The organism is Tepidibacter aestuarii (assembly GCF_934924865.1).
GTDB lineage: Bacteria > Bacillota > Clostridia > Peptostreptococcales > Peptostreptococcaceae > Tepidibacter_A > Tepidibacter_A aestuarii.
This window is the reverse complement of sequence record NZ_OW235315.1, coordinates 3,287,271-3,344,941: the sequence shown is the minus strand read 5'-3', so window position 1 is coordinate 3,344,941 and position 57,671 is coordinate 3,287,271. Positions and strand designations below refer to the sequence as shown.

General features: G+C 30.1%; 51 protein-coding genes, 1 pseudogene and 1 other annotated feature. Of the genes and pseudogenes, 47 read left to right on the top strand and 5 right to left on the bottom strand.

Features of this window, described 5'->3' with window-relative positions; translation table 11 throughout:
• Positions 1–219: 219 nt before the first annotated feature.
• Entirely contained in the window at positions 220–894 is a 675-nt protein-coding gene (locus tag M2214_RS16135; RefSeq protein WP_248481065.1) for a TetR/AcrR family transcriptional regulator, read from the bottom strand.
• 412 nt (positions 895–1,306) lie between these two features.
• On the opposite strand from M2214_RS16135, the gene M2214_RS16130 reads away from it, so the two are divergent.
• The 8 genes from M2214_RS16130 (at position 1,307) to trxB (ending at position 10,520) form a co-directional block, all read left to right on the top strand.
• Positions 1,307–2,632: a glycine/sarcosine/betaine reductase component B subunit gene (locus M2214_RS16130; protein ID WP_248481064.1), complete on the top strand. Its 1,326-nt coding sequence runs from the start codon at positions 1,307–1,309 to the stop codon at positions 2,630–2,632.
• 14 nt (positions 2,633–2,646) lie between these two features.
• Positions 2,647–3,957: a betaine reductase selenoprotein B gene (grdH, locus tag M2214_RS16125; protein ID WP_248481063.1), complete on the top strand. Its 1,311-nt coding sequence runs from the start codon at positions 2,647–2,649 to the stop codon at positions 3,955–3,957.
• Positions 3,958–4,042: 85 nt separating this feature from the next.
• Entirely contained in the window at positions 4,043–4,360 is a 318-nt protein-coding gene (gene trxA / locus M2214_RS16120) for a thioredoxin TrxA (RefSeq protein WP_248481062.1), read from the top strand.
• A 62-nt stretch (positions 4,361–4,422) separates the two neighbouring features.
• Positions 4,423–4,899 carry a glycine/sarcosine/betaine reductase complex selenoprotein A gene (gene grdA, locus M2214_RS16115; protein WP_248481061.1) on the top strand — a complete coding sequence of 159 codons (477 nt, stop codon included), beginning with the start codon at positions 4,423–4,425 and terminating at the stop codon, positions 4,897–4,899.
• A gap of 280 nt (positions 4,900–5,179) precedes the next feature.
• Positions 5,180–6,718: a glycine/sarcosine/betaine reductase complex component C subunit beta gene (grdC, locus tag M2214_RS16110; protein ID WP_248481060.1), complete on the top strand. Its 1,539-nt coding sequence runs from the start codon at positions 5,180–5,182 to the stop codon at positions 6,716–6,718.
• An 11-nt stretch (positions 6,719–6,729) separates the two neighbouring features.
• On the top strand, positions 6,730–7,890 hold the full coding sequence (gene grdD / locus M2214_RS16105; RefSeq protein ID WP_248481059.1) for a glycine/sarcosine/betaine reductase complex component C subunit alpha: 1,161 nt from the start codon (positions 6,730–6,732) through the stop codon (positions 7,888–7,890).
• A gap of 70 nt (positions 7,891–7,960) precedes the next feature.
• On the top strand, positions 7,961–9,499 hold the full coding sequence (locus M2214_RS16100) for a glycine betaine uptake BCCT transporter (RefSeq protein WP_248481058.1): 1,539 nt from the start codon (positions 7,961–7,963) through the stop codon (positions 9,497–9,499).
• Between the two features lie 73 nt (positions 9,500–9,572).
• On the top strand, positions 9,573–10,520 hold the full coding sequence (gene trxB, locus M2214_RS16095) for a thioredoxin-disulfide reductase (RefSeq protein ID WP_248481057.1): 948 nt from the start codon (positions 9,573–9,575) through the stop codon (positions 10,518–10,520).
• A gap of 27 nt (positions 10,521–10,547) precedes the next feature.
• Here the strand turns inward: trxB and M2214_RS16090 are convergent, their stop codons facing one another.
• Positions 10,548–11,984: a nicotinate phosphoribosyltransferase gene (locus M2214_RS16090; RefSeq protein WP_248481056.1), complete on the bottom strand. Its 1,437-nt coding sequence runs from the start codon at positions 11,982–11,984 to the stop codon at positions 10,548–10,550.
• Between the two features lie 124 nt (positions 11,985–12,108).
• Between M2214_RS16090 and M2214_RS16085 the strand changes: the two genes are divergently transcribed.
• Positions 12,109–12,279, top strand: coding sequence for a hypothetical protein (locus M2214_RS16085; protein WP_248481055.1), 171 nt, complete (start codon positions 12,109–12,111; stop codon positions 12,277–12,279).
• 147 nt (positions 12,280–12,426) lie between these two features.
• Here the strand turns inward: M2214_RS16085 and M2214_RS16080 are convergent, their stop codons facing one another.
• On the bottom strand, positions 12,427–13,149 hold the full coding sequence (locus M2214_RS16080; RefSeq protein ID WP_248481054.1) for a zinc dependent phospholipase C family protein: 723 nt from the start codon (positions 13,147–13,149) through the stop codon (positions 12,427–12,429).
• A 205-nt stretch (positions 13,150–13,354) separates the two neighbouring features.
• Between M2214_RS16080 and M2214_RS16075 the strand changes: the two genes are divergently transcribed.
• The 3 genes from M2214_RS16075 (at position 13,355) to M2214_RS16065 (ending at position 15,496) form a co-directional block, all read left to right on the top strand.
• The gene (locus tag M2214_RS16075; RefSeq protein ID WP_248481053.1) at positions 13,355–13,996 is read left to right on the top strand and encodes an MtnX-like HAD-IB family phosphatase; all 642 of its coding nucleotides are present in this window, start codon (positions 13,355–13,357) and stop codon (positions 13,994–13,996) included.
• A gap of 404 nt (positions 13,997–14,400) precedes the next feature.
• Positions 14,401–14,973 carry a nucleoside recognition domain-containing protein gene (locus tag M2214_RS16070; protein ID WP_248481052.1) on the top strand — a complete coding sequence of 191 codons (573 nt, stop codon included), beginning with the start codon at positions 14,401–14,403 and terminating at the stop codon, positions 14,971–14,973.
• 1 nt (position 14,974) lies between these two features.
• On the top strand, positions 14,975–15,496 hold the full coding sequence (locus tag M2214_RS16065; protein WP_248481051.1) for a spore maturation protein: 522 nt from the start codon (positions 14,975–14,977) through the stop codon (positions 15,494–15,496).
• Here M2214_RS16065 and M2214_RS16060 read toward each other — a convergent pair.
• A complete protein-coding gene (locus M2214_RS16060) occupies positions 15,458–16,552 on the bottom strand; it encodes a GerAB/ArcD/ProY family transporter (protein ID WP_248481050.1) in 1,095 nt (364 codons plus the stop codon). The two genes, M2214_RS16065 and M2214_RS16060, sit on opposite strands and share 39 nt — an antisense overlap.
• 192 nt (positions 16,553–16,744) lie before the next feature.
• Between M2214_RS16060 and M2214_RS16055 the strand changes: the two genes are divergently transcribed.
• The 14 genes from M2214_RS16055 to M2214_RS15990 all read left to right on the top strand — a co-directional run bounded on the left by M2214_RS16055 (position 16,745) and on the right by M2214_RS15990 (position 31,496).
• Complete coding sequence (locus tag M2214_RS16055; protein WP_248481049.1) at positions 16,745–16,921, top strand: hypothetical protein; 177 nt, start codon at positions 16,745–16,747, stop codon at positions 16,919–16,921.
• A gap of 169 nt (positions 16,922–17,090) precedes the next feature.
• Positions 17,091–17,279, top strand: coding sequence for a hypothetical protein (locus tag M2214_RS16050; protein WP_248481048.1), 189 nt, complete (start codon positions 17,091–17,093; stop codon positions 17,277–17,279).
• Between the two features lie 160 nt (positions 17,280–17,439).
• A complete protein-coding gene (locus tag M2214_RS16045) occupies positions 17,440–17,634 on the top strand; it encodes a hypothetical protein (protein ID WP_248481047.1) in 195 nt (64 codons plus the stop codon).
• A gap of 324 nt (positions 17,635–17,958) precedes the next feature.
• Positions 17,959–19,173 (top strand): HD-GYP domain-containing protein, encoded by a 1,215-nt coding sequence (locus tag M2214_RS16040; protein ID WP_248481046.1) that lies wholly within the window; start codon positions 17,959–17,961, stop codon positions 19,171–19,173.
• A gap of 71 nt (positions 19,174–19,244) precedes the next feature.
• Positions 19,245–19,472, top strand: a binding site (T-box leader).
• A 104-nt stretch (positions 19,473–19,576) separates the two neighbouring features.
• Entirely contained in the window at positions 19,577–21,520 is a 1,944-nt protein-coding gene (gene metG, locus M2214_RS16035) for a methionine--tRNA ligase (RefSeq protein WP_248481045.1), read from the top strand.
• Between the two features lie 9 nt (positions 21,521–21,529).
• Complete coding sequence (locus M2214_RS16030; RefSeq protein ID WP_248481044.1) at positions 21,530–22,297, top strand: TatD family hydrolase; 768 nt, start codon at positions 21,530–21,532, stop codon at positions 22,295–22,297.
• 598 nt (positions 22,298–22,895) lie between these two features.
• A complete protein-coding gene (locus tag M2214_RS16025) occupies positions 22,896–23,951 on the top strand; it encodes a 3D domain-containing protein (protein WP_248481043.1) in 1,056 nt (351 codons plus the stop codon).
• Between the two features lie 289 nt (positions 23,952–24,240).
• Entirely contained in the window at positions 24,241–24,777 is a 537-nt protein-coding gene (rnmV, locus tag M2214_RS16020) for a ribonuclease M5 (RefSeq protein ID WP_248484895.1), read from the top strand.
• 10 nt (positions 24,778–24,787) lie between these two features.
• On the top strand, positions 24,788–25,660 hold the full coding sequence (gene rsmA, locus M2214_RS16015) for a 16S rRNA (adenine(1518)-N(6)/adenine(1519)-N(6))-dimethyltransferase RsmA (protein WP_248481042.1): 873 nt from the start codon (positions 24,788–24,790) through the stop codon (positions 25,658–25,660).
• A 183-nt stretch (positions 25,661–25,843) separates the two neighbouring features.
• On the top strand, positions 25,844–26,962 hold the full coding sequence (locus M2214_RS16010) for a hypothetical protein (protein ID WP_248481041.1): 1,119 nt from the start codon (positions 25,844–25,846) through the stop codon (positions 26,960–26,962).
• 291 nt (positions 26,963–27,253) lie between these two features.
• The gene (locus tag M2214_RS16005) at positions 27,254–28,822 is read left to right on the top strand and encodes a PAS domain-containing sensor histidine kinase (RefSeq protein ID WP_248481040.1); all 1,569 of its coding nucleotides are present in this window, start codon (positions 27,254–27,256) and stop codon (positions 28,820–28,822) included.
• 62 nt (positions 28,823–28,884) lie between these two features.
• A complete protein-coding gene (locus tag M2214_RS16000; protein WP_248481039.1) occupies positions 28,885–29,790 on the top strand; it encodes a cation diffusion facilitator family transporter in 906 nt (301 codons plus the stop codon).
• A 12-nt stretch (positions 29,791–29,802) separates the two neighbouring features.
• The gene (locus M2214_RS15995) at positions 29,803–30,861 is read left to right on the top strand and encodes a hypothetical protein (RefSeq protein WP_248481038.1); all 1,059 of its coding nucleotides are present in this window, start codon (positions 29,803–29,805) and stop codon (positions 30,859–30,861) included.
• Positions 30,862–31,208: 347 nt separating this feature from the next.
• Positions 31,209–31,496, top strand: coding sequence for a hypothetical protein (locus M2214_RS15990; RefSeq protein ID WP_248481037.1), 288 nt, complete (start codon positions 31,209–31,211; stop codon positions 31,494–31,496).
• A 314-nt stretch (positions 31,497–31,810) separates the two neighbouring features.
• Here M2214_RS15990 and murC read toward each other — a convergent pair whose 3' ends face one another.
• On the bottom strand, positions 31,811–33,157 hold the full coding sequence (murC, locus tag M2214_RS15985; RefSeq protein WP_248481036.1) for a UDP-N-acetylmuramate--L-alanine ligase: 1,347 nt from the start codon (positions 33,155–33,157) through the stop codon (positions 31,811–31,813).
• 683 nt (positions 33,158–33,840) lie between these two features.
• Between murC and purR the strand changes: the two genes are divergently transcribed.
• The 21 genes and pseudogenes from purR to spoIIE all read left to right on the top strand — a co-directional run bounded on the left by purR (position 33,841) and on the right by spoIIE (position 57,542).
• The gene (purR, locus tag M2214_RS15980; RefSeq protein WP_248481035.1) at positions 33,841–34,662 is read left to right on the top strand and encodes a pur operon repressor; all 822 of its coding nucleotides are present in this window, start codon (positions 33,841–33,843) and stop codon (positions 34,660–34,662) included.
• 314 nt (positions 34,663–34,976) lie between these two features.
• Complete coding sequence (spoVG, locus tag M2214_RS15975; protein ID WP_248481034.1) at positions 34,977–35,255, top strand: septation regulator SpoVG; 279 nt, start codon at positions 34,977–34,979, stop codon at positions 35,253–35,255.
• Positions 35,256–35,569: 314 nt separating this feature from the next.
• Positions 35,570–36,940 (top strand): bifunctional UDP-N-acetylglucosamine diphosphorylase/glucosamine-1-phosphate N-acetyltransferase GlmU, encoded by a 1,371-nt coding sequence (gene glmU, locus M2214_RS15970; RefSeq protein ID WP_305879802.1) that lies wholly within the window; start codon positions 35,570–35,572, stop codon positions 36,938–36,940.
• Between the two features lie 35 nt (positions 36,941–36,975).
• On the top strand, positions 36,976–37,923 hold the full coding sequence (locus M2214_RS15965; protein ID WP_248481033.1) for a ribose-phosphate diphosphokinase: 948 nt from the start codon (positions 36,976–36,978) through the stop codon (positions 37,921–37,923).
• 166 nt (positions 37,924–38,089) lie between these two features.
• Positions 38,090–40,078, top strand: coding sequence for a methyl-accepting chemotaxis protein (locus tag M2214_RS15960; RefSeq protein WP_248481032.1), 1,989 nt, complete (start codon positions 38,090–38,092; stop codon positions 40,076–40,078).
• Between the two features lie 489 nt (positions 40,079–40,567).
• A complete protein-coding gene (gene pth, locus M2214_RS15955) occupies positions 40,568–41,128 on the top strand; it encodes an aminoacyl-tRNA hydrolase (RefSeq protein WP_248481031.1) in 561 nt (186 codons plus the stop codon).
• 15 nt (positions 41,129–41,143) lie between these two features.
• A complete protein-coding gene (gene mfd, locus M2214_RS15950) occupies positions 41,144–44,521 on the top strand; it encodes a transcription-repair coupling factor (protein WP_248481030.1) in 3,378 nt (1,125 codons plus the stop codon).
• Positions 44,522–44,540: 19 nt separating this feature from the next.
• A pseudogene (locus tag M2214_RS18215) lies at positions 44,541–44,993 on the top strand (SurA N-terminal domain-containing protein); the annotation flags it as partial.
• The gene (locus tag M2214_RS18210) at positions 44,988–45,545 is read left to right on the top strand and encodes a peptidylprolyl isomerase (protein ID WP_256466739.1); all 558 of its coding nucleotides are present in this window, start codon (positions 44,988–44,990) and stop codon (positions 45,543–45,545) included. The pseudogene M2214_RS18215 and the gene M2214_RS18210, both read left to right, overlap by 6 nt.
• Positions 45,546–45,799: 254 nt before the next feature.
• Positions 45,800–46,924, top strand: a complete 1,125-nt coding sequence (locus tag M2214_RS15940) for a polysaccharide deacetylase (protein ID WP_248481028.1) — start codon at positions 45,800–45,802, stop codon at positions 46,922–46,924.
• 92 nt (positions 46,925–47,016) lie between these two features.
• The gene (gene spoVT / locus M2214_RS15935) at positions 47,017–47,556 is read left to right on the top strand and encodes a stage V sporulation protein T (protein ID WP_248481010.1); all 540 of its coding nucleotides are present in this window, start codon (positions 47,017–47,019) and stop codon (positions 47,554–47,556) included.
• 146 nt (positions 47,557–47,702) lie between these two features.
• Complete coding sequence (locus M2214_RS15930) at positions 47,703–49,292, top strand: putative polysaccharide biosynthesis protein (RefSeq protein ID WP_248480999.1); 1,590 nt, start codon at positions 47,703–47,705, stop codon at positions 49,290–49,292.
• 15 nt (positions 49,293–49,307) lie between these two features.
• The gene (locus tag M2214_RS15925) at positions 49,308–50,900 is read left to right on the top strand and encodes a putative polysaccharide biosynthesis protein (RefSeq protein WP_248480997.1); all 1,593 of its coding nucleotides are present in this window, start codon (positions 49,308–49,310) and stop codon (positions 50,898–50,900) included.
• 43 nt (positions 50,901–50,943) lie between these two features.
• Positions 50,944–52,392 carry a bifunctional methyltransferase/pyrophosphohydrolase YabN gene (yabN, locus tag M2214_RS15920; protein WP_248480995.1) on the top strand — a complete coding sequence of 483 codons (1,449 nt, stop codon included), beginning with the start codon at positions 50,944–50,946 and terminating at the stop codon, positions 52,390–52,392.
• Positions 52,393–52,507: 115 nt separating this feature from the next.
• Positions 52,508–52,786 carry an HU family DNA-binding protein gene (locus M2214_RS15915; RefSeq protein WP_248480992.1) on the top strand — a complete coding sequence of 93 codons (279 nt, stop codon included), beginning with the start codon at positions 52,508–52,510 and terminating at the stop codon, positions 52,784–52,786.
• A 59-nt stretch (positions 52,787–52,845) separates the two neighbouring features.
• The gene (locus M2214_RS15910) at positions 52,846–53,088 is read left to right on the top strand and encodes an RNA-binding S4 domain-containing protein (RefSeq protein ID WP_248480990.1); all 243 of its coding nucleotides are present in this window, start codon (positions 52,846–52,848) and stop codon (positions 53,086–53,088) included.
• Positions 53,089–53,165: 77 nt separating this feature from the next.
• Positions 53,166–53,423, top strand: coding sequence for a sporulation protein YabP (yabP, locus tag M2214_RS15905; RefSeq protein ID WP_248480988.1), 258 nt, complete (start codon positions 53,166–53,168; stop codon positions 53,421–53,423).
• Positions 53,424–53,425: 2 nt separating this feature from the next.
• Positions 53,426–53,830, top strand: a complete 405-nt coding sequence (gene yabQ / locus M2214_RS15900; protein WP_248480986.1) for a spore cortex biosynthesis protein YabQ — start codon at positions 53,426–53,428, stop codon at positions 53,828–53,830.
• 18 nt (positions 53,831–53,848) lie between these two features.
• Entirely contained in the window at positions 53,849–54,163 is a 315-nt protein-coding gene (locus M2214_RS15895) for an FtsB family cell division protein (protein ID WP_248480984.1), read from the top strand.
• Positions 54,163–55,083 (top strand): Ppx/GppA phosphatase family protein, encoded by a 921-nt coding sequence (locus M2214_RS15890; RefSeq protein ID WP_248480982.1) that lies wholly within the window; start codon positions 54,163–54,165, stop codon positions 55,081–55,083. The genes M2214_RS15895 and M2214_RS15890 overlap by 1 nt, the downstream gene beginning before the upstream one ends.
• Before the next feature lie 89 nt (positions 55,084–55,172).
• Positions 55,173–57,542: a stage II sporulation protein E gene (gene spoIIE / locus M2214_RS15885; protein ID WP_248480980.1), complete on the top strand. Its 2,370-nt coding sequence runs from the start codon at positions 55,173–55,175 to the stop codon at positions 57,540–57,542.
• Positions 57,543–57,671 lie beyond the last annotated feature (129 nt).

Here is a 57,671-nt window from a genome sequence, read left to right as displayed (position 1 = left end):
TTTAATAGAGTATATTATGGAAATAATCTTTAAATAATTAAATTTTCAATAATAAAAATAAAGATATATACTCAAAGACGAATATTCTGAAAAATGAAAGGAAAAATACAAGTTTTTAATTAAAAATAAAAGACAAAACAGGAATACGTTTTCATAAAACGACACAAAAAGACATAAATTTAACAAATGAAAACATAAAATGGTATAGATTATAACAAATTACACGAACAATTCATGTTTTTTAATTAAATAGTGATTTAGATTTATCTTTATAAATTTTATAGTTTTTAACACAAAATTATCAACATCTACATTTATTCCATTATCTATTATATTAGACAATATACCCTTATATATAAGTAAAAAAAGTTCAGTTATTTCTAATACATCTTCTTCTTTTATATATCCTTCTTGTGCACAATCATCTAATAAAATATAGGATCTATCATATATATTATTTTTTAAAAGCATAGTATGTATGCTATGAGATGAGTTGCTTATTTCTTGAGGAAAAATTTCGTAATATTCACTTATATAGTCGTTTAGAGAATTAGATAATTTAGCAAAGAATATAGAATAAAATATTTTTGGGTTACTAAAAGAATAATAGCAAAAACATTCCCATACACGAATAGTTCTATCTACCGAATTAGTGCAATTTTCAATGTATAAAGGCAAAGTATCAGTATAAGATTTAGTAAATCTCATGCAAGCCAAAAATACAAGGTGATCTAAATTTTCAAAGTAATTATAAAGTGTAGCACTATTGTATCCAGTCAAAGCAGCTACCTTTCTAATTGTTACATAATCAATACCTTCTTCTTCTATTATTTTAGCTGTAGCGTCTATAAAACACGTCATCATTGCGTGTTTTTTACTTTTTCTTGCGTTCATATAAAAACCTCCTAATATATAGTCGTATTTTATTATGTTACAAAAATATAATACTATTAAAAATAAAAATGAACAATAAAGAAATATTATAAAAGCATAGTAGAGGATAGCAAAAAAAGACAATATGCATTAAAAAAAACAATAGTTTGTTAAAAAAATATAAAAAAAACCTATAAATACTATTGTAATCTAATCATGATTATGTTAAGATTAACTCAAGTTAATTAATTAACAGAAAACGAGTTGTAAAAAAACTCATAACAATTGGGTATTATAAAAAATGAATTGAAAAATTCGAAAAAAATTTTTACATTCAAATTTTTGAAAATTGATAAGCTTCACCTAAGTTTCAATTATTCGAATATTCTAGCAAAAAAACTGTGATAAGTTAAAATGAAAGGAGTGTCAAATAGTGAAATTAGAAATAGGTAATTTTCATGTTAAAGATATAGTATTTGGAGATAAGACATTCTACAAAGATGGTATCCTAACAATTAATAAAGAAGAAGCTTTAGCATTTGTAAAAGAAGATGAGCATATAACTGATGCAGATTTAAAAATTGTTAAACCGGGGGAAAACGTTCGCTTAGTACCTGTTAAGGAAGCAATAGAGCCAAGAGTTAAATTAAATGGAGATCCTTTATTCCCAGGAGTTACAGGAGATCTTGTAAAAGCTGGAAATGGAAAAACACATGCATTAAAAGGATGTAGTGTACTAGTTGTTGGAAAACACTGGGGAGGATTCCAAGATGGATTAATAGATATGAGTGGAGAGGGAGCGAAATACACTTACTTCTCTCAACTTAAAAATATAGTATTAGTTGCTGATACAGATGAAGATTTTGAAAAAAGAGAGCAACAAAAGAAAAACAAGGCTTTAAGATGGGCAGGTATGAGACTTGCTGAATACATAGGAAACGCAGTTAAAGAATTAGAGCCAGAAGAAGTAGAAACATATGAATTAGAGCCAGTAACTAAGAGATCAAAAGAAGTAAATGATTTACCAAGTGTTGTGTTCGTAATTCAGTGTCAATCACAAATGGAAGAAATGGGATACAATGACTTAGTATATGGATGGGATATGAATCATTATGTACCGACATTCATGAATCCTAATGAAATATTAGATGGAGCTATAATATCAGGAAGCTTTATGCCTTGTTCTTCTAAGTGGTCTACATATGACTTCCAAAACTTCTCTGCTATAAAGAGATTATACAAAGAACATGGAAAAACAGTAAACTTCTTAGGAGTTATAACTTCTAACTTAAACGTTGCACTTGATCAAAAAGAGCGTTCTGCAATATTCGTATCTCAAATGGCAAAATCTTTAGGAGCAGATGCTGCTATAGTTGCTGAAGAAGGATATGGAAATCCAGATGCTGACTTCATAGCTTGTGTAGTAGCACTTGAAAATGAAGGAATCAAGACTGTTGGACTTACAAATGAGTGTACTGGTAGAGATGGAAACTCTCAACCATTAGTTACATTAGATGAAAAAGCTAATGCTATCGTATCTTGCGGTAATGTATCAGAATTAATAAAACTTCCACCTATGGAGACTGTAATTGGAGAGCTTGAAGCTTTAGCAAGAGATGGATTATCTGGTGGATGGGCAGATGATGAAGTATTAGGATCATCTGTTAAGGAAGATGGATCTATAATAATGGAAAATAACTCAATGTTCTGTGGTGATCAAGTTACAGGATGGTCTCCAAAGACAATGAAAGAATATTAGGGAGGTGCACTAAGATGAAAAAAGCAATACTTTATGTAAACCAATTTTTCGGACAAGTTGGTGGAGAAGATAAGGCTGATTTTGTTCCTGAACTTAGAGAGGGCTTAGTAGGACCTGCTATGGAACTTAATAAGCAGTTAGACGCAGAGGTTACTCATACAATTATATGTGGAGACAACTTCATGGGTTCTAATGAAGAAGAAGCAGTAAAAATGATTTTAGGATTCTTAGAAGATAAAGAATTTGATATATTTGTTGCAGGACCTGCATTCCAAGCTGGTAGATATGGAAATGCTTGTGGAGTTATAGCTAAAATAGTAAAAGAGAAATTCAATGTTCCAGTTATATCTTCTATGCATATAGAAAACCCTGGAGTTGAAATGTTCAAGAAAGATGTAGTAATTTTCCCAGGCGGAAAAAGTGCTGCAGCTATGAGAAAAGATATAAAGAAAATAGCTACTTATGGAAATAAGATATTAAATGGAGAAAAATTAGGAACAGCTGAAGAAGAAGGATACTTCGTAAGAGGAATCAGACATCAAACTTGGTTAGAAGATGCAAAGCCAGCTTCTGAGCGTGTTGTTGAAATGCTTCTTAAAAAAGTAAACGGAGAAGAGTTCGTAACTGAGCTTCCTATTCCTAAATTAGATAGAGTTGAAATTGCAGCTCCTTTAAAGGATTTATCAACAGCTACTATAGCTTACGCAACTACTGGTGGTATAGTTCCAGTTGACAATCCAGACAGAATACAATCTGCTTCTGCAACTAGATGGGGTAGATACAGTATAGAAGGAATGGATAGATTAGAAAGTGGAGTATTCAAAACAATACATGCAGGATTTGACCCAGCTGCTGCTGATGCTGATCCTAATGTTATAGTTCCTATAGATTCTTTAAGAGAGTACGAAAAGCAAGGAGTAATAGGAAAACTTCACGAATACTTCTATACAACAGTTGGAACAGGAACTACTCAAGCAGAAGCTGCTAGAATGGGTAAAGAAATGGTTGAATACTTCAAAAAAGAAGGCGTAGATGCAGTTGTATTATCTTCTACGTGAGGTACTTGTACTCGTTGCGGTGCAACGATAGTTAAAGAAATTGAAAGAGCTGGATTCCCTATAGTTCAAATGGCTAACTTAATACCAGTTGCTAAGACTGTAGGAGCTAACAAAATGGTTCCAACTATTTCAATACCATATCCATTAGGAGACCCTTCTACAACTAAAGAAGAACAGTGGAAGTTAAGACATCATAGAGTTGGAGTAGCACTTGAGGCTTTAACTGATGATGCTAAGGATCAAACAGTTTATAAGGTTAAAATATAACTTTTGGGTTAATAATATAGCGGGCTAGTAATTTGAGTTAAATTGCTAGTTTGCTAGAATCATATAGATAAAAGGAGTGATTTGGGTGTTAGCTTTAGATAAAAAAACATTTGAAGAAGAAGTTTTAAATAGCACAGGATGCATGTTAGTAGACTTTTGGAGCGAAAGCTGCGAGCCTTGTAAAGCTCTTATGCCGACTGTTGTTGAGTTATCAGAAAAATATGGCGAGCAATTAAAATTTGCTAAGCTTGATACTTCAAAGGCTAGAAGAGTTGCTATAAAGCAAAAAGTTTTAGGACTTCCTACTATAGCTATCTATAAAGATGGAGAAAAAGTTGAAGAGTTAACTAAGGATGATGCAACAGCTGAAAATATAGAAGCAATGATTAAGAAATACGTATAATTAGGTTATAAATTTAAATTATTATAAATTTAAAAATACAAAAAAAGAGAGGAAGTATAGTCATGGGATTTTATGATGGAAAAAAAGTCATCGTAATTGGTGACAGAGATGGAATACCTGGTCCTGCTATGGAAGAGTGTCTAAAAGGTACTGGAGCAGAGGTTGTATTCTCATCTACTGAGTGTTTTGTCTGAACTGCTGCAGGAGCGATGGATCTAGAGAACCAACAACGTGTTAAGGATTTAACTGAGAAGCATGGAGCTGAAAACATTGTTGTTCTTTTAGGTGCCGCTGAAGCTGAAGCTGCTGGTCTAGCAGCTGAGACAGTAACTGCAGGAGATCCAACTTTTGCAGGACCACTTGCAGGAGTAGAACTTGGACTTAGAGCATATCACGCTGTAGAAGATAAATTCAAAGGCGAAGTTGATGAGTCTGTATATGAGGACCAAATCGGTATGATGGAAATGGTTCTTGAAGTAGATGAAATAGTTGAAGAAATGAAAAATATAAGAGATGAATTCTGTAAATTTAATGACTAATTAAGCTTTATAGATTTAATAGCTTAAATTAAATAAAGGAGTGGTATACTATATCACTCCTTTTTATACAAAAAAATTGTTAAATATATATCATATGATGAATTGTACGAAAAATCTGTTAAATATATATATTTTGACAAATTGTCGAAAAATCTGTTAAATATATATCATTTAGCGAATAATATATGATATAATAGACGGGCATATATATATATATTTTGATATTTCTAAGCAAAAACTAATAAAAAGAGCGTTTTATAATAATACGGAGGTGAATGTAATGTCTTATGCTGTAGTAAAGGGAAGTGGGTACATACTTGTACATACCCCAGATATGATAATTCACAATGGATCAACTCAAGTAACTGAAAGAATAGTAAATCCTGAATCGGAGTATTTAAAGGAGTTACCAAAACATTTAAGAAGTTTTGAAGAAGTTGTAAAATATTTACCTAACCAAACGTATATAGGAAACATGACTCCAGAGGAACTAGGAAAAGTTGAAAGTCCTTGGTTTGACAAGGAAAGTGATAAAACTGATAGATTCGGTAAGTTTGGGGAGATAATGCCTCAAGAAGAATTTATAGCACTTTTACAATGTGTAGATGTATTTGACTTAGTAATACTTGAAAACGATTTCGCTAAAATGGCGAAAGAAAAATTAGAAAATCATCCTTTAATTAAAGATGAGTTAGTAAGCAAAGTAAAAGAAGGCGATGAATTAGCTACTATAGAGAAATTTATAAATGAGAATCACGCTGAAGCTTTATATCACGATGGAAAAATAGTTGGTTGTGTAAAAGCAGCTCATAATATAGATCCAAACTTAAATGCACATATAATATTCGAAAACTTAGTAGTTAAAGCATCAGGAGTAATAGCTATGCTTAACTTATTAGATAAAAACAACATAAATCCAGAAGAAATAGAGTATGTTGTTGAGTGTTCAGAAGAGGCTTGTGGAGATGTTAACCAAAGAGGTGGAGGAAACTTCGCAAAGTCTATAGCTGAGGTTGCAGGATGCGTTAATGCAACTGGTTCTGATACAAGAGGATTCTGTGCAGCGCCTACTCATGCTTTAATAGAAGCAGCAGCTCTTGTTAAAGCTGGAGTATATGAAAATGTAGTTATAGTTGCAGGTGGAGCTACTGCAAAACTTGGAATGAACGGAAAAGACCATGTTAAGAAAGAAATGCCTGTACTTGAAGATGTACTTGGAGGATTCGCAGTACTTATAAGTAAAAATGATGGAGTAAACCCAGTTTTAAGAACTGATTTAGTTGGAAGACATACAGTTGGAACAGGATCTTCTCCTCAAGCTGTAATAACTTCATTAATAACTATGCCTCTTGACAAGGGTAACTTAAAAATAACTGATATAGACAAATATTCAGTAGAAATGCAAAATCCTGATATAACTAAGCCAGCAGGAGCAGGAGATGTTCCTACATCTAACTACAAGATGATAGGTGCTTTAGGAGTTAAGAGAAAAGATATAGAAAAGAAAGAGCTTATGAACTTTGTTACAAATCACGGAATGCCAGGTTGGGCTCCAACTCAAGGACATATACCATCTGGGGTACCATATGTAGGTTTTGCAAGAGAAGCTATGTTAAACAATGAAGTTAACAGAGCTATGATAGTTGGAAAAGGAAGTTTATTCCTTGGACGTATGACTAACCTATTTGATGGGGTATCAATAGTTATGGAAAAGAACGATGGTAAAGTAGATCAAGATCAAGGAGTTTCTAACGAAAGCGTTAAAATAATGATAGCTGAGGCCATGAGAGAATTTGCATCACATTTATCAGCTGAATAGAGGTGATATTAATGAGTGATAAGAACTTAAAGAATATAATAGGAAAAGCATTTAATGACATTGCAGATGCTATAGAAAGTGGACAATTCGGTGAAAAGAAAAGAGTTGGAATAACTCTTCTTGGAAGCGAACATGGTGTTGATAATATACTAAAAGGAGCAGAACTTGCTCAGAGTAGAGATAATTCTATAGAAGTAGTATTAATCGGACCTAAAGTAGATACAAATCTTAAAATAGTAGAAGCAAATACAGAAGATGAGCAGCATAAGGTTATGGAGCAACTTTTAGATTCTAAAGAAATAGATTCTTGTGTTACTATGCATTACAATTTCCCAATAGGAGTATCTACTGTAGGTAGAGTTGTAACTCCAGGTATTGGTAAAGAAATGATTATAGCAACTACTACTGGAACTTCATCAGCTCATAGAGTTGAGGGTATGGTAAAGAATGCTCTATATGGAATAATAACTGCTAAATCTTTAGGAATAAAAGATCCAACAGTAGGTATACTAAATCTTGATGGAGCTAGACAAGTAGAGAAGGCTCTAAAAGAATTAAATGAGAATGGATACATAGTTAACTTCACTGAATCATTAAGAGCTGATGGTGGAGCTGTTATGAGAGGAAACGATTTATTAACAGGAACACCGGATGTAATGGTTACAGATACATTAACAGGTAATCTTCTTATGAAGGTATTCTCATCATTTAATACTGGTGGAAGCTATGAAGCTATGGGATTCGGATATGGTCCTGGTGTTGGAGAAGGATATGATAGAACTATATTAATACTTTCAAGAGCATCTGGAGTACCAGTTGTAGCTAATGCTATATCTTATGCAGCATCAGTTGCAAAAGGAGATATTAAAAAGGTATCTAAAGACGAGTTTAAAGCAGCGAAGAGTGCAAAACTTGGAGATATATTATCTTCTTTAACAAAAGAAAAGAAAAAAGATGATGATGAAGAGGTTGTAGCACCAGATAAAGAAATAGTAACAGGTTCTGTTTCTGGTATTGATATACTAGATCTTGAAGATGCTGTTAAAGCTTTATGGAAAAACGGTGTATATGCGGAAAGTGGTATGGGATGTACTGGACCTATAGTTATGATAAATGAAGCTAAGGTTGATACTGCTTTTGAAATTCTTAAAAAAGAAGGATATGTAAGTTAAGAATTAACCCTCAAAGTAATAACTAGGAGATATGTTTACATATCTCCTAGAATTTAAAGGAGGAATTTAATTGAATAATAAGATTAATAAAAATAATGATAATTCGGTATTTTATATATCGGTAGCGGTTGTTTTAGCTATTGTTGTATGGGGACTTGTATCTAATGATACTTTCTCAGCGGCAGCTAATGGACTTTATGTATTTTTAAGAGACAACTTTGGATGGATGTATTTAATAGGTATGTTTTTCTTTGTATTAGTTGCTGTGATACTTGCGTGCAGTAGATATGGAAATGTAAAACTTGGACCAGATGATTCAACACCAGATTATTCTTATGTTTCATGGTTTGCTATGTTGTTTAGTGCAGGTATGGGTATAGGACTTGTATTCTGGGGTGTTGCAGAACCTCTTAATCACTTTGTAAACCCACCACTTGGACTTGCAGAAGCTGGGACTGGTGAAGCAGCTCAACTTGCAATCAAAACTTCTTTTTTCCACTGGGGATTCCACCCATGGGCAGGGTATAGTGTACTAGCATTAGCTCTTGCTTATTTCCAATTTAGAAAAAATACACCGGGTCTTATAAGTAGCATATTTATACCTTTATTCGGCGAAGAAAGAGTAAATGGAGGACTTGGTAAATTTATAGATGTACTAGCTATATTTGCAACTGTTGCAGGAGTTGCAACATCTTTAGGACTTGGAACACTTCAAATAAATAGTGGACTTAACTATTTATTCGGAATTCCAGCAAATAGTGTATCTCAAATAATAATAATAGTAATAGTTACTGTATTATTTATGTTATCAGCAGTTACAGGGCTTGATAAAGGAATTAAATTCTTATCAAACCTTAACTTAGGAATAGCTTTTGTATTAATGATGTTAGCATTTTTATTAGGACCAACTGTAAAAATAATAAATGCATTCACTAATGGATTTGGACAATACTTAGGTGATTTTATACCTAATAGTTTTCGCATTAATGCATTTGGAGACAATTCATGGTTAGGTGGATGGACACTATTCTACTGGGCTTGGTGGATTGCATGGGCACCGTTCGTTGGAACTTTTATAGCTCGTATATCAAGAGGAAGAACAATAAGAGAATTCGTAATAGGAGTTTTATTAGTACCAACTCTTGGAAGTTTTATTTGGTTCGCAGTATTTGGAACATTAGGCGTTAACTTAGGACTTGATATAGCAACAGAAGCTGTAAAAGTTACAGAAACAGCATTCTTTGTTGTAATGGCTCATTATCCACTTGGAAGTATTATATCTTTAGTTGCAGTTATACTGCTTTGTACATTCTTCGTTACATCAGCAGACTCAGCTACTTTTGTTTTAGGTATGATGTCTTCTAATGGAGATTTAAATCCATCAACTAAGAGAAAGGTAACTTGGGGAGTTATACAATCTTCAATGGCATTTGCATTACTTTTAGGAGGAGGGCTTTCAACTCTTCAAACAGCATCTATAGCAGCAGCATTCCCGTTTGCTATAATAATGATTTTAGGATGTATATCATTGTTTAAAGAGCTTAAGAATGAAGACCTTGATGCAGTTAATGAAAGCTATAAAGAACAGAAAAATAAAAAAATAATATAAAGGGATATAAACAAAAGTATCCATATAATTAAAAAATTCGTAATTTTTAATATATTAAAGGGAGATGAAACTTATGTCTATGGTATATGATTTAATAGTAATAGGAGCTGGACCAGGAGGTTTATCAGCAGGATTATACGGAGCTAGAGCTAAGATGAACACTCTTATAATAGAAAAAGATAGAACTGGTGGACAAATAGCTACTACTGATGAAGTTGCTAACTATCCAGGATCTATACAAAATGCTACTGGACCAAGCTTAATAGCTAGAATGGTAGAGCAATGTGACGAGTTTGGAGCTAAGAGAGTAAAAGACACTATAGAAGAAGTAGAATTCGATGGAAAAATAAAAGTTTTAAAAGGAAAGAAAGAAGAATATAAAGCAAAGGCTGTAGTTATAGCAACTGGAGCTACTCCAAGAAAGCTTAACGTACCTGGAGAAAAAGAGTTAACAGGAAAAGGAGTTACTTATTGTGCTACTTGTGATGGAGCATTCTTTACTGACTTAGAAGTATTCGTAGTTGGTGGAGGAGATTCAGCTTGTGAAGAAGCTATGTTCTTAACTAAGTTTGCAAGAAAAGTAACTATATTATCAAGAGATCCTCAGCTTACTGCTGCAAAATCTATCCAAGCTAAGGTATTAAGCCATGACAAGATAGAGGTTAAGTGGAATGTAGAGATCACTGAGTTAAAAGGTGATGGAATATTAGAGTCTATGACTCTTAAGAATAGAGAAACTGGTGAGCTTACTGAGTTTGAAGCTGATGAAGAAGATGGAACTTTCGGAGTATTCATATTCGTAGGATTTGCACCTCAAACTAAATTATTTGAAGGAAAAATAGAACTAGATCGTGGATATATACCAACTACTTCAAATATGGAGACTAATGTAGACGGAGTATATGCAGCAGGAGATTGTAGAGTTAAAATGTTAAGACAAGTTGTTACTGCTTGTGGAGATGGAGCAACTGCTACAGTAATGGCTGAGAAATATATCGAAAATAATTTTGATGAAGAATAATATAAAATAAAAAGATAGCTTGTAAAATTACAAGCTATCTTTTTTCTTTTCCTTTATCATTTCATTTTTAAGACTCCAAAGGTCTAATGATAAATCTACCTTATATACTTCTGGAGATTCTATTCTTCTATATTGATTCCACAATGTATTTAGTTCTTGTTTTGCGAACTCTCTTATATCCATAACACTCTTTGGCTCATGAACGCATTTTCCGTTTAAAAACAAAGGTTTTAATAATTCTTTTATAGAGTAATTTTTAAATGTTTTCTTTTTCCAAGTATGAATAGGATGAAACACTGTAAGAGGCTTATTTGTATCTATAATTTCGTCATCTAATATAATAAGATCTGCCTCTGCTTTTTTTGATTTATTATATATTCTAATTACTTTTTTATAACCTGGATTATTTATTTTCTCTGGATCTTCAGATATTTTGATCTTAGGAACAACTCCATTTCCATCGTCAGAAGCACAAAGCTTATAAACTCCTCCAAGAGAAGGACAATCACTAGATGTTATAAGTTTTGTTCCAACTCCCCAGCTATTTATCTTAGCTCCTGAATTTTTAAGATGCGTTATCTTATATTCATCTAAGTCATTTGATGCAACTATTGATAAATTTTCAAATCCAGCTTCATCTAGCATTTTCTTAGCTTGTTTTGACAAATATTCAAGATCTCCTGAATCAAGCCTTATTCCAACAGGTTCATGACCTTTTTCTCTAAGTTCTTTAAATACCTTAATAGCATTAGGTATACCACTATTTAATACATCGTAAGTATCTACTAATAAAAGAGCCTTTTGAGGATATACACTAGAGTATGCTCTAAAGCTTTCTATTTCAGAATCAAATTTTTGAACCCAACTATGAGCGTGAGTACCTATAATAGGTACATCAAACATTTGACCAGCAAGTACATTTGCAGTGCCAGAACAACCTCCTATAATAGCAGCACGAGCTCCATAGAGTCCTGCATCAGGTCCTTGAGCACGTCTTAGCCCAAATTCAAGCACAGAGTCTCCATTAGCCGCAAAGCAAACACGAGAGGCCTTAGTAGCTATCAATGATTGAAAGTTAATTATATTAAGAAGTGTAGTCTCTATAAATTGAGCTTGATATAAAGGAGCCTTTATTCTTATTATCGGCTCATTAGGAAACATTACAGATCCTTCATCGACTGAATATATATCTCCTGTAAATTTAAAATTTCTAAGTAAATTTAAGAAATCGTCTGAGAATAGATTTAGTTTTTTTAGGTACTCTAAATCGTTTTCTTCAAATTTTAAATTATTTATGTAATCCACTAGTTGCTGAATTCCACAAACTATAGTATAACCTCCATTACAAGGATTTTTTCTAAAAAACATATCGAATACAACTATATCTTCGTGGACATTTTTGTTAAAGTAACCGTTCATCATAGTCAACTGATATAGGTCAGTAAGTAAAGTTAAATTTCTCATAATTTATCATCCTTTTCATTTGTAGTTACATTTTAGATTTTATCAGTATTTTCAGAAATCCACAATAACATTAGTATATATTTAAAATTTAACGAAAAAATAATGTTATCTAGGAGGTGACAATATGGATAAAGAAGGCAAAAGATTAAAAAACAGCAAAGAAATAATAGATGAATACAAAGGTGTAGAAGTTGAAAGAGATATTTATTATGAAGAAGATGTAGGATATAGAAAGAATAATATTCAAAAGGGGAATTTTTATAAGCAGGGCCATGGCTTATTATCAGATGAATAAAATTCGCCTAGTCGCTACGCACTGACTCATGTCGCCAACGATCTCTACGGGCTCCGTTGCTCAAAATAGTTGATAATTTTGTTTATTAATATTTATGAGGTTATCGGAAAGATTATAAATTTATAATACGTAAAAAATAAACCCTGATTATACTTTAAAATCAGGGCTTATTTTTTTGACAACGTTATTATAAAAAAACACCATACATCCAGCTGTAGTTCTTTGAGCTAGTGGAAGAACGTTTTTAGATATTTTATAAAATCGCTGTTGTGTATTTTTAATATTTTTGAATTTTATATTCATCTTCAACGAAAATCTGGCATTGAATCTGACGAATTTATCTATAGAGCTCAACATTATAGGTTTCTTATTGCATATAAGTTCTTTTATTGAATTGTGGTGTTTTTTTACGAATGTTTCAAACTGTCTATGATTATCTAAAAGCTTTATATTAGCATGCTGGGGGATAGTCATATCCTGAATTATATGCATACACGCACCTAAATAAAACATAGATTTGTCTACCTTGTTTATATTCCAAAAGTATATAGATTTATTATAATAATTCTTTGCAAGATTTAAAGCATTATTGCCACCATATATTCCTTTTCTTTTATAAGGATGATAAAAATGCCCGTTGCTTTTAAAATCTTGATCTGCCCAAACAGCTCCTTCATTTATGGTTTTTATATGCTTTGAAAAGAATTTATATTCTTTAGTATAATGATTTACTTTTAATATAGTTAATGCCTGCATGTTTATAAATATATGAACCCTACAGTGCGTATTTATTATTATTTTTTTTAAAGGATTAATAACTTTAAAAGAAGTATGTAATACCTTGCCGTAATATTTTTCTAATATATTCAATATTATCTCCCCTTGTTGTAATTTAATTTATGAATTAAGTTCCACTTTATTTTGTCCGATATATAATTATAATATTCTATAATGACACAATACTTTTAAAATATGTAATTATATGTTAAAGTCTAAGTAAGCGTTTATTAAATATGTAAGCTTTAATTAATATATAGATTTAAATAACAACAGGGGAATTGAGGAGGTATATTAAGTGGAGTATATAGTTATATGTGATTTTGATGGAACAATAACCATAGAAGATACAGTTAACTCTATGGCAGATAAGTTTGCAGGTGACAGGTGGAGAGACCTTGATGAAATGTGGATGAGTGGAAAGTATAATGCTAGTGAAATAAGCCAAAAAATATTAGACATGATGAATACAAATGAGATAGAGCTTAAAGAATTTGTAAGGGGAATTGATATAGATCCTAAGTTCAAAGAATTTATAGATTATATAAGAGAAAAATGTATAGAGTTTTATATAATAAGCGATGGATTTGATTTTAATATAGAAAATATACTAGAAAAAAATGATATAGAAGGTCTTATGAGTTTTTCTAATATATTACAATTTGAAGGATCAAAACTATTAGGTGTATACCCTAACAGTAATGAAGATTGTAAAAAATGTGGAAATTGTAAGAGTAACTTAATTAATGACATAAACCTTGATAATAAAAAGGTTATATACATAGGAGATGGACACTCTGATAAGTGTGCATCAAAGAAAGCAGACTATATATTTGCTAAAAAATCTCTTGCTGATTATTTAAGAGATAGTGAGATTGAATTTGTTGAGTTTGAGGACTTCTCTGATGTATTGAGTGGAGTTAAAAGTATAATTTCATAAGTATTTCAAAAAAGTGTTTAATCGAAAATAACGCATATTGAAATACAGCTATTTAGTCAACGTTTTGATAGAACTACAGATTTTTTTATGAATCTCCGAATGTTGAAATTTGTAGTTTTATGTCAAAATGTTAACAAAGATATAGCTGACATACAAATGTGCATTATTTTTAATGTAATTATTTAGCACTTTGTAGAGACTAAATATATAAAAATTAAAATTTTATTACAAGATTTTGTTAAGCATTAAACAGATTAAGGATATTAGTAAATTAGAAAAAATATTTTTAAGGAATCTTTTTCATAATATAGCTTTAATAACATATATAATCTAAGAAAGAAGTATTAAAATTTTAAGAATAACTAAAGTAGCCTCCTTCATAAAATTACTGAGGGGGTTTTTTAATGAACAAGATTTGGTTTTATATGATTTCTATTGGGATAATAAATAGCATATTTATGGGAAAGCTTCCTGAGCTTAATATGGTAATAATGAATGAAGCTTCAAGGGGAATAGAGTTTGTCATAAGCCTTATAAGCATAATGGCTCTTTGGATGGGAATTATGAACATAGCTAAAGAATCTGGGCTTGTAGATAGAATAGGAAAGTCTTTATATTGTGTTATGAATAAATTGTTTCCATCTATTCCTAAAAAGAGCAAAGCGCTCTCATATATGATAATGAATATGTCTTTAAATATACTAGGAGCTTCTAATGGTGCTACTGCATTTGGGTTAAAGGCAATGGAGGAACTTCAACAGATAAATCCTAAAAAAAACACAGCGACAAACGATATGATAATGTTCTTAGTTATAAATATGTCATCAGTTCAATTAGTTCCATTTACAGTGCTTAAAATAAGAATGGACGAAGGGGCGTCTAATCCAAATGAAATAATAATTACCACCGTAATAGCAACAGCCGTATCTACAATAGTAGGTATAATATCGTGCAAACTGCTTCAAAGGAGGTATTAAAATGGACTTTTTTTCTAACATATTAATACCACTTATAATACTAATAATAATTGCATATGGAAAATACAAGGGTATAGATATATACGATAGCTTTATAAGAGGTGCATTTGATGGAATAAAAACTACATATAAGATAGCCCCGTACATATTAGGAATATTTTTAGCTATAGGAATATTTAAAGTTGGATATGGAATAGAAATATTGGAAGCCATATTTGAACCTATACTGAAGATATTTAGTATACCTAAGGAACTGTTATCATTAATAATAATAAAACCACTATCTGGGAGTGGAACACTTGCTATATACAAGGATATGATACCAAGAGTAGGAATTGATACATTAAAAGAAAAGATGGGTGCTACAATAGTAGGTTCATCTGAAACAATATTCTATACAATGGCTATATACTATGGGAACTTAAAGATAAAGAATATAAGACATACATTAGTATGCGCTCTTATAAGTCATATGGCAGGGGTTTTAGCATCTGTCTTTATATGCAACATTCTTTTTAATTAATATACCTATGAATATAATTGAAGGTATTACAATTTGAAAAACTAGAGCATAATAATTCCAAAGATCTCCGGTCCACTCCCAAAACTCTATTATACTTTCAAAAGATACATATGTTATATTTATTATAATAAGTGATATAGGTGTTGATATTAATCTGTAATCACTACAATTTAGTACACAAGAAATACCTTTACATGCAGCTAATAAATATATACTTATTTTAACGAATGCTCCTAATATAAATATAGTAGCAGAGATTATTTCTAGTCTTTGAAAAAAATTACCTAAATTTATTTTGCGAACAGAAAAATATGTAGGATGATAAGTAGACATAACTCTATCAATACCTAAGGTTAATATGTTGGTTAAAGAAATTAATATAATAAAAAATATACCTATTAACAGCCCTATAAAGTATATCTTATAGGGTGATTTATCATTTTTTAATGATGAAAGAGCGAATACAAAAACTATAGTTTGAGTAATAGGAAACATAAGAGCATCAAATGCTCCTTTAAAAATAGGTTTAAATCCATTGCTGAATATAGGAAAAAGATTTTGAACATCCATATCTTTAATAAGGAAAAACAAAGTAAAAATTAGAAAAATTACTAATATTAATATGAAAAATTCAGACCATCGTCCTATAACTTCTACTCCTTCTTTTACTATCCAGTTGCATAAAAACATTATGCATATTAAAAGAACGTATATAGGGGTCTCTCTAAGACCTGTAGTAGTTATAAAAAAAGCTACATTTATTAAGACCTCACAAACAGTTTGAAGTATAAATAGGCTTATAAATAAGATTATTATATTTCCTAATGATTTCCCAAAACAGTTTTTAATAACATTAAAAACATCATCATTATTTGAGATACTATTAATATAAGCATATATATATATAATAGGCATAGCTAATAAAGTAGCTAAAATTAAAGAAGCCCAAACGTCTTGTTTAGCTTTAATACCAGTGACTTGAATAGAGGTAGTACCTATTATAAAAATAGTCATTAGGATTATACCTTGTTTATCTGAAATTGTATTTTTATTCATAAAACTATCCTCCATAAAAACTTGTATTTAATTTAGTATTTCCTAAAATAAAATTTTAAATTCATAATCTATTACCAGTTATTAACTAGAATTAAAACCTATATAATTCATAAAATAACTAAGATAACTCAGCTAAAGTTATATGACTTTAAGGAAATTAAAGCTGTTGTATTGTAAAGGGAGGATACTATTATGGCTAAGAGGAATAAGACAAAAAAAATGGGCACTACTAAAAGTGCAGAAATTACTAGAGGAGAGACTGCAAAGAGTGTAGGATTAGAATTTGCAAATGAATTTGTAGCAGAAAATATAAGTTCAAAATTTGCAGCAACACCTGGGAAAGCACCTAGTTCTAAAAAGAAAAAATAAATAACAAAAAGAAGCAGATTTCTGCTTCTTTTTTTGCTTAGAAGTATATTACCAATTATTTACTAGAATTAAAAACTATATAATTCATAAAATAACTAGGACAACTTGGTTAAAGTTATATGACTTTAAAGAAAACAAAATTGTTGAATTGTAAAGGGAGGATATTATTATGGCTAAGAAGAAAAATAAAGCTGAAAAGAATCCAGCAATGAATGCAAGAGAGGCTTCAAAGAGAATGGGATTAGAGTTTGGAAATGAGTTCGGAGCAGAAATGGGCGCAGAAGGACCTGAGCAAGGACCTAAATCTAACAAATCACCTAATGCTAACCAAAAAAGAAATAGAAAAAATAATAAATAATAAAAAAAGAAGCAGATCTCTGCTTCTTTTTTTATTATTACCAATTATTCACTTGGATTAAAAAATATATAATCCATAAAATAATTGGGACAACTGAATTAGAGATATATGAAATTTTAAATAAAAATAAAATATAGATTGTAAAAAGGAGGGTATTATTATGCGTAGGAGAAAAAAGGAAAATAAAACTGGTGTAGAAAAGAGTGCAGAAATTAATGCAAGAGAGGCTACAAAGAGAATGGGATTAGAATATGGAAGTGAGCTTTTAACAGAAGCAGTAGGTACAAAATTTGTAGAAGGACCTAATGCTAGTGAAAAAAGAAGTAAAAAAAATAATAAAACAAAGACTATATAATAAAGAAGAAGCAGATTTCTGCTTCTTCTTTATTATATAGGAAATTATATAGTCTTGAATATATGGATATCATGGATTAAAGATCTATACTTTCAACTAGATGAATTTTTTATATTATTAAGAAACGGAGGAAGTTAGAATTCATTATCTACATGAGCTCTGAAAAAGTATAAAGTAAAATTATACAAAAATAAATGTTTAAATTATAATAAAATAGATATACACTATAAGGAGAAATAATAAAGAGTAAATTGATTACAAATTATTCCAAAAAGTGATATAATATTTATGAATAAAAGTTTAAATAGGGGAGATTAAAAAAGTATGAAGTTCAAGTTTAATGATTTTTTGATTAGTATATCTAAAGTATTAGATTTTATAGAAATAGATATATTGTCGGTAGAGACAAACCATTTAAAGAGAGTTGCTTATGTATCACTAAAACTAGCACAATATTTTAATTTGACTGTAGAAGAGCAAATAGATACAGTATCATTTAGCATACTTCACGATAATGGTCTTACTCAAACTCTATTAAACAACAAAATAAGATATGATGATTTAAAAGAATTTTATTTAAGAGAATCATTTAAAGATCACTGCATTATCGGTGAGAAAAATGTTAGATTGTTTCCCTTTTTAACTAAACATAAAAATATAATAAAATATCATCATGAAACATACGATGGAAAAGGCTTTTTTAAAATAAAAGGAGATAATATTCCATTAATAGCTCAATTTATAGCTTTTGCAGACTATATAGATTTTGTGTTCAAATATAAAAAAGTAGACGATGAAAAGAAAGAAAAGATTATAGAATATATAGAAGATCAAAGAAATAAAAGGTTTAATGCTAAAATAGTAGATGCGTTTGTAGAAATATCAAATGAAGATGGATTTTGGGAATTATTAAATGATGATAATGTAGAAAAAACATTAAAGTCAGAGGTTCCTTTATATGAACAAAACACAGATATAGATGAAATTTTAAAAATTATGAATGTATTTTCAAAGATAATAGATAGCAAGTCTCAATTTACACAAAAACACAGTGATGGATTGGCAAAGAAAATACATAAGATGTGCGAAAACTATGATTATGATCATCATGAGAAAATAAAGCTGGTTATAGCTGGAAAATTACACGATATAGGGAAACTTGCAATACCTATAGAAATACTAGACAAACCCAAAAAACTGGATAATGAAGAACTATTAATAATGAAAAAGCATTCATACTATACTAATATATGTCTTTCTAATATAGATGGCTTTGAGGATATAGCAAGATGGGCATCAAATCATCATGAAAAATTAAACGGAACAGGTTATCCTAAAGGACTTAAAGCAGATGATTTAGATTTTAATTCAAGGCTCGTAGCTTGTCTTGATATATATCAAGCTCTTACAGAAGAAAGGCCATACAAAAAATCATTCTCTCACAAAGAAGCTATAGGTATATTAAAAAGTATGGCGCTAAATAATGAAATAGATGGAGATATTACAAATGATATAGATAAAGTTTTTAAACTAGGCTAGAAATACAATGAATTTACTTGACATTATGAGTATAATTATATAAAATTTTGGTTAAAATGAGATAAATATTTATATAAGCGATGAAAGAAAGAGTAGATAAAGATATCTTCTAAAGAGAGCTATGTAAGGTGAAAGATAGCGTTGAGATCTTTATTGAATATGGCTCTGGAGCTTTTTATTCGAGATGGCATTAGCTTTTAAGATTAAAACGATTAGACCCGTTAAATGTCTACTAAGATACTCGAGTAATTATTTTGAGTAAATTAGGGTGGTACCGTGAGAATATACTCGCCCCTACTATTTAGTAGGGGTGTTTTTTATTTTTAAGCAACGAAGCCCATAGGACTCGTTGGCTATATTAGCTATGCGTTAACATTAAGCGAATTTTAAAGGAGGAAATACAATGTCAAAGGAAACTTTTTATGTTACAACTCCAATATATTATCCTAGTGGGAGACTTCATATTGGACACACTTACACAACAGTAGCAGCAGATGCTATAGCTAGATTTAAGCGTTTTTGTGGATATGATGTAAAGTTTTTAACTGGAACAGATGAGCATGGAGAAAAAATACAAAAAACAGCTAAAGCAAAAGGGTTAAGTGAAATAGAGTACTTAGACAATATAGTAGGAGAAATAAAGGATCTTTGGAAAACTATGGATATATCATATGATGATTTTATTAGAACTACTGAAGATAGACACAAAGATATAGTTCAAAATATATTCACTAAATTGCATGATAAGGGAGATATATACAAGGGTGCTTATGAAGGATGGTATTGTACACCTTGTGAGAGTTTTTGGACTGAAACTCAACTTCTTGAAGGAAATAAATGTCCAGATTGTGGCAGAGAAGTTTATTTAGCAAAAGAAGAGGCTTACTTCTTTAAACTATCTAAGTACCAAGACAGACTTATCAAGTACTTTGAAGAAAATCCAGATTTCTGTTTCCCAGAATCTAGAAAAAATGAAATGTTAAATAACTTCTTAAAAGCTGGACTTGAAGATTTATGTGTTTCACGTACAACTTTTGACTGGGGAATTAAGGTACCTCTTGATAGCAAACATGTAGTTTATGTATGGCTTGATGCTCTTTGCAACTATATAACTGCTTTAGGATACTTAAGCGAAGATGAGACTGAGTACAACAAGTTCTGGCCTGCGGATGTTCATATAGTAGGAAAAGAAATCGTTAGATTCCATACTATAATATGGCCAGCAATACTTATGGCACTAGATCTTCCGCTTCCTAAGAAGGTATACGGCCATGGCTGGATATTATTCGCAAACGATAAAATGTCAAAGTCAAAAGGAAATATAGTATATCCAGAACCTCTAATCGAAAAATACGGTATAGATGCTCTTAAATATTTCCTACTTAGAGAATTCACATTCGGGCAAGATGGAAGTTACACTAACAAAAACTTCTTAACAAGAATAAATTCAGACCTTGCAAATGACATAGGAAATTTAGTAAGTAGAACTGTTGCAATGGTTATAAAATATAGAGAGGGACTACTTCCAAGTCCTAAAACATTAGGAGACTATCACGAACAACTAATAGATATGTCAAGCTCTGCATTTAAAAAAGTAGAAGATGCTATGAATAGACTTCAATTTAGTGAAGCCTTAGAAGAAATATTTAAGGTTGTAAGAAGAAGTAATAAATATATAGATGAGACTATGCCATGGGCTCTTGCTAAAGATGAAGAAAAACAAGATGAACTAGACACAGTATTATACAATCTTACAGAAGCTATAAGAATAGTATCTGTTTTAATAAGCCCATTTATGAATGAAACTTCTAATAAGATATACAAGCAGCTTGGAATAAATGATCAACCTGACATACTTACTTGGGAGAGTACTCATGAATTTGGACAAATAAAAGAAGGAACAAAGGTTTCAAAAGGGGAAGTTTTATTCCCGAGAATTGACATAGAAAAAGAAGTAGAGGAGCTTGAAGCAATGTTTTCAGATGAACCAAAAGTAGAAGAAGTTAAATTAAATCATAAAGAAGAAATAACAATAGATGAATTTGATAAAGTAGAACTTAGAGTAGCTAAAATAATAGAAGCATCAAAACATCCAAAAGCTGATAAACTTTTAGTATTTAAAGTACAACTTGCAAATGAGCAAAGACAGATAGTATCTGGAATAGCAAAGCACTTTAACCCAGATGACTTAGTAGGAAAGCAAGTTATGGTAGTATGCAACTTAAAGCCTGTTAAATTAAGAGGTGTTGAATCTCAAGGAATGATACTATCAGCAGCAACAGATGATGATTCATTACTAGTACTTCCAACTATAGAAGGAATAGATTCTGGTTGTGAAGTAAGATAGAGGTGGAATATGTTATTTGATACACACTCACATATAACTGATAATAGATTTAATGAAGATAGAGAAGAAGTAATTCAAAAAATAAAAGAATCAGGAGTAGAACTTCTTTTAAACCCAGGAGCTGATATTCCATCTTCTTTAAAAGCAGTAGAACTATCTAAAAAACATGACTTCATATACGCATCAGTTGGAGTTCATCCACATGATGTAGAAGACATGGATGAAGGAAGTATAGAAGTTCTAAGAGAACTAGCTAAAAATGAAAAAGTAGTAGCAATAGGTGAAATTGGACTTGATTACTACTACGATCACTCTCCAAGAAACCTTCAAAGAAAATGGTTTGAGGAGCAGATTAAGCTAGCAAATGAACTAAAACTTCCTATAATAATTCATGATAGAGATGCACATCAAGATACTTTAGACATAATAAAGAGTACAAAGAGTGAAGAAATAGGATGTGTACTGCACTGCTATTCTGGAAATGTAGAACTTGCAAAAGAGTACATCAAAATGGGATGCATGATATCAATAGCAGGGCCAGCAACATTTAAAAATAACAAAAAGACAAAAGAGGTAATAAAAGAAATTCCTCTAGAATATCTGTTAATAGAAACAGATTCTCCATATCTTACACCACATCCTCATAGAGGAAAGAGAAACGACTCATCATATGTAAGATATGTAGCTGAAACAATAGCAATAGAAAAGGGAATATCATACGAGAAAGTATGTGAAGTTACAAAAGAAAACGGAAAAAGATTTTTTAATATAAAGTAAACAAAAAGATGGCTATTTTTTAATAGCCATCTTTTTTAGTTAATGGTTAATCTGAAATAAATGGCATTAAAATATCGATAATGTTGTAAATATTTTTAATAAAACTAAGAATTACATCTTATTTAATATCCTAAAAGTTCTGAACTCCCTACCGGTCACACAACGAACTTTTTTAACGTATATTAAAACGCTGTAACTCAAGTTTTATACAAAAATATTTAAATCATTTTCTAACATTTTAATGCCATTTATTTTATAAGTGATAGAGCTTAAATTTAAGATAGATCTAAGAAATATCATTTTACATCGATCATTCCATTAAAATACAAAAAATAAAGGAAATTCCTATTTTGCAAATAATATTATATAAATAAGTAATAATAAACGTCTTAAAAACATATCATAGAAACTAAGGAAAAACACAAACCCCCATTAAAAAAATTTTCAAAACAAAGCATGTATATAAATACAATTAATAGTAAATACTAGAAAAAGACCGAAATCTCAGAAAAAAATTTGACAATATCAAAGAAATCGAATATAATGTATCAAGTCTTTACGGGAGGGTCTTTTCCAACCAAAAAAAGGAGGGATCTATATGAGACTTAAACTTATGAAAATGTTAGAAAATGAGAGAATAACGAAGATTAGACAATCTTTAAAAATTAAGAAAGTATACACTACAGTAATAGCTATAGCATTAGTTATTACATGCACTTCAATATATTACGCACTAGAAAATGATGTCACAGTAACAGTAGATAATAAAAATCAAGAAATACACACTTTTTCAAATACGGTTCAAGAATTGCTAAAAGAGCAAAATATTGAATTAGGTAAAAATGATAAAGTCCTCCCCGATTTAAATTCAAAATTAAAAGACAACATGGATATAACAGTCAAGAGAGCGTTTGAAGTAAATTTAGCTTTAAATGGAGAAACACAAACAATAATAACTACACAAGATACAGTAGATGGGCTGCTAAAAGAAAATAACATACCTGTATCAGAATTGGACAAGGTAATTCCGTCGCTAGATCACAAACTAACTAAAAATGACGAGATAAAAATAGTAAAAGTTGAAGAAAAGTTAGTTACAAAAAATGAAGACGTTGGATATGACGTTGAAACTTTATACGACAATAACCTTGAAATAGGAAAAGTTCAAAAAGTACAAAGTGGATCTTACGGTAAAAAAGAAGTTACTTACAAAGTAAGATACACTGATGGAAAAGAAGAGAGCAGAATCTTAGTTTCTGAAAATATTACACAAGAACCAACTAATGAAATAGTGAAGAAGGGAACTAAAGATTTTATAGTTACATCAAGAGGCGAGACAAAAACATTTAAAAAATCATTAATTGTAAGTGCTAGCGCTTATACAGCTGGATTTGAAAGCACAGGTAAAAGACCTGGAGATAAAGGCTATGGAAAAACATACATGGGAACAACTGTAAGAACAGGAGTTATAGCTGTAGACCCTAAGGTTATACCTTTAGGAAGCAAGGTTTACATACCTAAACTTGGAATGACATGTGTAGCAGAAGACATAGGTGGAGCTATAAAAGGAAATAAGATAGATATATACATGAGCAGCTTATCAAAAGCAAATGCATTTGGAAGAAAAAAACTACAAGTATATGTTCTAAAATAAATTAATATTAAAAGTAAGTATTCCCAATATTATTTTTGTTAAAAATAATATTGGGAATTTTAATTATACATACAGTTAAATTTCGTATATAATTAACATAGAGTTTTGTTCTATATAGGAAACTATATAATTTTCAAATTATTGATAACACTAGTGAAGAACTAGACTTGCAACTATTTTTAAGCAACAGAGTCGTGAGACTTGTTGGCGACATGAGTCAGCGCGTAGCGACTAGACGAATTTTTTTAGGACAAACTTAAACTTAATATAGATTTTAGAGGTGATTAATCTGATAAAAGAAATAATAGTAGTTGAAGGAAGAGATGATGTAACTGCTGTTAAAAAAGCAGTAGATGCTGAACTTATAACAACAGGTGGATTTGGATTTCCAAAAGGAGTCATGAGCAGAATTAAGCAAGCTCAAAAACGAAGAGGGGTTATAATATTTACGGACCCTGATTTTGCAGGTGAAAAAATAAGAAAGAAAATAGCAGCTGAAATACCGGGGTGCAAGCATGCATTCTTGCCAAGAGAAGAAGCTATAAAAGATGGAGATATAGGAATTGAGAATGCATCTGCTAAAAGTATAATAGCAGCTTTAAATAAAGTTAGAACAGAAAACGTACAAAAAAGAGAAGAATTTACTCAAAGAGACTTAGTTAGAAATGGACTTATAGGATTTGAGGATGCATCAAGAAAAAGAGACGAACTTGGAAAAATCTTAGGAATAGGATATGGAAATGCAAAGCAGTTTTTAAGTAGACTAAATAATTATGGAGTAACAAGAGAAGAATTTGAAGAATCACTTAAAAATATAAATAAATAGGAGCGATTACATGGAAAGACTTTCAACATACAGAAATACTAAAGATGTAGTAGAAAAATACGGATTTAAGTTTTCAAAGTCCCTTGGACAAAACTTCTTAATAGATTCTAATATAATAGATAAAATAATAAATGGAGCAAGAATAACTGAAGATGATTACGTAGTTGAAATAGGACCTGGAATAGGTACACTAACTAGAGAAATATCAAAGATTGCTAAAAAAGTAGTAGCAGTAGAGATAGACAAAAAACTTATACCTATACTTAAGGATACATTATCTGATTGTGATAACGTAGAAGTTGTAAACCAAGATGTACTAAAGGTTGATATAAAGGAACTTGTAGAGGAGAAGCTTGATGGAAAACCTATAAAGCTTGTTGCTAATCTTCCTTACTATATAACAACACCTATTGTAATGAAGTTTTTGGAAGAAGATATAGTTGTAAGTGATATAGTAGTTATGGTTCAAAAGGAAGTAGCGGACAGAATGAGTGCAGTTCCATCTACTAAAGATTATGGATCATTATCAGTGGCAGTACAATACTACTCTGAACCTCATATAGTTGCAAAAGTTCCAAGAAGTATGTTTATACCTCAACCTAATGTAGACTCTACAGTAATAGCTTTAAGATCTCACGAGGAGATAAAGCACGATTTAAAGGATAAAGATCTATTCTTTAAAGTAGTAAAGGCGGCCTTCTCAAAGAGAAGAAAGACTATATTAAACGCAATAAGCTCATACGATATAGATCTTTCTAAAGAAGAAGTAAATCAAGTGCTAGAAGAAGCATCAATAGATGCTAAAAGAAGAGGAGAAACTCTATCTATAGATGAGTTTGCTAATCTAGCTAATAAAGTATATGATAAATTAAATGATAAATAATTAAATATTATTATTAGCCGAGCAATGAAGCTCATTGAAATAAAGCTATTTAGCTAACGTTTCAATGAGCTTCATTTTTAATTTTTTAATTAATCCAATAAAAAACAATTAATATGTATGCATCTTATTCCTCCTAAAAACATATAAGTAGTAATATAGATTTATTTTAATGGGGGGATAGCGTTGAGAAAAAGATATAAAAGAGACTATATGATATTAGAATCAAAAGACCCATCATTTAGATTAAAAGAGAGAATATCACCTAAAGCATTTGCGAAAATTGAGACAAGAGAAGAAAAAATAAACATAATGATTTACGTTGAAAATGTAAAGTACGTTAAATCGGGGTATAGAATAATTTTAATACAAGATGATTTAACTACAAAGGATATAGGAAGAGTTCTAGTAAATGAAAGCGGTAAGGGAGAATTTAAAATAAATTTTGATGAAAATGACTTAGAGGTAAAGAGTATAGCGCTAACACATGAAAACAATATACCTTTAATAGGATTTAAAGGTAAGGTTATAGACAATTACGAAGAACTTATAAGTCAAAATATAAAAAGAGAAGAATCTGTAGTTGAAGACTTAAATAAAGAAGATGAAATAGAGATAGTACTTGAGCCAAGAAAAGAAAGAATAGAGGTTGTGCTGGAGGACAAAGAAGAAGTTAAAGAAAAAGTTAAAGAAGAAAGAATAGAGATAAGCGAAGAAGATACAGAAATTAGACAAGAAGAAGTAGAAATAAATGAAAACGTTGAAGAAAACAAAGATGAAAAAAAAAAAAACGAAGAAGAAATTCCTTATTCGCAAGAAGAAAAGAGAGAAGAAAAAATAGATCATAGTCAATATGAAGATACAGACAGAAAAAAATGCAGTCCAAAAGAATACCTTATACCTAGAAAACTAAAAAAATTATTAAACAAACATAAAGAAGTAAAACCATTTATAAAAGATATAGATAACACTAGATGGTGGAGAATGGATATAAATCCTCTAACTATGTGCAGCTATATAATGCCTTATCTTGGATATATAAATTATATAAATTATACTATATATTCAGATGTAACTTCTTTATCATATAAATATAGACACTATATATTTGGAATAAAATATAGCTGTGATGGAAAGAGAAAATATTATATCTATGGAATACCTGGAAGACGTAATGAACAACCAGATGAAGGTGAGACTGGTTTTTGTAACTTCATACCATGTGATGACAAAAATAAAACATATGGATACTGGATATGCTGCATAGATTGTAAAAGCAGATTAATAGCAGTACCAGATAAATAGAATAAATTTTAAAATACGGTAATTGACTTTATCAATATAGAAAGTCAGTTACCGTATTTTTTTTATAGACTAAGGGATTATAAAATTTTCGCTTTGAGAATAACCTTGATGAAAGAGGTATACTCATAGCTATTTTGAGCAACGGAGCCCGTAGGACTCGTTGGCGACATTAGCCATACGACAGCATGAAGCGAATTTTAAATATATTATTCAAATTAGTTTTTATTTCAAATGAAGAATGATATAATAATTACTTGGATGAATATGGATAAAAAGAAGGGCTGAGAATATATGAAATGTTTTTTCAATAATAAAAAAAAATATTTTTTAATTATTTTAGGCATTTTATTTAGTGTTATATGCTATTATATGTTATTTCAAGCTATAACATATAATAAAAATGTTATGATAAAGCTAAATAATGAGAAACTACACTCTATAGTCAGCCAAATAAATCTTTATTTACAAGAGAAAGAAAAATATTTAAAGGTTCTAAAAGAAAATTATAATCCTATGAAATCTGAAAATTACAAATCTAATATAAAAGAAATAATATTGGATATAATAAAACAAGAAGAAAATATAGAAGGAATAGGAATAATAAATAATAAAGGAATAGTTACAAGTTATATAGGAAGAAGTAGACTACTACAAAAATCTCAACGTAATAAGCCGGTAATAGATCAAGAATATGTAAGTGATATTACATCAAGAGAAATTACCTTAGATTATATAGAAAGTATTGAAACATATAAAAAATGTATAACAATATTAAGTCCTTACAAACATGAAGATAATGAGATTATATTTTTTATAAATATAAGCTCTCAGAAAATATTTTCAATTTTAGATAGTTATCCTATGGATAATAATGAATATTTATTTGTTATAGATGATGACAACAATGTACTAGATAGGTTTAGAATGAATAAAGAAATAATAGTTTATGAAAATAATAAGATAAAAAAAGATATTGAAGAAGAGTTAAAACATAATAAAAATGGATATATAAAAGATATAATAAGTATTAATGGAGAAAAAAATATAATTTCATATAAAAAAATAAACAATTCTCCTTGGACTGTGTTATATGTTAAAAATACACCTAAAGCATACATACCTTTGATTAAAAAGTTTACAATAAACTTAACTATATTGATATTTATTGGGATGATAATATATCTAATCGTGAAGATGTATTTCCTTCAAATGAAAAGAGAGCAGGACTTTTGGGTATATAAGATGGAAAGAATGGAGATGTTAATTCAAATATCTACGGGAATTGCTCATGAAATAAGAAATCCGTTATCTACGATTAAAGGATATATTCAAATTAATCACGCTAAAAACCCAGATGATTTATCATATGCTGCAATAAATGACTTACAAAAGATAGAGAATACATTAAACAAATCTTTAAATCTATCAAGACTTTTAAACGAAAATAAAAACTCTTATCACCCTCATGAGATAATAGAAGAAATACATTATTTAATAGAGGCGGTGGCACTTTTAAGGGATGTTGATATAGAATATAATATAGATGAATCTCTGCCTAAAATTGGTTTTCCAAAGGATTATCTTAGATTTATTATATTAGATATAGTTCAACATGTAATAAAAGCTCAGGGTAAGAATGGAATAGTTGAAATTAGCATTCAAAAAATTAACAAAAAACATATACAATTTAGTATAAATAGCAACAAGTACAAAAGAGCTAGAGATAAAGGAATGAATAAAAACTTTATTAATATGGTTAGAAAAATGATTGAATTGCACAAAGGAAATACGGATAATATTACAGATGAAGATGGTAAAAACAAAATATATATAAATATACCATTTGACTCAAATCAATAATACTAATATATGGGTATTTGGCTTACAAAGTTGAATACTCATTATCAGATTAGGAGGATATTATGGAAACAAGATACGAAGAATCAACAAGCGTCACCATAAAATCTATAATAATAAATATAATATTAACAGTTATAAAGCTACTGGCAGGTTTTTTTGGAAACTCCAATGCAATGCTTGCAGATGGAATGCATTCAGCTTCTGATATAGCTACATCTGTAGGAGTTTTGATTGGAAATAAAATATCCAAAAAACCAGATGACAGTGAGCACAATTACGGTCATGAGAAGGCTGAAACCCTAGTTGCATTCGTTCTATCATTAATTCTATTATTTGTTGGAGCTGAGATAGGGATTAATTCGTTTAAGCTTTTATTCAATTTAGATCAGGTCAAAGTACCGAATATGCTTCCATTAATAGTAGGAATTATATCTATCTTTTTTAAAGAGTACCAGTATCATATAACGATAAAGGTAGCAAATAAGATTAACTCACCATCTCTTAAGGCCGACGCATGGCATCATAGATCAGATTCTTTATCAACTATAGGAGCTTTGATAGGAATAATAGGGTCTATGCTTGGATTTAAGGTTTTAGATCCACTTGCAGGGGTTTTAGTATCGTTATTTGTAATAAAAGTTGGTATAGAAATATTAATGTCATCATCTAATGAACTTATGGACTACTCTATAGAAAAGGAAGAAAAAGATAAGCTTAACAAAATAGCTATGGATACTGAAGGAGTTTGCAATGTTAAAAGTTTCAAAAGTAGGCGCCATGGCGCCATGGCATATATAGACCTAACAATATGCGTAGATGGAAAAATCACTGTATTTGATGGTCATGAAATAGCACATAACGTGGAAGAAAATATAATAAATAGCTCAGATAACATAAAAGCTGTTATAGTCCACGTTGAACCAAAGATGGATGGATGTAAAAAATGCAATCATAAGACTATAATGTAATGAGGTGATATAGTGAATAAAAAAGTTATAAAATCGATGCTAATATTTGCAGGAATAGCATTTTTATTAACCTTTTTCATAACTAGCTTAATGACTAAAGAAAAAGAAGAACAAGAACAAGTAACTACAACATTAAAGCAAGAAGTAAATCTTATGAACTCGCTGTTAAAAAAGCAAAACATCAAACTATCAAACAACAATATGAAAGACATAACAATAGAAGAAGACTATTTAAATGATTTCAAATACTATATTCAAAAAAGTGAAAAAATAGAAAAAGCTGATTTTGATGAAGTAGTTATTGGATCTTCAGATGATATAAAATTCAGTACAGATTTTAACTATATAAAGATAATGAACAATGATGATACTCAATACTTTGATATATCAGATAAACAAACAAAAGGATTACAAATCCTTATAGACAAAGCTATAAATACATCATTTGATACTATAAAAAAAATTCAAGATATCAATGAAGTTCAAATATCTTATAAGGACAAGCAAAAACAAATTGATAATATAAAAGAATTCAATGGTAAAATACATAAAAAATCAAATATAAGCGAGTACAAAGCATCAAAACTTATGGATGAGGTTAAAGAAAACTTCGACATAAACATAAAATTAGAGAACTATGAAATATATGCAAAAACACTAGGAAAAACAGGTCTTGGAATATACTATAAAGACTATACTGCATACTATGAAATAGATGATTCATTATACAATTATTTATGTGATATATTATTCATATCAAAGAACGATAATGAATCAGATGATGCAGGTTATGAATGGGTTCAAACAATAAAAGTAGAAGATAAGATAAATGATATAGAAGAAGAACTCGAAGGAGAACTAAAGGACGAGCTAGTAAGATATTTATTTAGTGAAATCAAAGAACCAGTTGAATTTAAAGATTATGAATTTGAAAGATACCACCTTAAGCTTAAAGGTGAGTCAAAAGAGCAGGACATAACAGTATATGAGAATCATATAAAAGTGAATGATAAATATTATAAAATAAATGGAGCAGATTTAATTGTAGATTCTGTGATTAATAATATGTAAATAAAAGATATCTTAAAAGTATAATTTCATAAGTGTATTAGAGGTTAAGCGAAAAATGAAGCTCATCGAAATACCGCTACTTAATTAATGTTTTAATAAAACTATAGATTCTGCTTTATAAAATATCCTAAAACTTCTTAAACTCCCTACGGTTAAACAAAGAAGTTTCTTAACGAATATTTTAACAGCACAATCTAAGTTTTATGGAAAAACATTAACTCAAAAGTAGCTAACATTTCAATGAACTTCATTTTTTTTACTGATTCCTACCTTGATGGAGTAGTTGATAAAACAAAGTTGTTTTCAAAATGGAAAGATATATCTGCAAAAAGGAGGACTGAAATGATTTGAAACTTAGACACACTATATTATGTATACTTGCAATCATAGCATTACCGCTTTATTTTTCCCCTTGGATTTTGGACCCGCATGAAGCATTAGATTTTTATATGATTGCTGCTTTTTGGTTTATGGTTGCATGGCTAATTTTAGTAGTGCAATTGTTTCTGGTTATAAAGTTAAAACTCAAGGATAATCCTAATTGGAAGTATCATTTAGTAGTTTCTATTTTTATCTTAATAAGTTACTGCGGACTATTTATTGGATTATGTAATAACTACATAATGACTATATAACATTAACAGTTATACTAAATATATATTTTGTTTCCTAAGCGTAGCTAACACAACTTATATAAAAAAGGATTATAATAATCTGCGACAGCAGCAGGATAATTAAAAAAAGATGGTTATTAAAATGTTAGCGTATGATTTAAATATTTTTCTATAAATCTTGTATTATGGCGTTTAAATATCCGTTAAGAAAGTTCGTTGTCTGAGTGAAGCGAGTTTAGAACTTTTAGGATTTTAATAAGGCATAATACTTAGATTTATAAAAATATTTAACACACTAGCGGTATTTTAATAACCATCTTTTTGCGTATCATGGATTATATTAATTTATCTGCAACCTCATATATACTTCCAGCTCCAGTAGTTATAACCACATCGTCCTTCTTAACATTATCTCTTATATAATCAGCAATATCATTAAAATCTTTTATATAAATAACGTTCTCATTATGCTCCTTGATCTTCTCAACTAAATCCTTAGAATGAATAGACCCATCGTTTTTTTCTCTTGCTGCATATATATCAGTTATTATAACGAAAGAAGCATCATTAAAAGAAGTTGCGAACTCATCTAAAAGAGAAGAAGTTCTAGTATAAGTATGTGGTTGGAATATGCACCATAGATTTCCTTCGCACATATTTTTAGCTGCTGCTAAAGTAGCCTTAACCTCTGTTGGATGATGAGCATAATCATCTATTATAGTAGCTTCATTATAAGTGCCTTTGTATTCAAATCTTCTTCCAACACCCTTGTATTTGCATATGTTATCTCTTATAGTATCTACATCAATGCCAGAAACTAAAGATGCACATATAGCAGCTGTTGCATTGTATATATTGTGAAGTCCTGGGACACAAAGATTGAATTTTCCAAGATCTTTACCATCAAGTGAAAGAGAGAATGAGCCATGGCCAAACTTATTAAATGAAACATTATCAATAATCATATTATTATCACTTGATTTTCCGTATCTTATAATATTAGAATTTAAGCCGTCTAGAACATCTATACAGTTTATATCATCACCATTTACTACAAAGTAACCATCATCAGGAAGAAGCTTTCCGAACTTATTAAAAGAATCTTTAACATCATCAAGACCATCAAAATAATCCAGGTGATCTGCCTCTATATTTAGAACAATAGACACCTTAGGATTGAAATTTAAGAAGCTATCAACATATTCACAAGCCTCAGTAATGAAGTTTTCTGAATTGCCTATTTTGACATTGCCTCCTATATCCTTTAAATTACCACCTACAAGTATTGTAGGATCCAGATTAGAATACTCAAAAATCACAGACAGCATAGAAGTAGTACTAGTTTTTCCGTGAGTTCCCGATACCGCTATAGGATTTTTGTAATCTTTCATTATTTGACCCAAAAACTCAGCTCTAGATAAAGTTTTTATGCTTTTAGAACGAGCTTGATTAAGTTCCTCGTTATCATCACTTATAGCAGCTGTATAAACTACTAAATTTATATCATCAGTTATGTTTTCTTTTTTATGGCCAACGAATACACTCATGCCTTGCTCTCTTAAATTGTTCACAGTATCTGAATCTTTAAAATCAGAACCAGAAACTACATATCCTTTATTTAAGCATATCTTAGCTAGTGCGCTCATGCTTATTCCGCCTATTCCTATAAAGTGTACATGCATCTAAAATCATCTCTCCTTAATAACTAATATTGTGTTATAATATAAAAGTCTTTATCTAAAAAAATTAAAATGAAGACTTTTAAAGAATATAATAAATCGATAAAATGAATATGATTTACATTTATTTGAAATAATTACAAATAATAAATTATATCTATTACTATTAATATGAATAAAACATAAATTCTATTATAACATAATAATATATTTTATCCCTAAGAAAATCATATAATTTTTGAATTTTGGATAACTTTGATTGAAAACCTATATTTGCAACTATTTTAAGCAACGAAGCCCGTAGGGATCGTTGGCGATATGAGTCAGTGCGTAGCAACTAGACGAATTTTTTTATTCTATAGGAAACTATATGACTTTGAATCTGTGGATAGCGTTGGTTGAAAAACTATACTTGCAACTATTTTTGAGCAACGGAGCCCATTAGGGATCGTTGGCGACATGAGTCACCGCGAAGCGAGTAGACGAATTTTTTTATTCTATAGGAAACTATATGACTTTGAATCTGTGGATAGCGTTGGTTGAAAAACTATACTTGCAACTATTTTTGAGCAACGGAGCCCATTAGGGATCGTTGGCGACATGAGTCACCGCGAAGCGAGTAGACGAATTTTAGTGGTTGAGTTGTATAAATTTATTGTTCAAAACAATTTAACGGGAGGTAGTATATGAAATTTAAAAGAACTGAAAGAATAGGAGCCATAGTTAAAATACTTTCAGACAATCCAAATAAAGTATTCACGCTAAGCTATTTTACTGAAAAGTTTAATGCAGCAAAATCAACTGTAAGTGAAGATATATTGGTCGTAAAAAATGTATTTGAAAAACTAGATTTAGGTAAAGTTATAACAATAGCAGGAGCTGCAGGTGGAGTTAAATATATTCCAAAAATATCAGCTAAAGATAATGAAGTATTTTTAAATGAACTGTGTAAACAAATAGATGATCCATCTAGAATACTATCAGGAGGATTCTTATACCTAATAGATCTTATATACAGCCCGGAGATATCATCTAAAATAGGAAAGATATTTGCGTCATATATAGATTATAGCGAAGCTGATTATGTAGTTACAATAGAGACAAAAGGTATACCTATGGCACTTATGACAGCAAAAGCTATGAATCTACCTCTTCTTATAATAAGAAAGGATACAAAGGCCTCAGAAGGTTCATCTCTTAACATAACATATGTATCAGGAAGCAAGAATATAGTACAAACTATGACACTTCCTAGAAAGGCCTTAAAAGAAGGATCTAAAGTAATACTAATAGATGACTTTATGAGAGGTGGAGGAACATTAAAAGGTATGCAAGACCTTATGAACGAATTTAATGCACAAGTTATAGGAAAAGGAGTTTTAATATCTACAACTAGTCCTAATGAAAAACTTGTAAAAGATTACGTATCTTTAATAGATTTAAATGAAATAGACGAATTAAACGGAGTTATAAACGTTGAACCTAATAAAAACTTTATAATGGATTAATCAAAAAAATACAATTCTTATGAGAATTGTATTTTTTTGATTAAAAAAAGAAACAATTAAATAAAGTGTGAGAATTAGTAAGGTTCACATAAAATTTGTAAAAAAATTAAAAGGGAATTGAAAAAGTTTGTAGAATATATTACCATAGAATATATTACCATATAAGATATTAACAATAATGTAACTTTTTACAATGAGTAGGGAATTATATTCACATTTAAATTGTAGTTAAGTATAATCTCCGTTACGAATTATAAAAAAGTATACATTTAAAACATTCAGAGGAAGACTTTTTATAAAGGGGAGTGGGTATTTTGGAAATAACAGACGTTAGGGTAAGAAAGATAACAGATGATGGAAAAATGAAGGGGATTGTATCTGTAACTTTCAATAATTTATTCGTTGTACACGATATAAAAATTATAGAAGGTCAAAATGGTCTTTTTATAGCTATGCCAAGTAGAAAGATAACAGAAGGAGAGTTTAGAGATATAGCTCATCCTATTAATTCTCATATGAGACAAGTACTTCAAGACAACATACTAAATGCTTACGAAGAAGCTTTAGCTAAAATGGAAGTTGCGATGGAATAATATAAAATTGATAAATATACTTATACTTTTAAGACTAAGTCTTAATAGTATAAGTATTTTTTTTAGTTTTTTAAATGTATCTATATACAATATATTATAAAAAATGACATTTTGTATAACTTAGATTAAGAAACTATAATTTTAACGTAAACATGAGCTATACGTTGGTATAGAGGGAATTTTTAAAAAATTTAAAATCGAACGAAATATATAATATCCATTATTTTATATCGTATTATTATGTACTTTTTGGACAAAAAATGCTATAGTATTTAAGTGAAAGTGATACACTAATATGTACATGAGGTGAAATTATGAATTTGAAATCTATAATACTTGCTGCTGGTAAGGGGACTAGAATGAAATCTAAGATTCCTAAAGTACTGCATAAAGTATGTGGAACTGAAATGGTAAATCATGTTATAAATATAGCTGTGAAGGCTGGATGCACTGAGAATGTAGTAATTCTGGGACATGAAGCTGAAATGGTTAAAGACAACTTGAAAAATAACGTAGAAACTGCTATACAAGAGCAGCAGCTAGGAACAGGACATGCTGTTATGATGGCTAAAGATCATATAAAAGAAGATGACAAAATAGTAGTTTTATGTGGAGACACACCTCTTATAAAAGAGTCTACTCTACAAAGACTATTTGATTATCACAAAGAAAATAAATGCGTTGCAACTGTTTTAACTACAAAAGTAGACAATCCTACAGGATATGGAAGACTAATAAGAGATGATAATAAAGATGTATTAAAGATAGTTGAGCAAAAGGACGCGACAGAAGAAGAAGCAAAGGTTAATGAAATAAACTCTGGCATATACTGCTTCAATGGAAAAGAGCTTAAAATGAGCTTATCTAAGATATCTAACAATAACAATCAGGGTGAATACTATCTTACGGATGTGATAGAAATCTTAAAGAATGAAGGTCATAAAGTAGGAGCTTATGAAGGATCTACTATAGAAGAACTAATGGGTGTAAACTCAAGAGTACACCTTCAAAGAGCAGAAAATATACTAAAAAATAGAATTAATGAGTACCATATGGAAAATGGAGTTACGATAATAGATACTAATAATACATATATAGAATGCGATGTTAAAATAGGAATGGATACTATAATATATCCGGGGACTATAATAAAGGGAAATACGACAATAGGAGAAGATTGTACAATAGGAACTAACTGTAGAATCGAGAATTCTTCAATAAATAACAATGTAGAAATTCAATCATCTACTATAATTGACAGCACTGTTGGAAATAATACAACAGTTGGACCATATGCATACTTAAGACCTAAGAGCTCAATAGGTGAGAATGTAAAGATAGGAGATTTTGTAGAAGTTAAAAATTCTACAATAGGAGATAATTCAAAAGCATCTCACTTATCTTACATAGGAGATGCAAGTGTTGGTAAAAATGTCAACATAGGATGTGGAGTAGTTTTTGTGAATTATGATGGCAAAAATAAGTTTAAGTCCGTTGTTGAAGATAACGCATTCATAGGATCTAACTCTAACTTAGTAGCACCTGTTACAGTTAAAGAAAAAGGTTATGTAGCGACAGGATCTACTATAACAGATGATGTTCCAAGTGGATCTTTATCAATCGCAAGAGCAAGACAAGTGAACAAAGAAGGTTGGGTAGATAAAAAAGGCATATTAAAAAAATAATTATATACAAAATTCTTCTGGGAGGTTATTCATATATGAATACTAGTGGTAGTGAAATTAAAATTATTACAGGAAACTCTAACCCTGAACTTGCAAAAAAAATAGCTGAGCACTTAAATGTAGACTTAGCAAAAACTGATGTATCTACATTTAGTGATGGAGAAATATCTGTAAACATTCAAGAAACAGTAAGAGGAACAGATGTATTCGTTATTCAATCAACTAATAGTCCAGTAAACAATAACTTAATGGAATTATTAATTACTATCGATGGATTAAAAAGAGCATCAGCAGGTAGAATTACAGCTGTAATACCTTATTATGGATATGCTAGACAAGATAGAAAAGCGAAGGCTAGAGATCCAATCACAGCTAAATTAGTTGCAAACTTAATAACAGCTGCAGGAGCAGACAGAGTACTTACTATGGACTTACATGCTGCTCAAATACAAGGATATTTCGATATACCAGTAGATCATTTACTTGGAGTACCAATACTTGCTAAATATTTCAAAGAAAAGCAGTTAGAAGATTTAGTAATTGTATCACCAGACCTTGGAAGTGTTACAAGAGCTAGAAACTTCGCTAATCAATTAAATGCACCAATAGCTATAATAGATAAGAGAAGACCAAAGGCAAATGTATCTGAAGTTATGAATATAATTGGAGATATAAAAGACAAGAATGTTATATTAGTAGACGACATGATAGATACAGCAGGTACAATAACTAATGGAGCTAATGCTTTAAAAGAGTTTGGAGCAAAAGAAGTATACGCTTGTTGTACACACCCTGTTTTATCAGGACCTGCACTTGAGAGAATACAAGACTCAGTTATAAAAGAACTTATAGTTCTTGATACTATACACTTGCCAGAAGACAAAATAACAGACAAAATAAAGGTACAATCTGTTGCACCTATATTTGCAAGCGCTATAAATAAAATATTCTCAAATGAATCTGTAAGTTGTTTATTTGATTAAAAAAATGGCTATTTAGCCATTTTTTTTTGTATAAAAAAGAATATTTATACAATTAAAATTTTAAAATAACCATAAAAAATGAAAAAAGATGTCGAAAATATAAAAAATATACAAATATATGTTAATATATATATAAAATAATAAAACTGCTAGGGAGGATTAAAAAGTGAAATTGGGAATAAGAAACAAAATGATACTAATGTTTACACTTCTTATAAGCATTCCTTTAATAGTTCTTGGAATAAGTACATATAAAAGAAGTGTAAGTATAATTGATGGGAATTTAAAAGAACTCGCATCTAGTACTATGAATGGAATCGAGATATCTATAGACAACTATTTAAATGGGTATAATGAAAATGTAAATATGATATCAAATAATATAGATGTAAAATCAATAGTAGAACATCCAGAATATGAAGAGTTTATGATGCATATATTTAAAGACTTTATAGATTCTCATGAAGACTCTATGTCTATATACTTGGGACTTGAAGATAAGAGTATGTATACATATCCTCACGCAGAATATGAAGATGGATTTGATCCAAAGCAAAGACCTTGGTATAAAGGTGCAGTTGAAAAAAATGGTATATCATGGACAGAACCATATATAGATGTACATAGTAATAAATTGGTAGTAACTGCATCTGCACCAGTATATGACACTAGCAATAAGTTTATAGGAGTTATAGGTATAGATATAGACCTTGAGAGACTATCAAATAATATAAATAAGATGACTATAGGAAATAACGGATATCCTATGCTTATATCATCTAATAAGCTAATGATGAGTCATAAGAAACCTGAAAAAATAGGGAAGGGAATAGATTCTCAAGATATAGTTAAGGCACTTGATGAGAATAAAACTAGTGTAGAATATGAATATGAAGAAAATGGGAAAAAACATTCTAAGTACGCACATTTTAAGACTATGAAGTCAACTGGATGGACAATAATAGGAAGTATATATACTGATGAAATATATGATAAAGCTAATGATATGATAAAAAGATCTATAATAATTGGACTAATATTTTTACTTGGATCGATATTTATAGCTTATATATTCTCTAACTACATAACTAAACAAATAAAACAAACAATAGAATATACTAAAAATGTAGGATTGGGTGATTTAACAGTACAATCTAAAATTAAGACTGGAGATGAATTTGAAGAACTTGGGGATATGTTCAATGGCACAACAAATACACTTAGAGGCTTGGTAACGAATATAAATGATGTAACTATTAATGTAAGAAGCTCAGCAGAAAACCTAGCTTCAATAGCAGAAGAAACTAGTGCAACATCAGAACAAGTAGGATCTACTGTTCAAGAAATAGCAAGTGGAGCTATGTCTCAAGCCAAGGAGGCTGAAAGAGGATATGAATTAGTAGATAGTCTTGCAAGCAAGTTTGATGAACTAAATCAAAACACTAATGAGATGTTTGAATCAGCTGAAAATGTAGCAAATTCAAATATAGTTGGATTTGAAGCTGTTGAAGAGTTAATTCAAAAGACTAATAAAAACTCAGATGCTACTCTTAAAGTAGAAGAAGCTATAGTAGAGTTTAATAAAAAATCACAAGATATAGAGAATATATTAAATACTATAACAACTATAGCAGATCAGACTAACTTATTAGCGCTTAATGCATCTATAGAAGCGGCAAGGGCTGGAGAACACGGCAAAGGATTTGCAGTTGTAGCAGATGAAATAAGAAAGCTTGCAGAGGGTTCAAGAGTTGCAACAGACAATATAAAGAACATAATAGATAATATAAGAAAAGACAGCGATAATGCTGTAATTATTATGAATGAAGTAAAAGAGGTATCTAAAGAACAAGTGGATTCGGTTAATAAAGTTAATGATTCATTTGATATAATATCAAAATCTGTTGGAGATATAACGTATAAGATAACTGGTATAAGAGATTTCATACATAATATTAATGAAGAAAAAGATCTGATAGTAGAGTCAATACAGAATATAGCAGCAGTATCAGAAGAGAGTGCATCATCATCTCAAGATGTTAATACTTCTATGCAGCAGCAATTATTAGCGGTTGAAGAAGTAGCAAAGCTTGCAGATGATCTTAATAATCTTGCTATGAAGCTTACAGATGAAATAAAGGTATTTAAGATATAATTGTTATAAAATAAATGACTAGATTTAGTGCTTAATCCCAAAATGACACTCATTAAAATAACGCTACTTAGTCAACATTTTAATGAGCGTCATTTTTAATTATGGAGGAAATTAATAAATTTTATTTTTAAGTATAGTGATTATAAAGTGGAATTTAATTTAGATGGAGTCTTAGAGCTGTTAGGTTTCGTATAAATTGCTTAGATTTGAGAAAAGATATTATAATAAAGCGAATTTTAATACTACATTCTTATTTAAAATTACTTTTTGATGAGTAATTACTTTATAAGAATAGGGTATTATTTTTTTATTTTTATAGAGAAATAGGATTAATTCTTATATATAGTTTTGATAACCTACATAAAATTATAGATTAGAGAAAGCATATATTTAAAATCTTTAATAAAGGATTTTTAAAAACATATAAACATTTTTAAATATGTTATAATAATATGGTCACCAAAAATGCAAAAATAGGAGGATTTTTAAATGTATGTAGTGGTAGGACTTGGGAATCCAGGCAAGCAATATGATAAAACAAGACACAATGTTGGATTTGATGTTATAGATATTTTGGCAAAGGACAATAATATACAGGTTAATAAAATAAAGCATAAAGCTATTATAGGAGAAGGAAGAATAGGGACTGAGAAGGTAATACTTGTAAAGCCTCAGACTTATATGAATTTAAGTGGGCAAAGCTTACTTGATATATATAATTTCTATAAATTAGATCCTGAGAATATAATAGTTATATATGATGATATAGATCTTGATGTAGGAAAGCTTAGAATAAGAAAAAAAGGAAGTGCTGGTACTCATAACGGAATGAGATCTATAATATATAATCTTAAATTTGATGATTTTAAAAGAATAAGAGTAGGTGTATCAAGACCTCAAAATGGTCAAGACCTAGCTTCATTTGTGCTGTCTAAATTTAAAAAAGAAGAGATGGATTCTTTAAATGAAAGTCTACAAAGGTCAGCGTATGCTGTTGAAGCTATAATAAAAGAGGGAATTGATGCATCTATGAATAAATATAATGGTTAATGAAAGGTGATAAATATGAATAATATCTTTACATATCCATTGAATAATTCTTTGGCATTTAATACCTTATTAGAAATGATAAATAATAAGAGATCTCCTCTTTTGATAAATGGACTAATACCTTCTCAAAGAACTCATATGAGCTATAGCATTATAAATAAATTAAATAGACAGGCTATAATAATAACTCATAGCGACCTTGAAGCTAAGAAGATATATGAAGATTTGAATTTTTATTTAGGAGATAAAGCTGTATATTTACCATTTGAAGAAATCTTGTTTTATTTCTTAGATGCAAAGGATAGACAAGAAGAATCAAAGAGAATGAAGGTCTTGTTAAAGCTTGTAAAAGAAGAAAATATAGTAATAGTATGTTCAATAGAGGCAGTACTTAAAAAATACATACCAAAGCATGTATTTAAGAAGAATATATTAAAATACACTATGGATGATACTATAAATATAGATGAATTATCATCAAGGCTCGTAGGGCTTGGGTATGAAAGGGTTAATAAGGTTGAGGGAGTAGGACAGTTTAGTATAAGGGGTGGAATAATAGATATATACTGCGCAAATGCAGACTATCCTGTTAGAGTAGAATTATTCGATGAAGAAATAGATTCTATAAGAATGTTTGATATAATATCTCAAAAATCAATAGAGAAGATAACAGAGTTTGAGATAATACCATCAAGAGAGATTCTATATCCAGATGATATAGAGAAAACTTTAGAAAATCTTCAAAATGAAATAAAAGAGGATACTAGCGATGATGTTCACTCTAATATACTAAAGATAAAAGATCTTATATACTTTGAAGGGCTTGAAAATTATATAGATTATATGTATGAAGACGAAGATAAAACTATATTTTCTTATCTAAAAAAAGATGCATTAATAATATTTAATGAGCCTGAGAGAATAAAGGAAAAGTTTGAAAACTATTATGAAGAATTTAAATCTAACTTTAATGTAAACTTAGAGAGACATACTGTCTTAGTATCTCAAATAAATTTATTAAATAGATTTGAAGAATTAGATTATTTTATTAAGGATAGGTTTATAATACAAAATAGCATCTTATCAAAGCAAATAGAGGAATTTAAGCCAAATAGTATAGTTAATTTTAATTCAAGAGAAATAACAGTATTTAATTCAAAAATGGACTTATTTATAGATGAGATAAACAATCTAAAAAAACAAGGATATAAGATATTGATAGTGCCTGGTTCTTTAGAAAAATCTAAGAAAATATATAATGATTTACTGGACTTAGGAGTTGAAGCTATATTTTCAAAAGATAAAGATGCTGAAATTAAAAATTCTCAAATAATGATAACACCGGGTAATATATCAGTAGGTTTCTTATCTAGCGACTTTAAGTATGCATTAATAACTGATAAAGAAATATTTGGAGTTCATAAAAGAACATCTCAAAAGAAAAAGAAAAAATTTAAGAATGGAAGAAAGATAGAAAGTTTCTTGGAACTTAGTGTTGGAGATTATGTAGTACATGAGGGCCATGGAGTAGGAAGATATGCTGGAATTGAACAATTAAAGGTAGATGGAATTAAGAAAGACTATATAAAAATAGTTTATGCAAATTCAGACAGCTTGTTTGTTCCAACGGACCAAATGGATAAGGTCCAAAAGTATATAGGCCAAAATGTTGAGAATGTAAAGCTTAATAAGCTTGGAACCAATGAATGGACAAAGGCAAAGAATAAGGTTAAAAAATCAATAGAAGATATGACAAAAGAGTTAATAGAGCTTTACGCAAAAAGAGAAAGTGCAAAAGGATATGTATACAATAAAGATACCCATTGGCAAAGAGAGTTTGAATCGTTATTTCCATTTGAAGAAACTCAAGATCAGATAAAGGCAATACAAGATGTTAAATCAGATATGGAATGCGATAAGGTGATGGATAGACTAATATGTGGAGATGTTGGTTATGGCAAAACAGAGGTAGCTATAAGAGCTGTATTTAAGGCTTGTATGGAATCAAAACAGGTAGCATTCTTAGTACCAACTACAATATTAGCTCAACAGCACTTTAATACATTCCAAAAAAGGTTTGAGGATTTTCCTATAAGAGTAGAGGTTTTAAGTAGATTCAAAACTCCAAAGCAGCAAAAGCAAATACTTGAGGATATTAAAAAAGGACTTGTAGATGTTGTAATTGGAACTCATAGAATAATATCTAAGGACATTGAATTTAAGCAGCTAGGACTTGTAGTAATAGATGAAGAGCAAAGATTTGGGGTTAAGCATAAAGAAAAACTTAAAAAATTAAAAGCATCTGTAGATATATTAACTCTTTCTGCAACTCCTATACCGAGAACTCTTCATATGTCACTAAGTGGTATAAGAGATATGTCTTTAATAGAGGAGCCTCCTCAAGAAAGGCATCCTGTGCTTACTTATGTTGTTGAATCTAAAGAGAGCATTATAGCAGATGCAATAGAGAGAGAAATATCAAGAGGCGGTCAAGTATTTTTCGTTTACAATAGAGTTGAGGGTATTGAAAAAATGGCCACGCTTATAAAAAAGCTAGTACCATCTGCAAGGGTTGCCTTTGGACATGGAAAGATGAGTGTTAGAAATCTGGAAAAGATAATGGTAGAATTTCTTGAAAAAGAATATGATGTATTGGTTTGTACTACAATAATAGAAACTGGAATGGACATTCAAAATGCAAATACAATAATAATATACGATGCAGACAAAATGGGATTATCTCAGCTTTACCAGTTAAGAGGAAGAGTTGGAAGATCGTCAAGACAAGGTTATGCTTACTTTATGTATGAAAAAAATAAAATGTTAAGTGAGGTAGCAGAAAAAAGACTTAAAGCTATAAAGGAATTTACTGAATTCGGTTCAGGATTTAAAATAGCTATGAGAGACCTTGAAATAAGAGGAGCAGGAAACATATTAGGATCGCAACAACATGGTCATATGGCTGTAATAGGATATGATCTTTATGTCAAAATGCTAAATGAATCTATAAGAAAAGTAAAAGGTGAAGAAGTAATTGAGCAAATAGATACAGAAGTAGATTTAAATGTAAATGCTTATATACCTGATACATATATAGAGGATGAGAGAACTAAGATTGAGATATACAAAAAGATAGCAGCTATACAAAACAAAAAAGATAAAGAGGATATGGAAGAAGAGATAGAAGATAGATTCTCTGATATACCTACTCCTCTTAGGACTCTAATAATGATAGCCTATATTAAAGCGCTAGGTAAACAATTAAAGGTAGAATCTATAAAGCAGTTAAAAGATACAGTATATCTAAAACCGTATTATAAATTTAAACCTAAAGAAAAAAATCATTACAAATTGATTACAGAAATTGCTAACGTTTTAGAAAAGATGATATAATAGCCTTGTCAAAAAAAATGAGAGGATGTTTGATATGAAAAAAATAATAGCAGCAATGCTTATGGCTTTAATGGTATTTTCGCTTACAGCATGTAACTCTAATGAATCGCAAGATATAGTTGCTAAGGTTAATGATAGAGTAATAACTGTTAGCGAATATGAAAAGACACTAGCAATGTATAAAAAGAATTTTGAGGGTATATATGGACCGGATATATGGACAACAGAAGTTGAAAAGGGAAAGACAGTAATAGAGGTTATAAAAGAACAAGTTCTTAATAATATGATCAACGATGAAGTAGTTTATCAAGCAGCTCAAAAAGAAAATGTAACTGTAGACGATAAAGACGTAGATGCTCAACTTAAACAGTTTAATGAGCAACTTAAATCAAACGAAGAATTTAAGACATTCTTAAAAGAAAATAATATAGACGATCAATTCTTAAAGAATCAACTTAAGAAAGATATGGTAATATCTAAATACAAAGAAAATTATATAGCATCTTTAGAAATAAATGATGAAAAATTAAAAGAGTATTATGAAACTAATAAAGCAGAGTACAAAAAAGAAGAAGTAAAAGCTTCTCATATGCTATTTATGACTGTTGATAATAACCAAAAGCCTTTACCAGATGAAGAACAGAAGGCAGCAAAGAAAAAAGCAGAGGATATATTAGTAAGAGCAAAGAATGGAGAAGATTTTGCATCTCTTGCTAAAGAATACTCAGAAGATACTGTTTCAGCAAATAATGGTGGAGATCTTGGATATTTTGGAAGAGGTGTTATGGTTCCAGAGTTTGAAAAGGTAGCTTTTGAACTTGAAACTGGAGAAATATCTGATTTAGTAGAGAGTCCATTTGGATATCATATAATAAAGGTTATGGATAAAGTGAATGAAATTATACCTTTTGAAGATGTTAAGAGTCAAATAAAGGTTAATATTGAAACTGATTCATATAAAGAAAAAATTGAACAACTTGAAAAAGACACTAAAATTGAAAAACATGAAAAGAATATAAAGTAATAAGTTAAAAGGACTATCATATGATAGTCCTTTTTTAATGTAATAAATTACATTAATAAAAAAAGCTACATAGAGCAAATTATTACAAAGCGAAGTTTATCGTCTTTAATGAAACTATATGATTTTAAGTATATAGATAGCATTGATTAAAGAACTATACTTCCGACTATTTTTGAGCAACGGAGCCCGGAGGACTCGTTGGCGACATGAGCCATGCGTTAGCATGAAGCGAATTTTTGAAGGGAGAAATACGGATGAAAAAAGTAATAATTTGCATATTAATATTTATATCTACTTCATTGATAACATTTGGTGAGGATAACTATAATCAGCCTCTTATAGTCATTAATGAAGACTTAATATATTACGAGAACAGCTCTCCTCAGATAAAGTGTGGAACTACGTTTGTTCCTATAAAGATGTTTGTAACATCTATAGATGGGATCATAAAGTGGGATGAAGAAGAAGATACAGCTACTATAATCAAGGGAGATAAAAAAGTAGAAATAGACTTTGATAATGAAATAATAATAACTAATGATGGGAATTGTATACTATGTAATATGTATGTAGACAACGGATATTTGATGATACCGTTTAAATCTATGGCAAGTTACTTTGGGTATAAAGTTTCTTATATAGAAAGTGAGAACATAATAAGGGCTATTGATAATGACTCAGTTATAAGTGATGAAAGCTTAATTGAGAAGTTAAAAAATAAAATTTTTAAGTGCAGAAATAAAAACAAAAATAAAGAAAAACAAAAAGTAGCTTATCTAACATTTGATGATGGACCATCTTTATATACTCAGGACATACTAAGAAGTCTTAAAATGTATAATTCAAGTGCAACTTTTTTTGTATTATCAAAGAGTATACAGAAATATCCTGATGAACTAGAAAAAATAGTTGAAGGTGGACACAGTATAGGCCTTCATGGAGTAAGTCATGATGTAAAAAAAATTTATAAATCACCTGTAAGTTTAATAACAGAGATGCAAAGAGATTCAGAAGTTGTTATGAGTAAGATAGGCTTTACATCAAACCTTATAAGAACTCCATATGGGAGTTTTCCTTATATGACTAAAGAATACAGAGACGCATGTGTAAGTGAGGGATATAGAATATGGGATTGGAATGTAGATAGTAAAGATGCACTTGGAAAAGATATAAAACCTAGTGTAATAATAAAAAATGTCATACAACAAGTTGAACAACATGAAAAAAACAAGATAGATCCCATAATTCTTATGCACGAAACTTCTAATTCATCTATTGCACTGCCTCGAATACTGAATTATTTAACCAAAAATGGTTATAATGTTATATCAATAGATTATAATGAAGATCCTGTGAATTTCTGGCATGATCGTAGATAATTAAAATAATTTAACATTGGTGGAAAAATTTTTGTATATTTTTTTACTTTTGGTAAAAAATATATTTACACATACATTATGGAGGGATGAACATGAGAGCTACAGGAATTGTTAGAAGAATAGATGATTTAGGAAGAGTAGTTATACCAAAAGAGATAAGAAGGACCCTTAGAATAAGAGAAGGAGATCCTCTTGAGATATTTACAGCAAAGGATGGAGAGGTAATACTTAAGAAATATTCTCCTATTGGAGAATTAAATGAGTTTGCACAAGAGTATAGCGAAACATTAGCTGAGCACACTGGATTTGGTGTTGTTATAACTGATTTAGACAGTGTAATATCAGTATCTAGATTATCTAAGAAGGAATACAAGGATAAGGCCATAAGTCAAGAATTAGAAGACTTAATAGAGAGTAGAGCATCAAACCTTGTTAAGGACAATAAAACTGTCCCTCTATTCAAAGGCGATTCTACAGAGTATAACAACCAAATTATAATGCCTATAATAAGTGAAAGTGGAGATGCAGTTGGAGCTGTTATAGTTGCTAATAAAGAAGAAGGCGAGATAACTGAAAATGATGAAAAATTAATAAAGGTTGCGGCTTCTTTCTTAGGAAAACAAGTTCAATAATAGTAAGATCAAAAGGAGAACCAATAAAGGTGGCTCCTTTTATTTTTATGCACTAATTAATTCGTACTTATAGATATAAATCTTAAAATATGATATATTAAAATTTAGTTTATATAGTTGACTTCTTAATGATTGGGGGAAGTGAAGTGACAAAGAATTCGTTTTTAAAAGGTGCTTTTATATTAGGCATGGCAGGCGTTATAGCTAATATTTTAGGAGCTATATTTAGAATACCTCTTGGAAGAATAATAGGATCTGAAGGTATGGGATATTATCAAGCTGTATTTCCTATATACATAATGTTACTTAATATTTCAGCAGCAGGATTTCCTACTGCAATATCACAATTGGTATCTCAAAGAATAGCTTTAAAAGATTATAAAGGCGCTCATAATATATTTAAGACATCGTTTTTAGTATTATTTTCAGTAGGCTTTATAAGCTTTTTAATACTGTTTGTTGGAGCAGATTATATTGTAAATAACATACTAAAAAGTCCAAAAGCATATTACAGTATGAAGGCAACAGCTCCAGCTCTTTTATTAGTTCCGATAATGTCTACGTTTAGAGGATATTTTCAAGGAAGACAGGATATGACTCCTACCGCTGTATCTCAGATAATGGAACAGCTAGGTAGAGTAGCTATAGGTATATGCCTTGCGTTTATTTTACTTCCAAAGGGAACTGAACTTGCAGCAGCAGGAGCATCGTTTGGAGCTACAACAGGTGTAATACTTGGAACCCTTTATATAGTATTTGTTTACATAAAGAAAAAAAGTACAATAAAAGAAGAAATAAGCAGTAGCCAGGTATATAAGCAAGAAACTAAGTCTCAAATAGTAAAGAAACTTCTTTCAATAGCAATACCTATAACAATAGGTAGTACAATACTTCCTATAATGAATCTTATAGATTCGACTATGGTAATAGGAAGACTTCAATCCGTTGGATATTCATACGATGAAGCTAATGTTTTATTTGGGCAGTTAACTGGTATGGCGGCATCTCTTATCAATTTTCCATACACTATAACTACGGCTCTTAGTATGAGCATGGTTCCATCTATATCGTATTTTTACACTATAAAGGATAATGAAGGATTATCCAATAATATAAAGACGGGGGTTAGAGTTGCGCTACTTATAGGTCTTCCAGCTTCGTTTGGACTAGCAGTTCTTTCAACTCCATTTATGCAAATGCTTTATCCAAATGAGCCATCATCAGTTGGACAAATGCTTTTATATTTGTCTATGTGTGTGGTTTTACTTGGACTTATTCAAGCCTTTACTGCTGTACTTCAAGGAATAGAAAAAACTCATATACCGGTAATTAATTTATCTATAGGTGCTATATTTAAGGTTGCTTTGACATATATATTAATAGCTATACCAAGTCTTAATGTAAAAGGAGCACCGGTAGCATCTTTAATATCTTATATAGTTATATTGATACTTAATTATAGATATATTAAAAAACACGTTAATGTAGAATTTGAGCCAGTATACTTTATAGTAAAGCCTTTAATGTCGGCAGCTATAATGGCTGTACTTGTGAGTATTTCTTATAATATTGTATTAATTTTCGCTGGGAACACAGTGGCTTGCCTTGTATCTGTAGTAGTCGGGGGAGTAGGATATGGATTAGCTCTTATAAAGACTAACAGTATATCTAAGGAAGAAATACTTATGATGCCAAAAGGCGAAAAATTATATAAGATTGTAAGCAAGATTAGTTAAAAATGGAGGGGTAATATGAGCAAAAATTCCTTTTTAAAAGGAGCTTTTATATTGGCTGTAGCAGGTATAATTGTCAAAATACTTGGAGCGTTTTTTAGAATACCTCTTGGGAATATAATAGGATCAGAGGGTATGGGGTACTATCAAAGTGCATACCCTGTATATGTTTTACTTCTTACGATATCATCTGCTGGTTTTCCAGCAGCTATATCAAAGCTTGTATCAGAAAAGGTTGCTGTTAATGACTATCGTGGAGCGCATAGGATATTTAAGGTATCTTTTATAGCTCTTATAGTAACGGGTATTGTAACATTTGCTATACTGTATTTCGGAGCTGATTATATAGTAGGTTACATGAAGAATCCTAAGGCTTATTATTCTATGATAGCTATATCGCCTGCTTTATTATTCGTACCTATAATGGCAGGATTTAGAGGGTATTTTCAGGGAAGACAGAATATGACTCCAACTGCTATATCTCAGATAGTTGAGCAGTTTTTTAGGGTTGGGTTGGGTCTTTATTTAGCATTTTTCTTTCTTCCTAAGGGAACTGAGTATGCAGCAGCAGGTGCTTCGTTTGGAGCGACATCTGGAGCTTTTATTGGAAGCTTATTTATGATAGTTATTTACATAGTAAATAGTAAAAAAATAAAAAGAGAATTAACATATAATACTTCAAAAAGAAGAGAGAGCACAAGAGAGATAATAAATAAGCTATTGATAATAGCGGTACCTATAACTATAGGAAGTGCTATCATGCCTATTATGAATATGATAGATGCAGCTATGGTTATGAGAAGACTTCAAGATGGAGGATTCACATATCTCGAGGCTACAAAGCTTTATGGACAATTAACAGGAATGGCAGCAACTTTAATAAATCTTCCTCAGGTGCTTACTATGGCCCTTTCTATGAGTCTTGTACCTGTTATATCCCATTCATTTGCTATAAACGATATGAACAGGGCAAAGGCAGATATAAAAGCTGGTGTTAGAGTAGCTCTTCTTATAGGGCTTCCTGCAGGATTTGGGCTTGCATCATTATCAACTCCTATAATGCAAATGCTTTATCCAAAAGAGCCATCTTCAGTGGGGCAAATATTATTGTTTTTATCTATGGGAGTAATATTTTTGAGTTTAATTCAAACTCTAACGGGTATACTTCAAGGTATGGCAAAGGCTTATATCCCAGTTATAAACTTATTTATAGGGGCTATTGTAAAGATATCTATAAGCTATACATTAATACCTATTCCATGGTTTAATGTTAAAGGGGCTGCTGTTGGAACTGTAAGTGCATATATAGTAGCTACAATACTTAATCTCTATTATTTAAAGAAAAACATGAGTATAAAGTTCGGTTTTAAAGATTTTGTATTGAAACCTTTGATATCAGTTATTATAATGAGTATATGTGCAATATTTACATATAATACTTTATATAGGTTCTTTGGAAATTCTATATCATGTCTTGGAGCTATAACTTTAGCAGGATTAGTATATGGTATAATGCTTCTGTTAACAAAGGCTATTACTAAGCAAGAGATTTTGATGATGCCAAAGGGAAAATTGATTTATAAGATTCTTCATAAGGCTAGATTGATGTAGCAAGAATTGATTATTTTTTGAAAAATGTATAGAAGGTGAAATTATGGGAAGTATTCATATAATAGGATTAGGTCCTGGAGAGTTTGATTTATTAAGCTTTGGAGCTTATAATAAATTGAAAAATGGGTCTAATATATATTTTAGAACTAAAAAGCATCCTGTGGTAGATGATTTGATAAAGGAAGGAATACAATTTGAATCGCTTGATTATTTTTATGAGCAAGAGAAAGATTTTGATAAAGTATATAAAAATATAAGCGAGTATATAACAAATAAGGCTAAATCTGACGATATAATATATGCGGTTCCTGGTCATCCGAGGGTTGCTGAAAAAACGGTTGAGATAATACAAAAATATGCAGATGAAAACAATATAGATATAAATGTAACACCGTCTATGAGTTTTGTTGATGCTATGTTTGAGTTTTTAGAGGTCGATCCTGTTCATGGATTTAAGCTTATAGATGCTTTTAATATAAAAAATGAGAAGATAGATATAGATTCGAGTTTGATAATAACTCAAGTTTATGATAAATTTATAGCATCTGAGGTTAAATTAAATCTTATGAATTACTATGACGATGAACAAGAAGTGTATATAGTAAAAGGAGCAGGTATTAAAAAAATTGAGCAAAAGCACAAGGTAAAGCTTTATGAGTTAGATAGACTAGATGAATTTGATTATCTAACGAGTTTATACGTTCCAATAGCTTCTGTTAAGAAGTATAAGGATATATTTGATCTTCAAAGTATAATGAAGACTTTAAGAGGAGAAGGTGGATGTGATTGGGATAAAAAGCAAACACATGAAACTCTTAAGAAATACTTGATCGAAGAGGCTTATGAAGTAGCTGATAGTATAGAGAAAGATGATATAGATGAATTGATAGAAGAACTAGGAGACGTACTTTTACAGGTAGTATTCCACTGTCAAATAGGTAATGAAGAAGGATATTTTGACTTTAGGGATGTAACTACAGGTATATGTGAAAAGCTTATATTTAGACATCCTCATGTCTTCTCAGATGCCGAGTTTGAAGAAGAGGAGTTCATTAAGAAGTGGGAAGATCTTAAGAAGGAAGAAAAAGGCGAAACTACGATAACTGAAAGTTTACAAAGAATTCCTAACTCTCTTCCGGCTCTTATAAAGTCTACTAAGGTACAAAAAAAGGCAGCTCTTGTAGGTTTTGATTGGGACAATATCGAAGATGTTTACAAAAAAATACAAGAAGAGTACAAAGAAGTTGTTGACGCGAGTAGACTTGGCAATATACAATACATAGAGGAAGAAATAGGAGATTTATTATTCTCTATAGTAAATTTAGCAAGATTTCTCAAAATAGATTCAGAATATGCTCTTAATAAAACTACACAAAAGTTTATCAAAAGGTTTAGCTATATAGAAGAGTGTGCTATAAAAATGGACAAACAGTTAGAGGATATGACTCTTGAAGAGATGGATGAGCTTTGGAATGAGGCAAAGAAACTTTAAAAGAAAGCTAAAACTTTATTACAAAGAAGGAGTTTTTGAAAAAAACTAGAATTAAAAGTTTATGTGAGTTATTTAAAATTTAAATAAAAAGAAAATACATAAGGAGGTAGTTACTGTGAATAAGGCTGAATTAGTAGCTAAAATGGCTGAATATAGTGGATTAACTAAGAAGGATGCAGAAGCAGGACTTAACGCATTTATGAAATCTGTAGAAGAGGCATTAGTTGAGGGTGACAAGGTTCAATTAGTTGGATTTGGAACTTTCGAAACAAGAGAAAGAGCTGCAAGACAAGGTAGAAACCCAAGAAACCCAGAGCAAGTTATTGAAATACCTGCATCTAAGGCTCCAGTTTTCAAAGCTGGAAAAGGTCTTAAGGATACTGTAAATAAGTAATATATTAAAAAGTGTGGATAATCCACACTTTTTTAATATAAAGATATAGGAGGTTAAGCATGAGATTAGATAAATATCTTAAAGTTTCAAGACTTATAAAGAGAAGAACTGTAGCAAAAGAAGCTTGTGATAAGGGAATTATAAGTATAAATGATAAGGTTGCAAAGTCTTCTACTGTTGTAAGTGTTGGAGATATTATAAAGATAAGGTTTGGAGAAAGAGTTACTACGGTTAAGGTAGCCTGCATAAAAGAGCATGTACTTAAAAATGATGCAAAAGAAATGTATGAAGTTATAGAATAAATACTAAGTCCCCTTCATAAATTTAATATATAGGAGTTGATTCTATATTAATTAAGTTTTATATGGAGGGATTTTTTATGGATCATTTACTCAATATGAAAAATAGAGAAGAAATAAGCTTATGCGGTATTGAACATATTTATTCTTTTAACGATACGAAAATAGAGCTAAGGACTGTTTCAGGAGATGTATCGATACAAGGAGAAAATCTAGACATGGGCAAACTCAGTATAGAAGACGGTATGGTAAATATAAAGGGAAGTATTAACTCAATAGTTTACTCTAAAATATCTAAAAAGGATGAGGAAGGCTTTTTAAAGAAGCTATTTAAATAATCATGTATCCATCTGAAGAGATATATATACTGTTTGTAACTGTCTATGGTGGTATCTTAATGGGAATAATATACGATTTTTACAGAGGGATAAGGTGTAATATAAATAATAATAAGGTTATAAGGTGCGTAGAGGATATTCTATTTTGGGTAATAATAACTATAATAAGTTTTTTAATACTTCATAGAGCCAATTCTTATGATCTTAGATATTATAATTTCACAGGGTTTATAGTTGGTGTTGTCATTTACTTTAACACTGTCAGCAAATATATACTTAGGTTTTTGTGCAAACTTATAAAAACTATAATATCAATAATAACAAGCCTATATTATCTAATAATATATCCTATTCATTTTGCATTTGATGTTATAATGTATATAGGATTTAAAAGATTAAAAAAATGATGATATTTGGGGGATAAAATGAGAAATAGAAAAACTAAAAAGAAGAGGTTTAATATATATATATTAGGTCTTAAGTTATTTGTATTGTTCATAGTATGCTCATCTGCTTATAGTGTCATAAATCAAGGCATAGTCATAAGAGAATATAAACGAGAGATAAAGTCTTTAAATGAGCAGATAAAAAAAGAAAATGAAAATATTAAAAATGTTAAAGCTGATATTGAAAACTATAAAACAGATGAGTATATAGAAAAGATTGCTAGAGAAAGACTTAAGATGGTAAAACCAGGAGAAATTATATATATAGATATTAATAAAAGCGAGGGATACTGATGAAGATTGCAGCTATAGATATAGGAACTAATTCTATGAGACTTTTATTAGCAGATTATGTAGAAGGCAAATTTTTTAATAGACAAAAATATATAAATACGACACGAATAGGCCAAAATGTTGATAAAGAAGGAATTATATCAGATGAGGCTATAGATAGAAATGTAGATGCTCTACATGAATTTGCAGATATAGCTAAAAAACATGGTTGTGAGAAAATATATGCCATGGGAACTTCTGCTCTTAGAGATAGCAAGAACAAGGAAGACTTTTTAAAAAAGGCTTTTGATAAGAGTAAAGTTTTAGTTGAAATAATAAGTGGAGACAATGAGGCAGACCTAGGATTTTTAGGTGTTGTACAGGAAATAGACGATGAGGATATTCTCGTAATAGACATAGGCGGAGGATCTACTGAGTTTATAGTTGGAAACAAAACTGATGGAATTAAGTTTAATAAGAGTGAAAATGTAGGAGCTCTTAGAATGACTGAAAAATTCTTAACTAAAGATCCTATAGATGATCAGGAGTTTGAAGATGCTAAAAGATTTATAGAATCTACTATAATGGATACTATAGATAAGATAAGTAAATTCAATATAAGGAAGGTAGTTGGTATAGGAGGGACTATAACTTCTTTATCAGCAATACACCAAGATTTAAAAGAGTATGATACAGACAAGATACATAAGAGTATGATTTTAGACGCGGATATAGAAGAAATACTTCGTAATTTGAAAGAATTAACTGTAAAAGAAAAAAGAAATTTAAACGGTCTTCAGCCAAAAAGAGCCGATATAATAACTGCTGGAGCATTAATTCTAAATATAATAATAAAAAATTTAAAAATAAAGGATGTAACTGTTAGCGAATTTGATAATTTAGAAGGTCTAATTTGTCAAAAGCTAAAAAGAATGTCTTAAATTTCTAAATTCGATATTACTCATTATGACAAAAACCTTTCTATCACTTTGATACAATCAAATGTATTAAGTGATGGGGGGGTTTTTTTATGCAAAGACCACATATATCTTCATATAGGAGAAGATATATCAATGAGATATCTGAGGGTATAAACGTTGATAATACAGCTGTATTTTTATGTGTAATAGGATTTTTGCTCGGACGAGCCGTTATAATAGACAATCTGGGACCTTTTGGCATAGCTTATTTTATTTATATGTGTACTCATAAAAAATATAAGATGCCTGTGTTTTTTTCTATATCAGCAGGTATAATTTTAAGTCACAGTGGGCCTCATGCTCTAAGGTATATAATAACTCTGTTTTTTATAAATTTCATATCGTCGTTTATATCAAAGTATAAGGATCATATTTTTAGAGTTTCTATTATAGGATTTTTTCTAACTTCGATAAGTGGGATGATATGCTCTTTATTAACAGAGATATATATGTATGATGTATTAGTTTCTATAATAGAAGGACTAGCAGTGTCTTCTCTTATATATATATATTCATATGGTATACCTCTTATTCTAAAAAGATCTATAAGAAGGAGTATATCGAGTGAGGAGACTATAGCATTATCTATAATAATAGCTCTTTCAATAACGGGAATATCTAATATAAGTTTGTTCGATGTATCATTAAAGAATGTATTGTCATTTTTGATAATAATAGTAGTAGCTTATCAAGGAGGGCCAGCACTTGGATCTGCAAGTGGTATAACTATAGGGATAATAACTACTATGAATACAACATCATCTCCTATGTATATAGGGATATATGGGTTTTCAGGGCTTTTAGGAGGTCTTTTTAGAAAGGTAAGTAAGTATGCAACCACATTAGGTTTTATTATGGGATGGAGCATAATAACTATATATACAAGAGGAAATAGTGAACTTTTATTAAGTCTTAGAGAAATCGCTATATCTTCTTTAATATTTCTTATGATACCTGATGAAAGATTAAAGTATATAGAGAAATTTACTAAAGGAGTTTTGGGCAGCGAGGAATCTTCTGTTAATTATATAAACAGGGTCAAGGAGATAATGAATACAAGGCTAAAGGATGTATATAAAGCTTACGAAGAGGTTGGAGCTACTTTTGATAAAGCTAGAGAGAAGGACAAGGTATTAGATCAAAGAGATATAGCAAGTGTTATAGATATGGTAACTCATGATGTTTGTTCTGAGTGCCCTATGAAGAGAGGGTGTTGGAATTTAAAATTTACAAAGACTTACAGCATGTTTACTAATATACTGAATCACTTAGAGGAAGATGGAAGGATAGATAATGATCATGTGAAATCTCAATTCGAAAGAGATTGTATGAAATTCGAGGAGGTAATAAAGGGATGTAATCATTATTTTGATTTATTTATGCTAAATTATAAGTGGAATAAGAAGCTTTGCGAAACTAGAAAGCTAGTATCTAGTCAGATAAAATCTATTGCTTATTCTATTGAAGAAGTTTCAGATGAAATAAACAACAGTATGGACTTTGATGTAGATATGGAAAACAACATAATAGTTGAGCTTGATAAAGAAAATGTAAAGGTAGATAAAATAAGTTATATTAAAAGAGATGATAACTTTGAAATAAATATACAAAGAGACAATTGCTGTAGTGGAGACCTGTGCGAAAAAAAGCTTATTAAGGCTGTATCAAGAGCTGTTGGACAAGAAGTATCAGCCTATAAAATGGGATGTAGATCAATGAATAATACTTGTAAGATAAGGCTTGTAAATTTTAAAAAGTACACAGCTAGAACTGATGTAGCCTACTTATCTAAGGATGGAAATATAATATCTGGGGATAACTATACATATATGGAGATATCAGATGGAAAGTATATGAGTGTGCTCAGTGATGGAATGGGAAAGGGTGAAAAAGCATCTGAAGAATCTGCACTTACAATAGAAATACTAGAAAAAATGCTAGAGGCTAAGATAGATGAGAAAATAAGTATAGAGACTATCAACAATATGTTAATGCTAAAATCATCAGATGAGATATTTTCAACTCTAGATTTAAATATAATAGATTTGAATAATGGAAACTTAGAAAGTGTAAAAATGGGTGCTTGTCCATCTTTTATAAAAAGAAAGAATGGTGGCGTTGAGGTTATATCATCTTCATCACTTCCTGTTGGCATAGTATCTGAGATAAAAATAGATAGAGAAAGAAGAAGTGTTAGGGAAGGAGATGTAATAATAACTGTATCAGATGGAATAATAGATGCTGGAAAAGATAAAAAATTAGGGGAGAATTGGTTGTACACAGTTATAGAGAATATGGATAAAAAGAGCACAAAGGAAATTTCAAAATATATATTAGACAAATCATTGGAGCTTGTAGATGGAAAAGCTCAAGATGATATGACTGTTATAGTCACGAAAATATGGAAAAATAGAAAGTAAGAAGAAATTTCTAAATATTCAGAGGTCTTGTGGATAGTGTGTATAAAATTGTGGATAGTTTGGGGAATAATTTGTGTATATTATGCATATACTACTATGTTAATTAGTCATAAACTTAATCACAGGTGT

What these genes read in the sequence shown, in the direction of transcription:
- M2214_RS16135 (WP_248481065.1), bottom strand. Translation starts at nt 894, where the DNA reads ATGAACGCAAGAAAAAGTAAAAAACACGCAATGATGACGTGTTTTATA.
- grdC (WP_248481060.1), top strand. Translation starts at nt 5,180, where the DNA reads ATGTCTTATGCTGTAGTAAAGGGAAGTGGGTACATACTTGTACATACC.
- grdD (WP_248481059.1), top strand. Translation starts at nt 6,730, where the DNA reads ATGAGTGATAAGAACTTAAAGAATATAATAGGAAAAGCATTTAATGAC.
- trxB (WP_248481057.1), top strand. Translation starts at nt 9,573, where the DNA reads ATGTCTATGGTATATGATTTAATAGTAATAGGAGCTGGACCAGGAGGT.
- M2214_RS16090 (WP_248481056.1), bottom strand. Translation starts at nt 11,984, where the DNA reads ATGAGAAATTTAACTTTACTTACTGACCTATATCAGTTGACTATGATG.
- M2214_RS16085 (WP_248481055.1), top strand. Translation starts at nt 12,109, where the DNA reads ATGGATAAAGAAGGCAAAAGATTAAAAAACAGCAAAGAAATAATAGAT.
- M2214_RS16070 (WP_248481052.1), top strand. Translation starts at nt 14,401, where the DNA reads ATGAACAAGATTTGGTTTTATATGATTTCTATTGGGATAATAAATAGC.
- M2214_RS16065 (WP_248481051.1), top strand. Translation starts at nt 14,975, where the DNA reads ATGGACTTTTTTTCTAACATATTAATACCACTTATAATACTAATAATA.
- M2214_RS16060 (WP_248481050.1), bottom strand. Translation starts at nt 16,552, where the DNA reads ATGAATAAAAATACAATTTCAGATAAACAAGGTATAATCCTAATGACT.
- M2214_RS16055 (WP_248481049.1), top strand. Translation starts at nt 16,745, where the DNA reads ATGGCTAAGAGGAATAAGACAAAAAAAATGGGCACTACTAAAAGTGCA.
- M2214_RS16050 (WP_248481048.1), top strand. Translation starts at nt 17,091, where the DNA reads ATGGCTAAGAAGAAAAATAAAGCTGAAAAGAATCCAGCAATGAATGCA.
- M2214_RS16045 (WP_248481047.1), top strand. Translation starts at nt 17,440, where the DNA reads ATGCGTAGGAGAAAAAAGGAAAATAAAACTGGTGTAGAAAAGAGTGCA.
- M2214_RS16040 (WP_248481046.1), top strand. Translation starts at nt 17,959, where the DNA reads ATGAAGTTCAAGTTTAATGATTTTTTGATTAGTATATCTAAAGTATTA.
- metG (WP_248481045.1), top strand. Translation starts at nt 19,577, where the DNA reads ATGTCAAAGGAAACTTTTTATGTTACAACTCCAATATATTATCCTAGT.
- M2214_RS16030 (WP_248481044.1), top strand. Translation starts at nt 21,530, where the DNA reads ATGTTATTTGATACACACTCACATATAACTGATAATAGATTTAATGAA.
- M2214_RS16025 (WP_248481043.1), top strand. Translation starts at nt 22,896, where the DNA reads ATGAGACTTAAACTTATGAAAATGTTAGAAAATGAGAGAATAACGAAG.
- rsmA (WP_248481042.1), top strand. Translation starts at nt 24,788, where the DNA reads ATGGAAAGACTTTCAACATACAGAAATACTAAAGATGTAGTAGAAAAA.
- M2214_RS16005 (WP_248481040.1), top strand. Translation starts at nt 27,254, where the DNA reads ATGAAATGTTTTTTCAATAATAAAAAAAAATATTTTTTAATTATTTTA.
- M2214_RS16000 (WP_248481039.1), top strand. Translation starts at nt 28,885, where the DNA reads ATGGAAACAAGATACGAAGAATCAACAAGCGTCACCATAAAATCTATA.
- murC (WP_248481036.1), bottom strand. Translation starts at nt 33,157, where the DNA reads ATGCATGTACACTTTATAGGAATAGGCGGAATAAGCATGAGCGCACTA.
- purR (WP_248481035.1), top strand. Translation starts at nt 33,841, where the DNA reads ATGAAATTTAAAAGAACTGAAAGAATAGGAGCCATAGTTAAAATACTT.
- glmU (WP_305879802.1), top strand. Translation starts at nt 35,570, where the DNA reads ATGAATTTGAAATCTATAATACTTGCTGCTGGTAAGGGGACTAGAATG.
- M2214_RS15965 (WP_248481033.1), top strand. Translation starts at nt 36,976, where the DNA reads ATGAATACTAGTGGTAGTGAAATTAAAATTATTACAGGAAACTCTAAC.
- pth (WP_248481031.1), top strand. Translation starts at nt 40,568, where the DNA reads ATGTATGTAGTGGTAGGACTTGGGAATCCAGGCAAGCAATATGATAAA.
- mfd (WP_248481030.1), top strand. Translation starts at nt 41,144, where the DNA reads ATGAATAATATCTTTACATATCCATTGAATAATTCTTTGGCATTTAAT.
- M2214_RS18210 (WP_256466739.1), top strand. Translation starts at nt 44,988, where the DNA reads ATGGTAATATCTAAATACAAAGAAAATTATATAGCATCTTTAGAAATA.
- M2214_RS15940 (WP_248481028.1), top strand. Translation starts at nt 45,800, where the DNA reads ATGAAAAAAGTAATAATTTGCATATTAATATTTATATCTACTTCATTG.
- spoVT (WP_248481010.1), top strand. Translation starts at nt 47,017, where the DNA reads ATGAGAGCTACAGGAATTGTTAGAAGAATAGATGATTTAGGAAGAGTA.
- M2214_RS15925 (WP_248480997.1), top strand. Translation starts at nt 49,308, where the DNA reads ATGAGCAAAAATTCCTTTTTAAAAGGAGCTTTTATATTGGCTGTAGCA.
- yabN (WP_248480995.1), top strand. Translation starts at nt 50,944, where the DNA reads ATGGGAAGTATTCATATAATAGGATTAGGTCCTGGAGAGTTTGATTTA.
- M2214_RS15910 (WP_248480990.1), top strand. Translation starts at nt 52,846, where the DNA reads ATGAGATTAGATAAATATCTTAAAGTTTCAAGACTTATAAAGAGAAGA.
- yabP (WP_248480988.1), top strand. Translation starts at nt 53,166, where the DNA reads ATGGATCATTTACTCAATATGAAAAATAGAGAAGAAATAAGCTTATGC.
- yabQ (WP_248480986.1), top strand. Translation starts at nt 53,426, where the DNA reads ATGTATCCATCTGAAGAGATATATATACTGTTTGTAACTGTCTATGGT.
- M2214_RS15895 (WP_248480984.1), top strand. Translation starts at nt 53,849, where the DNA reads ATGAGAAATAGAAAAACTAAAAAGAAGAGGTTTAATATATATATATTA.
- M2214_RS15890 (WP_248480982.1), top strand. Translation starts at nt 54,163, where the DNA reads ATGAAGATTGCAGCTATAGATATAGGAACTAATTCTATGAGACTTTTA.
- spoIIE (WP_248480980.1), top strand. Translation starts at nt 55,173, where the DNA reads ATGCAAAGACCACATATATCTTCATATAGGAGAAGATATATCAATGAG.